General features: G+C 60.3%; 35 protein-coding genes. 25 read left to right on the top strand and 10 right to left on the bottom strand.

Annotation, left to right across the window (positions count from 1 at the left end; translation table 11 throughout):
- Positions 1-223: 223 nt before the first annotated feature.
- From recC to yfiB, 6 genes are all read left to right on the top strand, one after another.
- Positions 224-3,676 carry an exodeoxyribonuclease V subunit gamma gene (gene recC, locus L6D81_RS27685; protein ID WP_236182767.1) on the top strand — a complete coding sequence of 1,151 codons (3,453 nt, stop codon included), beginning with the start codon at positions 224-226 and terminating at the stop codon, positions 3,674-3,676.
- The gene (recB, locus tag L6D81_RS27680) at positions 3,673-7,362 is read left to right on the top strand and encodes an exodeoxyribonuclease V subunit beta (protein ID WP_236182766.1); all 3,690 of its coding nucleotides are present in this window, start codon (positions 3,673-3,675) and stop codon (positions 7,360-7,362) included. The genes recC and recB overlap by 4 nt, the downstream gene beginning before the upstream one ends.
- Positions 7,359-9,461 (top strand): exodeoxyribonuclease V subunit alpha, encoded by a 2,103-nt coding sequence (gene recD, locus L6D81_RS27675; protein ID WP_236182765.1) that lies wholly within the window; start codon positions 7,359-7,361, stop codon positions 9,459-9,461. The genes recB and recD overlap by 4 nt, the downstream gene beginning before the upstream one ends.
- 124 nt (positions 9,462-9,585) lie before the next feature.
- Positions 9,586-10,161: a regulatory sequestration protein YfiR gene (gene yfiR / locus L6D81_RS27670; protein WP_236182764.1), complete on the top strand. Its 576-nt coding sequence runs from the start codon at positions 9,586-9,588 to the stop codon at positions 10,159-10,161.
- Entirely contained in the window at positions 10,158-11,426 is a 1,269-nt protein-coding gene (dgcN, locus tag L6D81_RS27665; RefSeq protein ID WP_236182763.1) for a diguanylate cyclase DgcN/YfiN, read from the top strand. The genes yfiR and dgcN overlap by 4 nt, the downstream gene beginning before the upstream one ends.
- A gap of 4 nt (positions 11,427-11,430) precedes the next feature.
- Positions 11,431-11,925, top strand: a complete 495-nt coding sequence (yfiB, locus tag L6D81_RS27660) for an outer membrane lipoprotein YfiB (protein WP_236182762.1) — start codon at positions 11,431-11,433, stop codon at positions 11,923-11,925.
- On the opposite strand, the gene L6D81_RS27655 is transcribed toward yfiB, so the two are convergent.
- On the bottom strand, positions 11,922-12,869 hold the full coding sequence (locus L6D81_RS27655) for a LysR family transcriptional regulator (protein ID WP_236182761.1): 948 nt from the start codon (positions 12,867-12,869) through the stop codon (positions 11,922-11,924). The genes yfiB and L6D81_RS27655 overlap by 4 nt on opposite strands.
- A 149-nt stretch (positions 12,870-13,018) precedes the next feature.
- On the opposite strand from L6D81_RS27655, the gene L6D81_RS27650 reads away from it, so the two are divergent.
- Together L6D81_RS27650 and mmsB are read left to right on the top strand one after the other, a co-directional pair.
- A complete protein-coding gene (locus L6D81_RS27650; protein ID WP_236182760.1) occupies positions 13,019-14,545 on the top strand; it encodes a CoA-acylating methylmalonate-semialdehyde dehydrogenase in 1,527 nt (508 codons plus the stop codon).
- A 9-nt stretch (positions 14,546-14,554) separates the two neighbouring features.
- Positions 14,555-15,442, top strand: coding sequence for a 3-hydroxyisobutyrate dehydrogenase (mmsB, locus tag L6D81_RS27645; RefSeq protein WP_236182759.1), 888 nt, complete (start codon positions 14,555-14,557; stop codon positions 15,440-15,442).
- Between the two features lie 94 nt (positions 15,443-15,536).
- Here the strand turns inward: mmsB and L6D81_RS27640 are convergent, their stop codons facing one another.
- Positions 15,537-15,881, bottom strand: coding sequence for a cupin domain-containing protein (locus tag L6D81_RS27640; RefSeq protein ID WP_007953863.1), 345 nt, complete (start codon positions 15,879-15,881; stop codon positions 15,537-15,539).
- Positions 15,882-16,522: 641 nt separating this feature from the next.
- Here L6D81_RS27640 and L6D81_RS27635 point away from each other — a divergent pair.
- The 5 genes from L6D81_RS27635 to rfbA are packed head-to-tail and all read left to right on the top strand — an operon-like array spanning position 16,523 to position 22,969.
- A complete protein-coding gene (locus tag L6D81_RS27635) occupies positions 16,523-17,422 on the top strand; it encodes an acyltransferase (protein ID WP_236182758.1) in 900 nt (299 codons plus the stop codon).
- Complete coding sequence (locus tag L6D81_RS27630) at positions 17,419-18,669, top strand: glycosyltransferase family 28 protein (RefSeq protein WP_236182757.1); 1,251 nt, start codon at positions 17,419-17,421, stop codon at positions 18,667-18,669. The genes L6D81_RS27635 and L6D81_RS27630 overlap by 4 nt, the downstream gene beginning before the upstream one ends.
- Positions 18,670-18,691: 22 nt before the next feature.
- Entirely contained in the window at positions 18,692-20,869 is a 2,178-nt protein-coding gene (locus L6D81_RS27625; protein ID WP_236182756.1) for a prenyltransferase/squalene oxidase repeat-containing protein, read from the top strand.
- A 54-nt stretch (positions 20,870-20,923) separates the two neighbouring features.
- Positions 20,924-22,006 carry a dTDP-glucose 4,6-dehydratase gene (gene rfbB, locus L6D81_RS27620; protein WP_236182755.1) on the top strand — a complete coding sequence of 361 codons (1,083 nt, stop codon included), beginning with the start codon at positions 20,924-20,926 and terminating at the stop codon, positions 22,004-22,006.
- 42 nt (positions 22,007-22,048) lie between these two features.
- Complete coding sequence (gene rfbA / locus L6D81_RS27615; protein WP_236182754.1) at positions 22,049-22,969, top strand: glucose-1-phosphate thymidylyltransferase RfbA; 921 nt, start codon at positions 22,049-22,051, stop codon at positions 22,967-22,969.
- Between the two features lie 98 nt (positions 22,970-23,067).
- On the opposite strand, the gene L6D81_RS27610 is transcribed toward rfbA, so the two are convergent.
- On the bottom strand, positions 23,068-24,213 hold the full coding sequence (locus L6D81_RS27610) for an LLM class flavin-dependent oxidoreductase (protein ID WP_236182753.1): 1,146 nt from the start codon (positions 24,211-24,213) through the stop codon (positions 23,068-23,070).
- Between the two features lie 125 nt (positions 24,214-24,338).
- Here L6D81_RS27610 and L6D81_RS27605 point away from each other — a divergent pair, with 125 nt between their 5' ends.
- The 7 genes from L6D81_RS27605 (at position 24,339) to L6D81_RS27575 (ending at position 33,532) form a co-directional block, all read left to right on the top strand.
- The gene (locus L6D81_RS27605; RefSeq protein WP_276574264.1) at positions 24,339-25,244 is read left to right on the top strand and encodes an NAD(P)-dependent oxidoreductase; all 906 of its coding nucleotides are present in this window, start codon (positions 24,339-24,341) and stop codon (positions 25,242-25,244) included.
- A 231-nt stretch (positions 25,245-25,475) separates the two neighbouring features.
- Positions 25,476-26,633, top strand: coding sequence for an acyl-CoA dehydrogenase family protein (locus tag L6D81_RS27600; protein WP_236182751.1), 1,158 nt, complete (start codon positions 25,476-25,478; stop codon positions 26,631-26,633).
- Positions 26,634-26,768: 135 nt separating this feature from the next.
- Positions 26,769-27,869 (top strand): efflux RND transporter periplasmic adaptor subunit, encoded by a 1,101-nt coding sequence (locus L6D81_RS27595; protein ID WP_236182750.1) that lies wholly within the window; start codon positions 26,769-26,771, stop codon positions 27,867-27,869.
- Complete coding sequence (locus L6D81_RS27590; RefSeq protein WP_236182749.1) at positions 27,866-30,943, top strand: MexW/MexI family multidrug efflux RND transporter permease subunit; 3,078 nt, start codon at positions 27,866-27,868, stop codon at positions 30,941-30,943. Before L6D81_RS27595 ends, L6D81_RS27590 begins: the two co-directional genes overlap by 4 nt.
- 9 nt (positions 30,944-30,952) lie before the next feature.
- Entirely contained in the window at positions 30,953-32,404 is a 1,452-nt protein-coding gene (locus tag L6D81_RS27585; RefSeq protein ID WP_236182748.1) for an efflux transporter outer membrane subunit, read from the top strand.
- A gap of 130 nt (positions 32,405-32,534) precedes the next feature.
- The gene (locus L6D81_RS27580) at positions 32,535-32,900 is read left to right on the top strand and encodes an ArsR/SmtB family transcription factor (protein WP_236182747.1); all 366 of its coding nucleotides are present in this window, start codon (positions 32,535-32,537) and stop codon (positions 32,898-32,900) included.
- A 74-nt stretch (positions 32,901-32,974) separates the two neighbouring features.
- Positions 32,975-33,532, top strand: a complete 558-nt coding sequence (locus L6D81_RS27575) for a chorismate--pyruvate lyase family protein (protein ID WP_236182746.1) — start codon at positions 32,975-32,977, stop codon at positions 33,530-33,532.
- 52 nt (positions 33,533-33,584) lie between these two features.
- Here L6D81_RS27575 and L6D81_RS27570 read toward each other — a convergent pair whose 3' ends face one another.
- The 5 genes from L6D81_RS27570 to L6D81_RS27550 form a co-directional block, all read right to left on the bottom strand.
- The gene (locus L6D81_RS27570; RefSeq protein WP_236182745.1) at positions 33,585-33,860 is read right to left on the bottom strand and encodes a LysR family transcriptional regulator; all 276 of its coding nucleotides are present in this window, start codon (positions 33,858-33,860) and stop codon (positions 33,585-33,587) included.
- Between the two features lie 59 nt (positions 33,861-33,919).
- Entirely contained in the window at positions 33,920-34,429 is a 510-nt protein-coding gene (locus L6D81_RS27565) for a flavin reductase (protein ID WP_221615006.1), read from the bottom strand.
- Positions 34,430-34,575: 146 nt separating this feature from the next.
- Complete coding sequence (locus L6D81_RS27560; protein ID WP_236182744.1) at positions 34,576-34,953, bottom strand: MerR family transcriptional regulator; 378 nt, start codon at positions 34,951-34,953, stop codon at positions 34,576-34,578.
- 51 nt (positions 34,954-35,004) lie between these two features.
- Entirely contained in the window at positions 35,005-35,580 is a 576-nt protein-coding gene (locus L6D81_RS27555) for an NAD(P)H-dependent oxidoreductase (protein ID WP_236182743.1), read from the bottom strand.
- 45 nt (positions 35,581-35,625) lie between these two features.
- A complete protein-coding gene (locus L6D81_RS27550; protein ID WP_236182742.1) occupies positions 35,626-36,507 on the bottom strand; it encodes a LysR substrate-binding domain-containing protein in 882 nt (293 codons plus the stop codon).
- An 82-nt stretch (positions 36,508-36,589) separates the two neighbouring features.
- On the opposite strand from L6D81_RS27550, the gene L6D81_RS27545 reads away from it, so the two are divergent.
- Positions 36,590-37,354, top strand: a complete 765-nt coding sequence (locus L6D81_RS27545; RefSeq protein WP_236182741.1) for a sulfite exporter TauE/SafE family protein — start codon at positions 36,590-36,592, stop codon at positions 37,352-37,354.
- Here the strand turns inward: L6D81_RS27545 and L6D81_RS27540 are convergent.
- Positions 37,344-37,658: a putative quinol monooxygenase gene (locus tag L6D81_RS27540; RefSeq protein ID WP_236182740.1), complete on the bottom strand. Its 315-nt coding sequence runs from the start codon at positions 37,656-37,658 to the stop codon at positions 37,344-37,346. The two genes, L6D81_RS27545 and L6D81_RS27540, sit on opposite strands and share 11 nt — an antisense overlap.
- A gap of 202 nt (positions 37,659-37,860) precedes the next feature.
- Here L6D81_RS27540 and mdaB point away from each other — a divergent pair, with 202 nt between their 5' ends.
- The 4 genes from mdaB to L6D81_RS27520 all read left to right on the top strand — a co-directional run bounded on the left by mdaB (position 37,861) and on the right by L6D81_RS27520 (position 41,180).
- Positions 37,861-38,451: an NADPH:quinone oxidoreductase MdaB gene (gene mdaB / locus L6D81_RS27535; RefSeq protein ID WP_236182739.1), complete on the top strand. Its 591-nt coding sequence runs from the start codon at positions 37,861-37,863 to the stop codon at positions 38,449-38,451.
- A gap of 60 nt (positions 38,452-38,511) precedes the next feature.
- A complete protein-coding gene (locus tag L6D81_RS27530; protein ID WP_236182738.1) occupies positions 38,512-39,423 on the top strand; it encodes a LysR family transcriptional regulator in 912 nt (303 codons plus the stop codon).
- 103 nt (positions 39,424-39,526) lie between these two features.
- Entirely contained in the window at positions 39,527-40,420 is an 894-nt protein-coding gene (locus L6D81_RS27525) for an NAD-dependent epimerase/dehydratase family protein (RefSeq protein WP_236182737.1), read from the top strand.
- 142 nt (positions 40,421-40,562) lie between these two features.
- Positions 40,563-41,180: a Fic/DOC family protein gene (locus tag L6D81_RS27520; RefSeq protein WP_236182736.1), complete on the top strand. Its 618-nt coding sequence runs from the start codon at positions 40,563-40,565 to the stop codon at positions 41,178-41,180.
- A gap of 9 nt (positions 41,181-41,189) precedes the next feature.
- Here L6D81_RS27520 and L6D81_RS27515 read toward each other — a convergent pair whose 3' ends face one another.
- On the bottom strand, positions 41,190-41,351 hold the full coding sequence (locus L6D81_RS27515) for a hypothetical protein (RefSeq protein WP_236182735.1): 162 nt from the start codon (positions 41,349-41,351) through the stop codon (positions 41,190-41,192).
- Between the last annotated feature and the right edge of the window lie 377 nt (positions 41,352-41,728).

Genomic DNA, 41,728 nt, shown 5'->3' with positions numbered 1-41,728 from the left:
AGAAGTGAAACGATGCATCGCCGATGGTAGTGTGGGGTTTCCCCATGTGAGAGTAGGTCATCGTCAAGATTAAATTCCGAAACCCCAATTGCGAAAGCAGTTGGGGTTTTGTTTTGTCCGCAGGAAAGTTCTTACAGCATTCTCAGCCGCCTTGCGGCTGTCCTCGCCTGCCGACAATGCTAAGGTTCAGCCCTAGCTTTTGTACTTTTCCAAGGAAGCCTTCATGCCGGACACCCAGTCCCTCAACGCTGCATTCATGGTCGTTCAGAGCAACAGCCTGGATGAATTACGCAGCCTTGTGATCAGCATCATGCGGCGCTATCCACTGGCACCCTTGGAGAATGAAATTGCGCTCGTGCAGAGCAACGGCATCGCTCAATGGCTCAAGCTGGCCCTGGCTGAAGATCCTGGAGCAGACGACTTAGGCGGCTGTGGTATCGCCGCCGCAATTGATGTGCAACTGCCGGGCAGTTTCATGTGGCAGCTTTACCGGATGGTGCTGGGACGAGAGGAAATTCCGGCAAAATCGCTACTCGACAAGGCACCGTTGACCTGGCGTTTGATGCGCCTGCTGCCACAGGTGATCACCAAACCGCACTTCGAGCCGCTACAACGCTTCCTCACCCATGACACCGATTTGCGCAAGCGTTACCAGTTGTCCGAACGCCTGGCTGACCTCTTCGACCAATATCAGGTCTACCGTGCTGATTGGCTTGAGGATTGGGCGGAGGGGCATCATCAGCTCCGCAATGTGAGAGGTGAAGCGAAACCGCTTCCTCCTACAAGTTGCTGGCAGGCAGAGTTGTGGCGCTCCCTGCTGGACGATGTGGGCGAGCAAGGCATGGCCCAAAGTCGGGCGGGCGTGCACCAGCGATTCATGGAACGCATCAACAGTCTTGAAAGCGCACCGACCGGACTTCCTCAGCGAGTGATCGTCTTTGGAATTTCCTCGTTGCCCGCCCAGGTGCTGGAAGCATTGGCAGGGCTTTCCCGTTTCAGCCAGGTTCTACTGTGCGTACATAATCCCTGTCGTTATCACTGGGCCGATATCGTTGCCGACAAGGATCTCTTGCGGCATCAGTACAAGCGGCAGTCCCGAAAAAGCGGCATGCCCTTGGTGCTGGATTCGGAATCACTCCACCAACATGCTCATCCGCTTCTCGCAGCATGGGGCAAGCAAGGTCGTGATTACATAAATCTGCTCGACAGTTACGACGAACCGGATAGCTATCGCGCAGCATTTCGCAACGGACGTATCGATCTGTTCAGCGAAACCCAGCCGGAGAACATGCTTAATCAGTTACAGGACGACATTCTGGAGCTGCGGCCGCTAAGCGAAACTCGAGCGCTCTGGCCGGCAGTCGATCTGACTCAGGACGATTCGATCCGCTTTCACGTTGCCCACAGCGCCCAGCGCGAAGTGGAGATTCTTCACGATCAGCTTCTTGCCCGCTTCAGTGCGGACCCTCAATTACGCCCTCGCGATGTGATCGTGATGGTGCCTGACATCGATAGTTATGCGCCGCATATCCGCGCCGTATTTGGGCAGCTTGATCGTCATGATCCACGCTTCATTCCCTTCACCATGGCCGATCAGGGCCAGCGCGGACGGGATCCATTACTGATCGCTGTCGAACACCTGCTCAAGCTGCCGGAAAGTCGTTTCCCGGTTAGTGAAATCCTCGATTTGCTAGATGTTCCTGCGTTACGCGCAAGGTTTGGCGTGCAGGAGCGAGACTTGTCGACTCTGCACCGCTGGATCGAAGGTGCCGGTGTGCGTTGGGGCATTGATGCCGGGCAACGGGCCGAGCTGGGATTACCCGACGAACTGGAGCAAAACAGTTGGCGCTTCGGCCTGCGTCGAATGTTGCTCGGTTATGCGGTCGGCAGTTCCGGCTCCTATGGGAATATCGAACCCTTCGATGAAATCGGTGGTCTCGATGCCGCGTTGATTGGGCCATTGGTCGCGTTGCTGGATGCACTGGAGCTTTCGCATCAGCAACTGATGAAACCCGCCCAACCACAGGAATGGGGACATCGGCTTCAGGCGTTGATGCAACTGTTTTTCAAGCCTGAAGATGAGCATGACGACTACCTGTTGGCTCAACTCGAAGAGTTGCGCGAAACCTGGCTGGAAACCTGCGAGGCAGTCGGTCTGCTGGACGAGCTGCCACTGACTGTCGTCCGTGAGGCCTGGCTGGCGGGGCTGGATCAGGGGCGTCTGTCTCAACGCTTCCTGGCCGGAGCCGTGAATTTTTGCACGCTGATGCCAATGCGCGCGATTCCGTTCAGACTGGTTTGTCTGTTAGGCATGAACGATGGCGATTATCCACGCGCTCAACCGCCGCTGGACTTCGATCTGATGGGCAGCGATTACCGGCCGGGAGATCGTTCCCGTCGTGAGGATGATCGTTATCTTCTGCTAGAGGCGCTCTTGTCCGCCCGCCATCAGCTCTACATCAGTTGGGTGGGCCGCAGCATTCGCGACAACAGTGATCGGCCAGCCTCTGTGTTGATCGGCCAGTTGCGCGATCATCTCGCCAATGGATGGCGATCGGTCGACGAAAACGAAGATCTCCTGATTGCCATGACTCAGGAGCATCCCTTGCAGCCATTCAGTTCGCGCTATTTCCATGAGGAAGACAAACTCTTCAGCTACGACAGCGAGTGGCAGGTGCTGCATCAACCTGACGAACGGAATGACGTCGCAACCATGCTTGCTCCACATGTCCAGGAGGAGCCGCTGAGTCTGGAGATGCTGCAGGACTTTCTGCGTAGTCCGGTTCGACACTTTTTCACTCAGCGACTCAAGGTTTACTTCGAAGCAGTGCAGATACCTCAGGCTGACGAGGAGCCCTTTGTACTGGATGCATTGCAGCGATACATGCTCAGCGACAGCTTGCTCGAGGCAGCCTTGAGATGCCCGGACAATGTTGGTCAGGCACTCGAGTCTCAAGCCCGGCGCCTGCAGAACAGCGGACTGTTGCCTATGGCGGGATTTGGTGAATGCCTTCAGCGAGAGCTGATCGAACCTTTGCCAGACTTGTTGCAACGATATCAACAGCTGTTGGCGTTATGGCCGACGCCACTGACCAACGCGCTACCGATCAATTTTGAATGGCAGGAACTGCGCCTCGAAGGATGGCTGGGCGGTTTGCACCGGCGCGTCGATGGCGGCGTACTCTCGGTTACGACGATTCCCAACAGCATAGGCTCGATCAAGAGCCGCAAATGGCATCGCATGACCAAGTCATGGGTCAGCCACCTAGTCGCGTGTGCCAGTGGGCTTTCCCTGACGACCGCACTGGTGGCCAGTGATGACACCCTCCTTCTTGAACCTCTGGAACGAGCCCGAGCGGGGCGAATTCTTGAGGATCTGCTGCTCGCCTGGCAGACGGGCATGCGCCAGCCACTACCGGTCGCGGTGAAAACGGTTTTTGCATGGCTGGCTCAGACCGATGCGGTCAAGGCTGAAGCGGCTGCCCGTAAAGCCTATGAGGGGGATGGTCAGACCAGCGAAGGTGAACGTCGCGAAAGCCCGGCCCTGGCCCGACAGTTCCCCGACTACGATGCACTGCAGGCGGATGAAACCTTCTCCGGTTGGTGTGATGCGCTGTATCGCCCGTTGCTTGAGGCGCCGTGGCGCTCGTGGACCCCCGAGGAGGCAGGCGCATGAGCAATCAACAGCCGCTAGCGCTGGCATTTCCGTTAAGAGGCAGCCAACTGATCGAAGCCAGTGCGGGCACTGGCAAGACGTTTACCATTTCAGCGCTGTATCTGCGGTTGATACTCGGCCACGGAGGCGAGGCAAGTGGTTTCGGTCGTGAGCTGTTGCCCCCGCAGATTCTCGTGGTGACTTTCACCGACGCGGCCACCAAAGAGTTGCGTGAGCGCATTCGCACGCGTCTGGCCGAGGCCGCGCGTTTCTTCCGTGACGAGACACCGCCCCCGGATGCGTTGATCGATGAATTGCGTGCACAGTTCGATCCGCAACAATGGCCGGGTTGCGCGAACCGTTTGGATATCGCCGCGCAATGGATGGACGAAGCCGCCGTCTCGACGATCCACAGTTGGTGTCAGCGAATGCTGCGCGAGCATGCATTCGACAGCGGCAGTCTGTTTACGCAGACCCTGGAAACCGATCACAGCGACCTGCTTGGTGAAGTGCTGCGAGATTACTGGCGGCTGTTCTGCTATCCGATGCAGGGCGATGCGTTGAGCTGGGTCCGCAGTCACTGGGGAGGGCCGGCAGCCCTGTTGCCGCGTGTGCGAGGGCTGTTTGGCACTGAGCGCGAAGGGGACTCAGACAAGACGCCGTCCGAACTGATCGAAGAATGCCTGCATGAACGCCGTGCGGCATTGGTGGAGTTGAAGAGGCCATGGCGGCAGTGGTCCGATGAGCTGCTCGCCATCTGCCATCAGGGCGTCGCCAATAAAACCGTGGACGGACGCAAGATGCAGGCTCGCTATTTCGAACCATGGTTCGAAAAGCTCAAGGCCTGGGCTGAGGACGAGACGCTCGAACAACTGGATATCGGCACCGGGTTCGCCCGGCTCACGCCGGATGGTATGGCGGAAGCCTGGAAAGGCGAGCCGCCGAGTCATCCGGGCCTGAATGCCATGCCCGCGCTCAAGTCGAGTCTCGACAATTTGCCGACGCCCGATGCGGCCGTGCTGCAGCATGCTGCCAAATGGGTCGGTGCCCGTTTTGAAGACGAGAAACGCCGTCGGGCCGAAATGGGTTTTGACGACATGCTGTTGCGGCTGGATGCGGCTTTGCAATCTGACGGTGGGGAACGTCTGGCCACGCTCATTCGCGAGCAGTTCCCGGTCGCTCTGATCGATGAGTTCCAGGACACGGACCCGGTGCAATACCGGATCTTCGAAAGCATCTATCGCATTGAAGAGGATAACCCCGAGACCGGTTTGTTTCTGATCGGGGATCCGAAGCAGGCGATCTATGCCTTCCGTGGCGCGGACATCTACACCTATCTGCGAGCCCGGCAGGCCACAACCGGGCGCCTGCATACCCTGGGCACCAACTTCCGTTCCAGTCACGGGATGGTCAGTGCGGTCAACCATGTGTTCGAGCGTGCAGAGTCCCGTGAGCAAGGGCGCGGGGCGTTTTTGTTTCGAGAGAGAAACGGCGATAACCCGGTGCCGTTCCTGCCTGTGGAGGCGCAGGGGCGTAAAGAACGTTTGCAGGTATCCGGGCAGGACGTATCGGCGCTGAATATCTGGCATCTATCTACCGACAAGCCACTGTCTGGCGCGGTTTACCGACAGCAGTTGGCGGCGGCCTGCGCCAGTGAGATCACGACCCTGCTTAATGGCGGGCAAACCGGTCGCGCCGGGTTTGCGCAGGAGGGCAAGGATTGGCGTGGGCTGCGGCCAGCGGACATTGCGATCCTGGTGCGCGATGGTAAAGAGGCGCAGTCGATACGCGGTGAGCTCGCAGCGCGCGGAGTCCGCAGCGTTTATCTGTCGGACAAGGACTCGGTTTTTGCCGCTCAGGAAGCCCATGATCTGCTTTCGTGGCTCAAGGCGTGCGCCGAGCCGGATGTTGAACGCTCCCTCAAAGCGGCGTTGGCGTGCATCACACTGAATCTGCCACTGGCTGAGCTGGAGCGTCTGAATCAGGACGAACTGGTTTGGGAAAACCGGGTAATGCAGTTCCGTGGTTATCGTGAGCTCTGGCGCAAGCAAGGGGTGCTGCCGATGTTGCGGCGCCTGCTGCACGACTTTCAACTACCGCAGATGCTCATCGCCCGCAGTGATGGTGAGCGGGTGCTGACCAACCTGTTGCACCTGTCGGAGTTGTTGCAACAGGCCGCGTCGGAGCTCGATGGTGAGCAGGCACTGATCCGCCACCTGGCCGAGCATCTGGCGCTGTCCGGTCAGGCAGGTGAAGAGCAGATCCTGCGTCTTGAAAGCGACGAGCAACTGGTCAAGGTCGTGACCATTCACAAGTCAAAGGGGCTTGAGTACCCGTTGGTGTTCCTGCCTTTTATCTGCTCGGCGAAACCGCTGGATGGCAGTCGATTGCCGCTGCACTACCACGATGAATCCGGCAAGGCTCGCATCAGCCTGAAGCCCGACGCGGAACTGATCGCCTTGGCGGACAACGAACGCCTGGCAGAGGATCTGCGCTTGCTCTACGTCGCGCTGACCCGCGCACAGCATGCATGCTGGCTCGGGGTCACGGATCTCAAGCGCGGCAACCACAGCAGTTCGGTTCTGCACCTTTCTGCGCTGGGCTATCTGTTGGGTGGCGGCACGAGTTTGAATGAGTCCAGCGGATTGGCTCGCTGGCTGGACGATCTGCAACAGGATTGTTCGGCGCTGAGCGTTGTTGAAATGCCAGAGGCTACCAACGAGGTTTACAAGCCCCCGCGTAACGAGGCCAAGCTACGCGCCACGTTATTGCCGAGCCGCAGGGCCAGCGAGAACTGGTGGATCGCGTCGTACAGTGCCTTGCGTATCAGTGACGTGCTGAGCGTCGGCAATGACGAAGCTCCCGACAGTCCGCAAGCGCAAAAACTGTTCGATGACGAACGCCTGGATCCTGAAGCACCACGCGAGATCATCGCCGGCGGGGCAGACATTCACCGCTTCCCTCGTGGACCGAATCCGGGAACGTTTCTTCACGGTTTGCTGGAGTGGGCAGGTGAGGAGGGTTTCGCGGTCACGCGCGAGTCGTTGAATGATGCGATTGCCCGACGTTGCAATCGACGTGGCTGGGAAGGCTGGATCACCACCCTCTGCGACTGGTTGCAACATCTGCTCAGACTGCCGCTGCCTGCAGGGCATGATCAACCGCCGGTGGTTCTCGAGCAATTGAAGCAGTATCGGGTCGAGATGGAGTTCTGGTTCGCCAGCCACAAAGTCGACGTGCTCAAGCTCGATGAACAGGTACGTCAATTTACCCACAACGGTGTTGCCCGGGTTGGTGCCGAAGCGGTGCAACTCAATGGCATGTTCAAAGGTTTTATCGACCTGACGTTCGAGCATGAGGGGCGCTACTACGTCGCCGATTACAAATCCAACTGGCTGGGTGTCGATGACGCTGCGTATACCGAGCGGGCCATGGAGCAGTCGATTCTCGACAATCGTTACGACCTGCAATACGTGCTGTACCTGTTGGCCTTGCATCGTCAGCTCAAGGCGCGGCTCGTCGATTACGACTACGACCGGCATATCGGCGGCGCGTTGTATCTGTTCCTGCGTGGAACACGGGCGCCTGGTGGTGGGGTTTACTTCGCACGCCCACCACGGGAGTTGATCGAGCGTCTGGACCTCATGTTCCAGGGCAAACCGCAATCCAGGGCCGAGCCTGTGTGGGAACAGGGAGAACTGCTATGAATCGGACAATCGCCGACCTGCTGCCTACGCCGCTGACCGCCGGCAGCCTGGCTCAGCTGACACCTCTCACCTGTGCCGATGATCTGCTGCTGTTGCTCACCCGCTGGGTCGAGCGCGGTTGGCTGCGGGCACTGGACAAGGCGTTCGTGGCCTTTCTTCATGAATTGGCACCCGATGTCGATCCGCTGGTGTTGCTCGCCGCCGCCTTGACCAGTCACCAGCTCGGGCACGGCCATGTTTGCCTGGACCTGTTCGAAACCCTTAAGGCGCCGGATTTCGCCCTGTCCCTGCCTCCAGAGGGGGATACACAACCCGGCGTGTTGCTGCTGCCATCGCAGATGCTCGAAACCCTCGACGGGGCTCACTGGTGCAAGGTGCTGGCCGGCAGTTCGCTGGTGGCGCTGGCCGCCGACGACGGTACGTCGGCGCAGGAGCGTCCGCTGGTGTTGTCCGGCAAGCGCTTGTACTTGCGGCGCTATTGGGCCTACGAGCGGCGTATCGACAGCGCACTGCGTCAGCGCCTCGCAGAGCAGGAAGCGACACCGCCCGACCTTGCACGGCGGCTGGAGGCGCTGTTTGATCCAGCGCAGCGTGTGGATGTCATCGACTGGCAGAAACTCGCTTGCGCCCTAGCCACCCGAAGTGCCTTCAGCATCATCACGGGAGGCCCCGGCACTGGCAAAACAACAACGGTGGTCCGTCTGCTGGCGTTGCTCCAGGCACCTGCGGTCGAGGCGCATCAACCATTGCGCATCAGGCTCGCGGCGCCTACCGGGAAAGCGGCGGCGCGGTTGACCGAGTCCATCAGTCAGCAGGTGCAATCGCTGAAGGTCGCTGAAGGCGTGCGGGAAAAAATTCCGACCGAAGTGACAACGGTGCACCGCTTGCTCGGCAGTCGTCCTGGAACTCGCCACTTTCGTCACCATGCCGGTAACCGTCTGCCTCTGGACGTACTGGTGGTCGATGAAGCGTCCATGATCGACCTGGAAATGATGGCCAACCTGCTCGATGCCTTACCGCCCCATGCCCGGTTGGTGTTGCTGGGCGACAAGGATCAGTTGGCCTCGGTGGAAGCCGGCGCGGTGCTGGGAGATTTGTGCCGTGATGCCGAAGCCGGTTGGTACAGTCCACAGACCCGCCAGTGGCTGGAAGCGGTGAGCGGCGAATCCCTGCAGGACAGCGGTTTGCACGAAGGCAGTGACGGCTCGCACCCGCTGGCCCAGCAAGTGGTGATGCTGCGTCATTCGCGGCGTTTCGGTGAGGGCAGCGGCATCGGTCAACTGGCTCGCCGAGTGAATCAGCAACTACCGGACGAGGCTCGTCAGCTGCTGAATGCCAAAACTCATGGCGATGTGTTTTCGTTGCCACTTCAGAACGAGCACGACCGGAAACTGGAGCATCTTGTGCTCGAGGGACATGGCGAAGGTCCCAACGGGTATCGACATTATTTGAGCGTCTTGCGCGATCGACGCCCGGCAAACGGAACGCCGCTCGAGCATCCGGGTTGGGTCGATTGGGCGCGTGACGTCTTGCGGGCCTTCGATACCTTCCAGTTGTTGTGTGCAGTACGCAAGGGGCCGTGGGGTGTGGAGGGGCTGAATCAGCGCATCACCGAAGCATTGCTCAAGGCGCGGCTGATCGAGAGCGACCAGCAATGGTACGAAGGCCGGCCAGTGCTGATGACCCGAAACGACTACGGTCTGGGACTGATGAATGGCGATATCGGTATCGCCCTGAAATTGCCCGAGCGCGATGGCCCGGACGCCGGTAAGTCGGTGTTGCGCGTGGCGTTCCCGCGTAACGACGGGCGTGGTGGGGTGCGCTTCGTGTTGCCGAGCCGGCTCAATGATGTCGAAACCGTGTACGCGATGACTGTGCACAAGTCACAGGGCTCGGAGTTTGCCCATACCGCGCTGATCCTGCCGGACGCCCTGAACCCCGTGTTAACCAAGGAACTGATCTACACCGGAATTACCCGGGCCAAGGACTGGTTCACTTTGATCGAACCCCGCAGTGGCGTATTTGAAGAGGCAGTACAACGCAAGGTGAAGCGCTTGAGCGGACTGATGCTGGAACTCGAAGAAGCAGGGGCGCCTTGAGGATGAAGTTGCCTGGATGACCGGCGATTATTGACCGACCAGTCAGAGGTCGCTGTATCGCTGGTGTTCCAACGCTGTGCTATCGTTGCGGCATCATTTCGTAACGATCCAAGAGAATCCCCGCATGAAGGTGGCTGTCTGGGCGACAGAGCGCGTAGTTGTCTGCAAGCAGGCATTGCTTGCCGTTGTACTCTGTTTGCTCACGGGTGTGGCCGCTGCCCAGACTCAAGCCTCAGCGGGTATGGCTGAACAACGGGCCAAATCCGTTACTCAGGTGGTTCTCGGTATCCTCAGTTACGCGCGCTGGCCGGTCGAGCCGGCGCAGTTGCGTCTGTGCATCGTTGGTCCGACCGAGTACACCGACGATCTGGTCAAGGGCACGACCCAGTCCACCGGTCGTCCGGTTATCGTGCGCCGACTGTTGGCCGATAATCCGGCCATCGTCAGCGAGTGCGACGCGGTCTATATCGGCAAACTTACGACAGACGAACGCAGCCGGTTGTTCGCATCCCTGATCGGCCATCCGGTGCTGAGCATCAGTGAAGGCGGCGATCAGTGCACGGTTGGCAGCTTGTTCTGCCTGCGGGTCGGTGATGAACAAGTGTCGTTCGAGGTCAATCTCGACTCCGTTGCCCGCAGCGGTGTGCGCATTCATCCCAGCGTGCTGCAGTTGTCGCGCCGCAAACCGGCGGTGCCATGAGAGGCGACAAATCCACTGGGCGTCCGACCCTGGGCTCGGTCATCGGCCGTGGCAACCTGATTGTGGCGCTGGTCGCCGTGGCAATGGCCAGTGTGTCGCTGACGCTGCTTGGGGTGCTGGCGCTGCGAGTCTATGCCGATCACAACCTGCACCTGATCGCCCGCTCGATCAGTTACACCGTGGAGGCCGCCGTGGTGTTCAACGACAAGGCCGCCGCGACCGAAGCGCTGGCGTTGATCGCCTCGACCGAAGAAGTGGCGGATGTCCAGGTGCTGGACACTCAGGGTCAGTTGCTCGCGCGTTGGCAGCGCCCGGAGAACGGCCTGTTTTCCGAACTGGAGATGAAGATCGCGCGAGTCATTCTGGAAAAACCCATCAACCTGCCGATCCAGCATCAGGATCACGAAATCGGCCGTATCTTGCTGATCGGCCATGGCGGCAGCCTGATGCGGTTTCTGTTGAGCGGTCTGGCGGGCATCATTCTTTGCACGGCAATCAGTGCCTGGGTCGCGCTTTACCTGGCGCAACGTCAGTTGCGCAGGATCATCGGCCCGTTGCACAGCCTGGCGGCCGTGGCGCATGCGGCTCGCAGCGAACGGGCACTGGATCGACGGGTGCCGCGGGCGAAGATTGCCGAGCTGGACAACCTCGGGACCGACTTCAATGCCCTGCTCGATGAACTCGAATCCTGGCAAACCCACTTGCAAAGCGAAAACGAAACCCTCGCCCATCAGGCCAGTCATGACAGCCTCACCGGGTTGCCGAACCGAGCCTTTTTCGAAGGCCGCCTGATCCGGGCCCTGCGCAATGCCCACAAGTCGAATGAGCAAGTGGCGGTGCTGTTTCTCGACAGCGATCGCTTCAAGGACATCAACGACAACTTCGGTCATGCCGCTGGCGATGCCGTGCTGATGGCGGTGGCGAGTCGGGTGCGGGCGCAGTTGCGTGAAGAAGATCTGGTGGCACGTCTGGGTGGGGATGAGTTCGCCGTTCTGCTGACGCCCTTGCACAAGACCGAAGACGCCGAGCGCATTGCCGACAAGATCCTCGCCAGCATGGACATCCCGATTGCGCTTCCGGGCGACGGCAGTGTCGTGACTTCGCTCAGTATCGGCATCGCGGTTTACCCCGATCATGGCGCCACGCCCGGCACCTTGCTCGATGCGGCGGATGCTGCGATGTATCAAGCCAAGCGTTTGTCGCGCGGCGCCCAATTCACGGCTGGGTCGGAGCACCCGGTCGATCCCGTTCAAACCAGGAGCTGATGCCGTGTTCTCACTTTCCATTCGCCTGTTTTCCACTCTGTTGCTGACAGCCATGCTGACCCTGACCGGTTGCCAGACCGCACCACAAAAAGGCCTGACGCCGGCTCAGGTCGCGGTCCTCAAGCAGCAAGGCTTCGAGTTGACCGATGACGGCTGGGAGTTCGGTCTGTCGGGCAAAGTGTTGTTTGGCAGCAATGTCGAAAGCCTGAACCAGCAAAGTACCGAAATCGTCGAGCGTATCGGCAAAGCGCTGGTGGGTGTCGGCATCGAACGGGTACGCGTGGATGGCCACACCGACGCCTCGGGCAAGGAAACCTACAACCAGCAGCTGTCACTGCGTCGTGCGAAAAGCGTCGGCAAAGTGCTGACCTCGGTCGGCATGAAAGAAGAGAACATCCAGTTGCAAGGCCTCGGCAGCCGCGAACCGGTCGCCTCCAACGACACCGCCGCCGGCCGCACCGAAAACCGCCGGGTGTCGATCGTGGTCAGCGCCGATTAATCGGCGAACTGCATTTCGCGGGTCTCTCCCATCAACAGACCCTGATTGCGCTCGGTCACCTCACGGATGTAATCCCACAACAGGGTGATCCGCTTAAGCTTGCGCAGGTCCTCCCGGCAGTACATCCAGAACTGCCGGGTGATGTCGATTTCCTCCGGCAACACCGGCAACAGGCGCGGGTCCTGGGCCGCGAGGAAGCACGGCAGAATCGCCAATGAGCGCCCCTGCTGCGCCGCCACGAACTGTGCGATCACGCTGGTGCTGCGCAAATTGGCGCTGGCGCCGGGCAACACGTTCGCCAGATACAGCAGCTCCGAGCTGAACGCCAGGTCATCCACGTAACTGATGAATTGATGCTTGCCCAGGTCGGCGGGGCGGCGGATTGGCGGGTGTTTGTCCAGGTATTGCTGAGTCGCGTAGAGCTGCAAGCGGTAGTCGCAGAGTTTGCAGCACACGTACGGACCGTGTTCCGGGCGTTCGAGGGCGATGACGATGTCGGCCTCGCGTTTGGACAGGCTGATGAAGTGCGGCAGCGGCAGGATGTCCACCGAGATCGCCGGGTACGCGTCGACGAAATGGCTCAACTGCGGGGTGATGAAGAAGCTGCCGAATCCTTCGGTGCAGCCCATGCGCACATGCCCGGACAGCGCGACGCCAGAGCCTGACACCTGCTCGCAGGCCATGTGCAATGTGCTTTCGATTGACTCGGCATAACTCAGCAGGCGCTGGCCTTCGGCAGTCAGCACGAAACCGCTGGTGCGCGACTTTTCGAACAGCAAGGTACCGAGCGCCGCTTCCAGCGAACTGATCCGCCGAGACACGGTGGTGTAGTCCACCGCCAGGCGTTTGGCCGCCGTGCTGGCCTTGCGGGTACGGGCGACTTCGAGGAAAAACTTGAGGTCGTCCCAGTTCAGCGAGCCGAGAGAGGTGATGTTTTTTTGCATGATGGACGGGCTTATATGTGCGTTCTTATTAGAAGTTTGCACATCTATACTCCAAAAACAGTCCGACAACCAATTCGTGACACACGCCTCATCTCAAGGCGAACCTTTCGCCTTGGCTCCTAAGATAAAAACAAGTTCTGGAGACCAGCATGAACGCATCGCTTACGCCCAACGAAACCACGATCCAGAAGGTCAAGCTGCTGATCGACGGCGAGTGGGTCGAGTCGCAGACCACCGAGTGGCACGACATCGTCAACCCGGCGACCCAGCAGGTTCTGGCCAAGGTTCCGTTCGCCACCGCCGCTGAAGTCGACGCCGCTGTCAGCGCCGCCCAGCGCGCCTTCCAGACCTGGAAGCTGACCCCGATCGGCGCACGCATGCGCATCATGCTCAAGCTGCAAGCGCTGATCCGCGAACATTCCAAACGCATCGCCGTGGTGCTGAGCGCCGAGCAGGGCAAGACCATTGCCGATGCCGAGGGCGATATTTTCCGTGGTCTGGAAGTGGTCGAGCACGCCTGCTCCATCGGCAGCCTGCAGATGGGCGAGTTCGCCGAGAACGTCGCCGGCGGCGTCGATACGTACACCCTGCGCCAGCCGATCGGCGTCTGCGCCGGCATCACGCCGTTCAACTTCCCGGCAATGATTCCGCTGTGGATGTTCCCGATGGCCATCGCCTGCGGCAACACCTTCGTGCTCAAGCCCTCCGAACAGGATCCGCTGTCGACCATGCTGCTGGTGGAACTGGCCATCGAAGCCGGCATCCCGGCTGGCGTGCTTAACGTCGTCCATGGTGGCAAGGACGTGGTCGATGGCCTGTGCACCCACAAGGACATCAAAGCGGTTTCGTTCGTCGGTTCGACCGCTGTCGGCACTCACGTTTATGACCTGGCCGGTAAACACGGCAAACGCGTGCAATCGATGATGGGCGCGAAAAACCATGCGGTGGTGTTGCCGGATGCCAATCGCGAGCAAGCGCTCAATGCGCTGGTCGGTGCCGGTTTCGGTGCGGCCGGTCAGCGTTGCATGGCCACTTCGGTGGTGGTGCTGGTGGGCGCGGCCAAACAGTGGTTGCCGGATCTGAAAGCGCTGGCGCAGAAACTCAAGGTCAACGCCGGCAACGAGTCGGGCACCGATGTCGGCCCGGTCATTTCGAAAAAAGCCAAGGCGCGGATTCTCGATCTGATCGAAAGCGGCATCAAGGAAGGCGCGAAACTCGAGCTGGACGGTCGCGACATCAGTGTGCCGGGCTACGAGAGCGGCAACTTCGTCGGCCCGACCCTGTTCTCCGGGGTCACCACCGACATGCAGATCTACACCCAGGAAATCTTCGGTCCGGTGCTGGTGGTGCTGGAAGTCGACACTCTCGATCAGGCCATCGCGCTGGTCAACGCCAACCCGTTCGGCAACGGCACGGGCCTGTTCACCCAGAGCGGTGCGGCGGCACGCAAATTCCAGACTGAAATCGACGTCGGCCAGGTCGGTATCAACATCCCGATTCCGGTGCCGGTGCCGTTCTTCAGCTTCACCGGCTCACGCGGTTCGAAACTCGGCGACCTCGGCCCGTACGGCAAGCAAGTGGTGCAGTTCTACACCCAGACCAAAACGGTCACGGCGCGCTGGTTCGATGACGACAGCGTCAACGACGGCGTGAACACCACCATCAACCTGCGCTGAGGAATGGCCATGAAAATCGCATTTATCGGTCTGGGCAACATGGGCGCGCCGATGGCGCGCAACCTGATCAAGGCCGGACATTCGCTGAATCTGGTGGACCTGAACCAAACCGTACTGGCGGAACTCGAGCAACTGGGCGGTACCATTCGCGCCTCGGCTCGCGAAGCTGCTGCAGATGCAGAACTGGTGATCACCATGCTCCCGGCTGCGGTGCATGTACGCAGCGTCTGGCTCGGTGAGGACGGCGTGCTCGCCGGGATCGGCAAAGGCGTGCCGGCGGTGGATTGCAGCACGATCGATCCGCAGACGGCACGCGATGTGGCGGCGGCGGCTGCCAAACAGGGCGTGGCCATGGCCGATGCCCCGGTGTCCGGCGGCACCGGCGGGGCAACGGCCGGCACGCTGACCTTCATGGTCGGCGCCACCCCGGAACTGTTCGCCACTCTGCAACCGGTGCTTGCACAAATGGGCCGCAACATCGTGCATTGCGGTGAGGTCGGCACCGGCCAGATCGCCAAAATCTGCAACAACCTGTTGCTCGCCATTTCGATGGTCGGCGTCAGTGAGGCGATGGCGTTGGGTGATGCTTTGGGGATCGACACTGGCGTACTTGCCGGGATCATCAACAGCTCGACCGGGCGTTGCTGGAGTTCGGAAATGTACAACCCGTGGCCGGGCATCGTCGAAACGGCACCGGCCTCGCGCGGCTACACCGGTGGCTTCGGCGCCGAGCTGATGCTCAAGGATCTGGGGCTGGCTACCGAAGCGGCGCGTCAGGCCCATCAGCCGGTGGTGCTGGGCGCGGTAGCGCAGCAGTTGTATCAGGCGATGAGTCAGCGTGGAGAAGGTGGCAAGGATTTTTCGGCGATCATCAACAGCTATCGCAAGCCGCAGTAACCGTCGTCAGGCCTGTGCTCGCCACAGGTCTGCACATCCAATGCAGCAGGTGTTGCCGGGAAATCACGTCGGGTGGTTTCCCGGCTTTTTTGTTTCAGGCGAACACGAAATATTTACGCACGGTCTCGACCACTTCCCAGGTACCTTTCATGCCCGGCTCGACCACGAAGATGTCGCCGGCACGCAGGTGGATCGGCTCCATGCCGTCCGGGGTGATCACGCAGTAGCCTTCCTGAAAATGGCAGTACTCCCACTTCACGTAGTCCACCCGCCACTTGCCCGGGGTGCAGATCCAGGTGCCCATGATCTTGCTGCCGTCTTCGCTGGTGTAAGCGTTGAGGTTGACGGTGTGTGGGTCGCCCTCGAGCTTTTCCCATTTGCAGGCGTCGAGTACGGGCAGGGGATGGGTGTCGCGCAGAACGGTGATAGGTGCGGGCATGACGGCTCCAGGCCAAAGGGAGTTGGAGTCGTCACCGTAACGTTCGCGGGGGCTGCCGGAATGTCTGGGGTCGACCTCCAGATGCCTGTAAGCGCTGGCGCCAATCTGCGCGATACCTGAATGTGCACCACCGCTGTGCATATATGACGGTTTTAGTACAAGCGTGCATCATAAAAGTTCAATCAATTTTTAGACTAAAACGAGATAACCATTCTGACACCTATTGCAAAACAAAATCGTCTGTACTATAACATTCGTACTAAAGAACTATTCCTCACAAGGGAGCTTCACCTGAGTCACGGACAGACTTGAATCGGCTTTTTCTCATCATCGACAACTGACTTGGCCTTTGGCTCAAGTGTGAACTTCTATCTGTTGTTAATGAATAATGACAGTTGAATGAACTGGACAGTTAATAAGTGGCGCGGACGCAATGTTTCGCGTGCTTTGAGTTGAAGCCTTAAATGAACAGTTAATTAATTATTTGTGCACTGGCGGATTTATATCTGCGGGATGCGCACGCCTATCGGAATGTTATGTGCCCGGCATCAATGGAATGAGGCTTTATTGTGGACGACATAAACGTAATTGAAGTTTCGACGACTGTTGATAGCGCAAGTGAGCTTGGCCGGCACGTCTGGGTGCGTGCCGGCAGTCGCCTGACAAACGTGCAGATCGGCAATGACTGCTTCATTGGTTTCAGATGCGATTTGCAGCACGCCTCTGTCGGCAAATCCAGCATGTTCGCCACCGGTGCCCAGTGCCTGGGGACGGCGCAGTCGCCGGTTCGGATTGCCGAAAACGTCTGGCTGGGCGCCAAGGCCACCGTGGCTGCCGGTGTTTCCATCGGTGCCGGGGCTGTGGTGGCAGCGGGTGCGTTGGTGACAGCGGATGTGCCGCCGGACGCAATCGTCGTCGGTCGCCCGGCGCGGGTCATTGCCCGGCGCACCGTGGTCGAGGACGGCCGGCCGAGCCCGGAACCCGTGCTGGCCAAAGTCCGGGAGCGGGCGCGCCAGGGCTTGCCGTCGATGCTCGATCGCTCCACGCAGTCGGTCGCACGGCTCAAGTCGCTGAATCCCGACACCCTGACCTGGGACATCAGCGACGACGCCCTGATCGATGCCGAATTGCGTGGCGGCGCGTCGGTGGAAATCGCCGGGGACTGCATTCTGATCGGGCGCAGCAGCCGACAGGGCGGCATGTCGCAACTGGGCGGTATCGAATTGGGCACCGGCGTGCGACTGGCTCCCGGTGTGGTTATCGAGGCGGCCGGCGGTGTGTCCGTCGGTGCCTTCAGCGAGTTGTCGGAAGGGGTCACGATCGTGGCCTCCACCCATGATTATTCTTTTCGCTCACTGCCTTGGGAGGAGGCACCGGTGCGCATTGGAAGTCGTTGCGTTATTGGCGAGGGCGCCATCTTGGTAGGTCCACTGAATATTGGTGACGGTGCCGTTATCAAACCGTACTCGGTGGTTATAAGGGATGTATTGGAAAACACTGTGGTTCATGGCGTTGTTCAACTAATGGAGATTCAAGAATGATTTTATTTGCCCCCAATCCAACCGGTTCCGGTCACAACATGCGCGCGCTGTCCATCGCTCAGGCGATTAAAAAACAGCGGCCGGATATGCCATTGACCGTGGCACTGGCTTCCCTGCAGCCGACCTTCACGCCGATGTTCGAAAAGTCCGGCGTTGAAGTAGTGGATATTGCCGGTCGTTTGGTCGATTACTCGAAAAAGAGCAACTTGTCGAAAGAACTCGACTGGAATAATTACATTGGCGGTTATATCGCCAATACGTTTTTGTCCGGCGAGCGGATTCTGTCTTACCTGGCCCTGATCGCCGAATACAAGCCGACCGCTCTGGTGTCCGACTACAACATGGCCGCCTGCCTGGCCGCGATTTTCAGCGGTACGCCGCTGGTGTTCGTCACCGAGCGCTACGACTTCACCCTGTGCCAGCTCGAAGACCATGATCTGGCCGACGGCGGTTTCGAGGTCAACGCGCTGGAAATGGCCCGGGCCCGTACCGCGCTGCACAGCCAGTTCAACTGGATGATCAATCAGAGCCAACTGGTGCTGACCGACAAACCGTATGTGGCTTCCCTCGATCAGGGCACACCGGTGGCCGAAGCGCTGGTCAGCGGCAAGGCGCATTTCGTCGGGCCGATGATCCGCGACATCAATGTGCAGACCGGTTTGAACGTGCGCGAGCAACTGAACCTGGGCGACTCGCCGTTCATTGTGGCTTCGATCAGCGGCACCACGATGTTTGCGCAGAACAAGGACGCGCTGCTCGCCGCCTACCTTGACAGCTTCAAGATCCTGCGCGAGCGCAATCCGGAACTGAAACTGGTGCTGCTGGGCCGTCAGGATATCCAGGCTCAGGACGGCGTCGTCTGCGTGCCGTACTACCCGGACTGGATGGGCCTGCTGCGCGAAGCCAGCCTGCTGATTTCGGCACCGGGGTGGATCACCGTGACGGAAATCGCGGCGATGAATATTCCGACCCTGTTCCTGTTGTCGTCCAAGTCCGAATACCACGAACTGGAAGCTCTGCGTCGTCTGGAGTTGCTGGGCTTCCCGACGCATATCGGATACGACCGTGATCGTATCGTCGAACTGATCCAGGGCGAACTGGAAAAAGACACCGACGCTTCGACCTATTACGCACCGCATCAGCAAGTGGCTGCGCCGGATGGCGAAGGTGCCGCCCGCGCCGCGACGCGCATCATCGAGTTGTGCCAGGGCAGCGTTGTGTCGCTGACCGAAAGCAAAGCCGCTTAACCTCAAGGAAGAGGGATTCACCATGTCACTGCATCCGCAGTTTCTATTTGATCAAGGCCTCAAGGACATCGATCACGGCGGTTTTTTCGCCGTGACCGATGCCAGTGGCGAGGTTGCGATTTCCAGCGACAAGCAGTTGCAGGATCAGGTCGCCGCGACGCTTTATCAGGCCGAGCACGGCGACGATGTCGAACTGCGTTTTGCCCATGACGGGCTGATGCGTTTGCATGATGCGTCGAATGGCGGTTTCCACGAACTGGCCGACCGCTACTGGACGCCACACGGTTCCGGACGCTGCCGGACACTGGCGCTGCAACTGGACGCGCTGGCGGCATTGATTGCCTATCAGCGCCGGGTGCCGCAGGACGCGGCGAACAATGCCGCGATCCACGGCCTGCTGGAAAAAGTCGAAGCACTCTATGCCCGTTCCACGGTCGCCGGCCTGTACAGCAGTGATTGGTCGACGCCGCTGGAACTGGCGACCTCGATCGATCTCGACATCAGCGCCACGGCCTTGCTGGCGCGTATCGACAATCAGCCGTTGGGGTTCGGGTTGGTCGGGCACTTGCAGATTCATGCAGAAAACCTGATCGGCCGGGTCGCCGGCAGCGACAGCCAATCCTGTGTCGATGTGGCGCTGACCCGTTGCGGCGTGCGTGCTCAGGTCAGCCTGGTGCTGGCGCAGTTGGCCGATGCACGGGACGACAATGCGTTGTCGAATCTCGCTCGTTCGTTCCTGTTGCAAACCCTGGCACTGTTCCGTGATCCGGCGTACGGCGGGTATTGGGACCGAGTGGGGATCAACGGCAAAGTGCGTTGCGACTGGCACACCTCGTACAAAAATCACGAGTCGCCATTCCCGATCAAGACGGCTTACGACGTGGCGTTGCTGTTGCAGGCGATTCAGGCCTTGCCGTCCGGCGCAAGCGAAGCGGACCGGGCTTCGGTGACGACAGCGTTGCTGGAGTTTCACGACGCCAGCAATGGCGGTCTGTTCATGGGCAAGGGCTATTTCTGGTCGACCCCGGATGACCCGACCGTGCCGTTCATTCGGCAGTTCTGGGCGCCACCGCGTCAACCGGGGATCTTCAGCATCGGTAACCTGACCTACCTGCCGCTGCACCTCAAAAGCCTTAAAACCCAGCTCGCCGCCGCCCACGCCTTGCAGTCCATCGAGCCGGCCACTGTCCTCACTCATCATGACGATGCAGCGTTGGTAAACCGTGAGCTGCAAGTGATCGATGGCAGTGGCGATGTGCAGCTCATTCACCCCAATGGCGTGCCGACCATCAACGTCGATCTGCAGCGGTATCTGGCGTGGCTGGCCAAGGCCCGGGCGTCGAATGAAACGCCTTACGGGCTGACCGCCGAAACCGCCCCGCTGGGGTTCCGTGCCGACAAGACCTGGCAGGTGTTTTCCGGGTTGCATGTGATTTCGGACTTACACGCTCTGGGCCTGCAAATCGAAAACAAGGCCAGCCTGATCGACTGCATCAGGGCTTCGCAAAACACCGACGGCGGATTTGCCGAACAGCCGGGGCACCTGAGCGATGTGTTCGCCACCTACTGCGCGGTGTTGTCGCTGCGAGTGCTGGGTGCGTTGCCGAACGATATCGGCGGTTGCGTGCGTTACCTGCAAGCGTGTCAGAACTCCGATGGCGGGTTCGGCGATGTACCGGGTTTCGGCTCCGATATTTGGCACACCAACCTGGCGGTGCTGTCGCTGCATGCGCTTGAAGCCAAGGCGCCGGACGAGCAGGGCGTGATGGCTTTTGCTCTGCGCTGCCGTTCGGCCGACGGTGGTTTCGCCAACAAACCAGGGTATCCGCCGGATGCGTTTTCGGTGTACCGCGTGGTGTCGACGCTGTTCATTCTCAACCGCCGCATCGTCGATGCCGAACAAACCGTCGCCTGGCTGCAAAAGCTGCAACTGGCCAACGGCTCGTTCCATTACCGGCCCGGCAAAGCAGTCAGCCTGGTGGGCACTTACATGGCCATCGCAGCGATGTATCTGCTCGATGCGCAACCGGTTTATCTGCAGGAATCGAAAGACTGGATCGCTGCCCATCAGAAGCAGGACGGTGGATTCGGCCCGCTCAACGCGACTTCGGCAACCACCGACGAAAGCTTCGTCTGCATCCAGACGCTGTTGATTCTCGAGCAAGGGCTGTCGCAATACTGGGTCGCGTTGTTGAACTGACCTGCACACAGCATCGAAGGACGTTCAATCATCATTTTGCCAGGGGAGGCGCTGATGAAAATTTTAGTGACAGGGGGCGCGGGCTTCATTGGCTCGGCCGTGGTGCGGTTTCTGATCGAAGAGACCGAATGTGAAGTGATCAACGTCGACAAACTGACCTACGCCGGCAACCTTGAATCGTTGGCCGATGTGTCCGATTCGCCACGTTACCGGTTCTGTCAGGTCGACATCTGCGACAAGCCAGCGCTGGACGAACTGTTCGCACGCCTGCAACCGGATGCGGTGATGCACCTGGCCGCCGAGTCCCACGTGGACCGCTCGATCAATGGCCCGCAAGCCTTCATCGAAACCAATATCGTCGGCACCTACACGATGCTCGAAGCGGCGCGTGGTTACTGGAACCGACTGGACGCGGCGCGTCAGGCGGCGTTCCGTTTCCATCATATTTCCACCGACGAAGTGTACGGCGACCTGGAGCTCGACGATCCGGCGTTCACCGAGCGCACGCCGTATGCGCCGAGTTCGCCGTACTCGGCGACCAAGGCCGGTTCCGACCATCTGGTTCGCGCCTGGCATCGTACCTTCGGCCTGCCGGTAGTCATGAGCAATTGCTCGAACAATTACGGGCCGTATCACTTCCCGGAAAAACTGATTCCCCACGTCATTCTCAATGCGCTGCAAGGCAAGCCGTTGCCGGTGTACGGCAATGGCGCGCAGATTCGCGACTGGCTGTTCGTCGAAGATCATGCCCGCGCGCTGTATGCGGTGGTCACCCGCGGTGAGGTCGGTCAGACCTACAACATCGGCGGCCACAACGAGAAGACCAATCTGGAAGTGGTGCACACCCTGTGCGACTTGCTCGAGGCGCGCGGTGCGGAAAAACCGCCAGGCGTTGCGCACTTCCGCGACCTGATCACCTTCGTCAAGGATCGTCCGGGCCACGACAAACGCTATGCCGTCGATGCCGGAAAAATCCACGCGACGCTGGGCTGGACGCCGCAGGAAACCTTCGAGAGCGGCATGCAGAAAACCGTCGACTGGTATCTGGATAACCGCGCCTGGTGGGTGCGGGTGATGTCCGGCGCCTACGCGCTGGAGCGTCTCGGCGAACAACGCGACGAGGCCCTCGTGGCCTGAACATTCAGTCATTGAACTCTCACTGCTTGAAAGGAAAAAAGCATGGCCAAGTACAAAGGAATTCTGCTGGCGGGCGGCGCCGGTTCGCGTCTGCACCCGATCACCCTGGGCGTCTCGAAACAGTCGCTGCCGGTGTATGACAAACCGATGATTTACTACCCGCTGTCGGTGCTGATGCTGGCGGAAATCCGCGAGATCCTGATCATCTCCACCCCGGAAGATCTGCCGGGCTTTCAGCGCATGCTCGGCGACGGCAGCCAGTTGGGCCTGAGTCTGAGCTACGCGGTGCAGCCAAGCCCGGACGGCCTCGCCCAGGCGTTCATCATCGGTCGCGAATTCGTCGGTGAAGACAACGTCTGCCTGGTGCTGGGCGACAACATTTTCTACGGCGCCGGCTTCGGTGAAACCCTGCTGCAAGCTGCTGCCCGCGACGAGGGCGCCACCGTATTCGGCTACTACGTGGCCGATCCCGAGCGCTTTGGCGTGGTGGAGTTCGATGCGGCCGGCAAGGCCCTGAGCATCTGCGAAAAACCGAGCGAGCCCAAGTCCAACTACGCCGTCACCGGCCTGTATTTCTACGACAACGAAGTGCTGCAGATTGCCGCCGATATCAAGCCGTCGCCGCGCGGCGAGCTGGAGATTACCGACGTCAACAACGTCTACCTGCAACGCGGCAAATTGAACGTGTCGGTGATGGGCCGTGGCATGGCCTGGCTCGACACCGGCACCCACGATGCGTTGATGGAGGCCGGCAATTTCGTGCAGGCCATCGAGAAACGCCAGGGCCTGAAAATCGCCTGCCTTGAAGAGATCGCCTACCACAAGGGCTGGATCGACGACGCGCAATTGCTGGTGCACGCGGGCAGCATGAGCAAGACCGGTTACGGTCAGTATCTGGCCCGTTTGATCCACGATGACGTGGTGGCGATGGATGCGCAGCGCCCGTTGAAAGGCGCTGCCTGAACAAGTGTGGGAGCGGGCTTGCTCGCGAAAGCGGACTGCCAGTCAACGAGATTGTTGAATGTGCCGTCCCCTTCGCGGGCAAGCCCGCTCCCACAGGGTCAGTGGCCGGTCACGCTGTCGTGTCGCGGACCCTTCACGTCGGAGCGCGGATCGGTAGGTTGCGTTTGCAACTCGTGCAAACGGGCCAGGCGATTGGCGTGAGTCGGCGCCTCGGCCGCCAGTGGCGAACGACGTTTGCGGGTTTCTTCACGCAGCACCGGCAGGACTTCCTTGCCGAACATGTCGAGTTGTTCCAGCACGGTTTTCAGCGGAATGCCGCCATGGTCGAACAGGAACAGCTGGCGCTGGTAGTCGCCGAAGTACTCGCGGAAGGTCAGGGTCTTGTCGATGATTTCCTGAGGGCTGCCGACGGCCAGCGGGGTCATTTCCATGAACTCTTCCAGGGACGGGCCATGGCCGTACACCGGGGCGTTGTCGAAGTAGGGACGGAATTCACGGCGCGCATCCTGCGAGTTGCGACGCATGAAAATATGCCCGCCTAGACCGACGATCGCCTGCTCCGGCGTGCCGTGACCGTAATGGGCAAACCGCGCGCGGTAGAACTCCACCAGCGCCATGAAATGCTCCCGGGGCCAGAGGATGTGGCTGGCGAAAAAACCGTCGCCGTAATACGCGGCCTGCTCGGCGATTTCCGGGGTGCGGATCGAGCCGTGCCAGACGAAGGGCGGCAGATCATCGAGGGGCCTGGGGATCGAGGTGAAGTTTTTCAGCGGTGTGCGAAAGCGTCCGCTCCAGTTGAGGTCTTCTTCGCGCCAGAGCCGGTGCAGCAGGCGATAGTTTTCCATCGCCAGTGGCAGACCGTCGGCGATGCTCTTGCCGAACCAGGGGTAGACCGGTGCGGTGTTGCCGCGGCCGAGCATCAGGTCCATGCGGCCGCCGCAGAGGTTTTGCAGCAGCGAATATTCTTCAGCCAGACGCACTGGATCGTTGGTGCTGATCAGGGTAGTGGACGTCGAGAGAATGATGCGTTGGGTCTTGGCTGCGATGTAGGCCAGCAGTGTGGTGGGAGAGGAGGTGATGAACGGGGGATTGTGGTGCTCGCCGGTGGCGAACACGTCCAGTCCGATGTCTTCGGCCTTCTGCGCAATTTGCAGGGTGGCCTGGATGCGCTCGGATTCGCTGGGGGTACGGGCGTTGGTAGGGTCTTGTGTGACGTCGCCAACGGTGTAGATCCCGAATTGCATAAAGCCTCCTTGCCTTGGGTAAAGGTGTGTTTGAAACCCTTGCCGTGAAGAATGAATCATCGCGGCACTTGAAATGTACGCCTGTACACGTACAATCGCAATTCTGCATCATCGTCTGAACGGCTTTGAACGCCTCATCGAGAGAGGAACGCGACATGGAACTGGGATTTATCGGTCTGGGCACGATGGGCGCACCGATGGTGCTGAACCTGCTGAAAGCCGGGCATCGGGTCCGCGTGTGGAATCGTTCGTCGGCACCGCTGCAAGCACTGGCCAAGGCCGGCGCCGAACCGGTCGAGACCCCCGCGCTGGCGGCGCAGGCCGAGGTGCTGATTTCGATGCTCGGCGATGACACGGCGATCCGCTCAGTGTTCTTCGACGCCAAGGCGCTGGATGGGCTGCAGGCCGGCAGCGTGCACGTCAACATGTCCACGGTGTCCGTGGCGCTGGCCAGGGAACTGGCGGTCGTACATGAAGCACGCGGCGTCGGTTACGTGTCGGCACCGGTGCTGGGGCGGGTCGATGTGGCGGCTGCCGGCAATCTGAACATTCTCGCCTCCGGGCCTGCCGAGGCTCTGGCCCGGGTACAGCCGCTGTTCGACGTGCTGGGGCGCAAGACCTGGACGCTGGGCGACACGGCCGAGGTGGCCTGCGCCGCCAAACTGTCGGCCAACCTGATGATCGCCTCGGCAATCGAATCCATGGCCGAAGCCTCGACCCTGGCCGGCGGGTACGGCATCCGTCGCGAGGCGTTCATCGAGATGATCACCTCGACCCTGTTTGCCGTGCCGGTCTATCAGGGCTACGGCAAGCTGATGGTCGATGAAACATTCGAGCCGGCCGGTTTCAAATTGTCGTTGGGCCTCAAGGATGTCCGCCTGGCGCTGGAAGCCGGTGAAGCGGCGCAGGTGCCGCTGCCGTTTGCCAGCGTGTTGAAGGACAACCTGCTGGACGGCATGGCCCATGGTCAGGCCGATCAGGACTGGGCCTCACTGTCGAAAGTCAGTGACCGGCGTGCCGGCGTGAAGTAATCAAAAAGTTTCAAGCCACGTAACTTGTGCGCAAGTTACGTTGGCCTCTTGCGCCTTGGGTTATTGTCGGACAGTGATTGCTCTTTTATTGGGAAATGAAAGAAGTCTGATAATAGTGCTTGTCAAATGTACGACTGTAGACGTACATTTTTATCGGGGTTTAACAACAATAAAAAGTTCTGTCTGTTTTTTCGTCTGCTGATCGTAAATAAATAATAGCTAGGAGCCGTTATGAAAAATCTAATGCAATGGAACAGCCTTCCCTCCGAATCCAATGAATGGCTCGAGAAGGTGCGTGCACTGAATCCGCTGATTATTCAGCACCGCGATTACAGCGAGCAGACCAACGCGACGCACAAGGATGTGATGTCCCGATTCTTCAAGGAAGGTTTTGGCCGGACCTCGGTGTCCAAGGCGTTCGGCGGGTCCCAGGTCGATATCCAGACCACTTCGGCCCTGCTGTTGGAATTCGCCCGCTTTGACGCCTCGCTGTCCTGGCAGCTGGCGGTGCAAGTGGCGATGGGGCGCCTGTCGGACTACCTGCCGGAAGCCACTTCCGAAGCGATCTACAACCACTGCGACGGTTTCGTGATCGGCGCCATCCACTCCGGTGGCGAAGCGCTGCCGATGGGCGACGAGTACCTGTTGAGCGGCAAATGGGCGTTCGCCAGCGGCTCGGCCCACGCCGACTGGCTGGTCTGCACCGCCACCGTCAAAGGCACCGAAAACAACACCACCCCTGAAGTGCGGATGTTTTTCGTCCCCGCCAGCCAGTGCACCATCCTGCCGACCTGGGACACCCTGGGCATGCGCGGCACCGGCAGCCATCACTTCCAGTGCTCCAACGTGATCGTCCACAAGTCTTTCTCGCTGGACGTCGAAACCCTCAAACAATCCCCCGAAGCGCGCAGCTCCCGGGCCTACGCCACCGGTTACTACGAGTTCGGCACCCTGGCGGCGATGTCCACCGTGCTGGGCGTGGCCCGGGCCGCGGTCGACCATTTCCGCAACGATCGCGCCGTGAACACCGATCCGGGCCTGGAAGGGGTGATCTTCGAGAAGACCGGTCGCGCCATCTCCTCGGTGCACACCGCACAACTGCTGCTGGAAGATGCAATCCATCAGGTGATCAACCGTGGTGAAACCATCGGCGAACCGGTCAGCGCCCGCGTCGGCCTGGCCGCCTCGGTGCTGACCGAGAACTCGGTCAATGCGGTCAACCAGATCTACGCGATGGCCGGTTCCAAAGCCGTCTACAAGTCGCACTTCCTGGAGCGTTGCTTCCGCGATATTCACACCGGGTCGAAGCACTTCACCCTGTCGCCTTTGAACTTGCACGGTATCGGCAAGTATTACCTGGATAAAACCAACGTACTGGCCGCGGCGTAACAGCGGATAAATAAAGCGGGCGCGTTTACAAGTGAAAGTTCACAGGGATCGATAACGCGCCCGTCTTAAGTTGCACCTTTATTTTCTTAAAACTCAAACTTTTGTGCTCGCAGCAAAGAGTCAAGGGAGTGCCACATGCTTGCTCGAAACATTATCAAGTCGCTGATCTTTATTGTTCTTGTGGTGGTGTTGTCCGCTGCACTGGGCTGGCGTTTCTGGTCGCCACCACCGGCGGCGGCCGAGCAACGGATCCCCAGCACCCGGGTTGGTCTGGCCGTGGTCAAAAAACAACCGTACACCTACTACCTGGAAGCCATCGGCAAACTCGAAGCCCAGCGTCAGGTGCTGGTGTCGGCTGAAGTCAGCGGCAAAGTGGTGGACATCGATTTCGAGTCCGGCGATGAAGTGAAGGCGGGGCAGGTGCTGCTCAAGCTCAACGACGCGCCGGAGCAAGGCGAACTGGTGCGCCTGAAAGGCGAGTACGAATCGGCCAAGGCGCAGTTTGCCCGGGTTCAGGAACTGGCCAAGACCGGTGCCGAAAGTCGTCGCGCCTTCGACAGTGCCCGCGCTCAATACGACGCGGCCAAGGGCGACATGGAGCGCATGCAGGCGCAGATCGCCCAACGTCATATTCGTGCGCCGTTCGCCGGCACCCTCGGCATTCGCCAGGCGCACCTGGGCCAATACCTGCAAGCCGGCAGCGCGGTGGCGACTCTGACCGATCCGGGCGTGCTGCGGGTCAACTTCACCCTCGCCGAACGCGACGGCTCGCAAGTGCAACTGGGCCAGACCGTGCAGGCCAAGGTCGATGCCTGGGGTGATGTGACCTTCACCGGCAAGATCGTCGCGGTCGATCCGCAGATCAACCAGTCCCACACCATCAATGTGCAAGCGGTCATCACCGACACGCAAAAACGCCTGCGTCCCGGCATGTACGCACGGGTCTCGGTGACCCTGCCGCAGACCGCCGAGCTGCTGATTCCGGAAACCGCGATCACCTACAACGCCTACGGCGAAAGCGTGTTCTCGGTCTACACCGACGAAGCCGGCGTGCAGAAGGTCAAGCGCGAAAGCATCAAGGTCGGCGAGCGCCGCAATGGCTGGGCGGTGGTCGACAAGGGCCTGACCGAAGGCGTGCAAGTGGTGACGTCCGGTCAGCTCAAACTCCACGACGGCGTGGCGGTGGAAGGTGTCCCGGACACGATTGCTCTTAAACTCAGTGGGCTGGAAAAATGAATTTCACCGACCTCTTTCTTCGCCGCCCGGTGCTGGCCGTGGTGGTCAGCACGCTGATCCTGCTGTTCGGGGTGCGTGCGCTGATGAACCTGCCGATCCGCCAGTACCCGATGCTGGAGACGTCGACCATCACGGTCACGACCCAATACCCCGGCGCCTCTTCGGAACTGATGCAAGGCTTCGTCACGCAGCCGATCAGCCAGGCCGTGGCCTCGGTCGAGGGCATCGATTATCTGTCGTCGGCCTCGACCCAGGGCCGCAGCCAGGTGACGATCCGCATGGCACTGAACAGTGACTCCATCGCGGCGCTGACTGAGGTCATGGCCAAGGTCAACCAGATCAAATACCGCTTGCCGAAGGACGCTTACGACCCGGTGGTGGAGCGCACGTCCGGCGGCTTCACCAGCGTGGCCTACGTTGCGTTCGCCAGTTCCAACCTGACCATTCCGGAGATGTCGGATTACATCTCCCGCGTCGTCGAACCGATGTTCGCCGGCATCGAAGGCGTGGCCAAGATCAACATCATGGGCGAGCAGAAACTGTCCATGCGTCTGTGGCTCGATCCGCAGCGTCTGGCCGGTTACGGCATGACCGGGCAGGACGTGTCGGCGGCCATCGAGGGCAACAACTTCCAGGCCGCACCCGGTCAGGTCAAAGGCCTGTACGTGGTCAGCAACTTGCGGGTCAACACCGACCTGAACAGCGTCGAAGATTTCCGCGACATGGTGCTGCGCAACGACAACGGCCACATCATCCGTGTGCGTGACGTCGGCACTGTGGAACTGAACGCCGCCTCCACCGACACCAGCGGCGCGATGAGCGACGTACCGGCGCTGTTCCTCGGCCTGGACGCCGCACCGACCGGCAACCCGCTGGTGATCGTCAAACGCGTGCGCGAATTGCTGCCGCAGATCCAGGAAACCCTGCCACCGGGCGTGACCGTGCAGATCCCGTTCGAAGTGGCGCACTTCATTCAATCGTCGATCGATGAGGTGAGCTACACCCTGCTCGAAGCGCTGGTGATTGTGGTGCTGGTGATTTACCTGTGCCTGGGCACATTCCGCACCGTGTTGATTCCGCTGGTGACGATTCCGCTGTCGATGCTCGGCGCGGCGATGCTGATGCAGATGTTCGGCTTCAGTCTCAACCTGCTGACCTTGCTCGCCATGGTGCTCGCCATCGGGCTGGTGGTGGACGACGCCATCGTCGTGGTGGAAAACGTCCACCGTCACATCGAAGAGGGCAAGAGCCCGTTCGAAGCGGCGCTGATCGGCGCCCGTGAAGTAGCCGGGCCGGTGGTGGCGATGACCTTCACCCTGGCGGCGGTGTACGCGCCGATCGGTTTGATGGGCGGCCTTACCGGCACGCTGTTCAAGGAGTTCGCCCTGACCCTGGCCGGCGCGGTGGTGATTTCCGGCATCGTCGCGCTGACCCTGTCGCCGATCATGAGTACCCGTCTGCTGGACGCGAAGACCAGCGAAGGTTTCATGGCGGTCAAGGCAGATCGATTCTTCCAGTACCTGTCCCGTCGTTATGGCGCGCTGCTGGGCGGTTCGCTGGCGCGGCGCTGGATCAGCCTGAGCGTGGCGCTGGTGATCTTCTTCAGCCTGCCGTTTCTCTATCGTTCGGCGCAGACCGAACTGGCGCCGCTGGAAGACCAGAACATCCTGCTGACTGCGATCAAGGCGCCGCAGCACGCCAACCTGAATTACCTCGAGGCCTACGCCCACGAGCTGTACAAGACCTTCAACGAAATCCCCGAGGGTTACAGCAACTGGGTGGCGAACGGTTCGGACGGGCTGTCCAACAGCGTCGGCGGGATCAACCTGGTGGACTGGGAAAAACGCGGCCGCGACGCCAACACCATCCAGCCTGACTTGCAGGCGCGGGTGAACCAGATCGAAGGCACGAGCATTTTCGTGTTCCAGATGCCACCGCTGCCGGGCTCCACCGGTGGTCTGCCGGTGCAGATGGTGATCCGCAGCGATCAGGAATACCTGGCGCTGTACAACGTGATGGATCAGCTCAAGCAAGCCGCGCAGGCCAGCGGTCTGTTCGCGGTGGTCGACAGTGATCTGGACTTCAACAATCCGGTGGTGGAAATCCAGATCGACCGGGCCAAGGCCAACGCGCTGGGCATCCGCATGCAGGACATCGGGGAAACGCTGAACAGCCTGATCGGCGAGAAGTACGTCAACCGGTTCTCGTTCCACGGCCGTTCCTATGACGTGATTCCGCAGTCGGTGTCGGCGGATCGCCTGACCCCGGAAACCCTGAAGCTGTATTACGTGAAGGATCAGAAGGGCAATCCGGTGCCGCTGTCGACGCTGGCCACCCTCAGCGTCAAGGTCGAGCCGAATCGCCTGACCCAGTTCAATCAACAGAACTCCGCCACGTTCCAGGCCATTCCGGCGCCGGGCGTGACCCTGGGTGATGCGGTGGCCTTCCTGCAAAAACAATCGGAAGGTTTCCCGGCCGGCTTCAGTTTCGACTGGCAGTCCGACGCCCGCCAATACGTGCAGGAAGGCAACAGCCTGGCGTTCACCTTCGGCCTGGCCCTGGTGATCATCTACCTGGTGCTGAGCGTGCAGTACGAGAGCTTCCGCGACCCGTTCATCATCCTGATCAGCGTGCCGTTGTCGATCTGCGGGGCTCTGGTGCCGCTGGCGCTGGGCATGACTTCGATGAACATCTACACCCAGATCGGTCTGATCACGCTGATCGGTCTGATCAGTAAGCACGGGATTCTGATGGTCGCGTTCGCCAACGAGTTGCAGCGCCAGCAAGGCATGGGCCGCGTGCAAGCGATCCAGCACGCCGCGCAGGTGCGTCTGCGGCCGATCCTGATGACCACCGCTGCCATGGTGGTCGGCCTCGCGCCGCTGTTGTTCGCCAGTGGCGCAGGCGCCAACAGCCGCTTCGGCCTGGGCCTGGTGATTGTGGTGGGGATGCTGATCGGCACCTTGTTCACCCTGTTCATTCTGCCGTCGGTGTACACGCTGCTCAGTTCGATCAAGCAACCGAGCCACGCACCCGAAGCCGAACCGGCCGGTGTGCCGCAACCCATCCTGTGAGGACGTGACATGCATTCGATTACACGTTTGATGCTGGCGCCGCTGGCGGCGTCCATCCTGTTGGCGGCCGGTTGTGTGAACTACGCCGGGATCGATCATCAGGGCAAGTTGCTGGCGGTCGGCGATGCGCCGTCCGACAGCCTGAAAGACAAATTTCCGCCGGCCCAATGGCCGCGTGCGGACTGGTGGACATCGCTGGGCGATCCACGTCTGGGCGCGTTGATCGAAGAGGCGTATGCCAGCAACCCGGACTTGCAGGAAGTCGCTGCCCGGGTCGCGAAGGCCAATGCATTTCTCGACCTGCGCGACGCCGAGCGTTATCCGGAAATGGAGGCGTCGGCGGGTGTCACGCGCGGTCGTTTGTCGCGCTTCGAGGACTACAGCGGCGAGGGCCACAAGTACTTCACCGCACGCAATCTGGCGGTGAATTTCAGCTACACCTTCGACCTCTGGGGCGGCCAGCGTGCCGCCTGGGAATCGGCGCTCAACAGCGCAAGAGCCGCGGAAGTCGATCTGCAATCGTCGCGGCTGATTCTCGCGGTCAACGTGGTCAAGGCCTACAACCAGTTGGCGTATGCCTGGCAGGTGTCGGAGCTCAATCAGCGGGATCTTGAACGCCTGAGCAAACTGGTGGAGCTGACGGATTCACGTTACGGCTCGGGCCTCGACAACCTGTCGCAACTCAAGCAGGTGCAGAGCCTCAAGGCGCGTTCGGAGTCGACCCTGATCGGCGCCAACGAAGACATTGAAATGGCTCGTCTCCAGTTGTCGGCACTGATCGGCAAAGGTGTTGATCGTGCGCGCACCCTTGAGCGGCCATCGAATCTACAGGCCAGCGTGGTGGCCTTGCCAGCGCAGTTGCCGGCCCAGTTGTTGGGCCGTCGTCCGGACATCGTCGCCGCACGCTGGCGCGTGGAGGCCGAGACTAAAAACGTCGAGGCGGTGAAGACCACGTTCTACCCGAACATCAATCTGGTGGCGGCGGCGGGTTCCCATGCGTTGACCGGCGATGCGCTGTTCGCCGGGGTCAGCAAGTTCTGGAACGTGGCGCCGACGGTGTCGCTGCCGATCTTCGATGCCGGGCGCTTGCGTTCGGATCTGAAGGCCGGCAATGCCGAACTCGACAGCGCCATCGCGCAGTACAACCGGGTGTTGAATTCGGCGCTGCACGAGGTGGCGATTTCGGTGACGCAGCTGCGTTCGTTCGAGCAGCAGATCGTCGTGCAGCGCGATGCCTGTGCGATTGCCCAATCGTCTTACGATCTGTCGCAGTCGCGCTATAAGGCCGGGGAGGACACGTTCCTCGATGCACTTAACATCGAGCAACAATTGATTCAGGACGAAATGCGGCTGGCCTTCCTCAACAGCAAGCACATCGACAGTTCGGTTTCGTTGATGGCAGCGCTGGGCGGCGGGTTCCAGGCGCCTGCCCTGGTGACCGCGCAGAGCAGCGATTTGTAGTTGTTTTGCGGGACGCCGCCTCCGGGGCGGCTGTCGCGGGGAAAAAACATCTTGTGTATAGTCTTACTGTTCTCGTATAGACGAATACAAGCCGGATTTTTCCCGCCTACATCATCAAGGGTACCTACCTATGAACGTCCAGAATCATCCCAATCAGGATCAGATCCTTCTGGAAAATGTGCTGTCCGCATTGGGAAGCCCGTTGCGCCTGACCGTGTTGAAAGTATTGGCCGATGGCCAGGAACATCCGTGCGGCCGGATCCTCAAGGGTGCATCGAAGTCGACCATGACCCACCACTGGCGGGTTCTGCGTGACAGCGGTCTGATCTGGCAGCGCCCTCACGGTCGGGAAAACTTGCTGTCCCTGCGTCGTGAAGACATGGACGCGCGTTTTCCGGGCCTGCTCGACTCGCTGCTGTCGGCGGTCAAGACCGATGAACAGACCATCAGCGTCATCAGCAAACACGAAGTGACCGAAGAAGTCGGAGCCGAGTGACAGACACCGCCGGTGAAGGGTTGACCTTCCACGGCAACCAACAATTCACCATCACCAGGAAGGTGTTAGCGGGTATGGATACACGTTATTACTGGTCATCGCGACCGCTGTCGGAATTGACCGGCTCCGAGCATCACTGGCTGTTTTTGCCCGGGGCCTTGACCCCGCGCCTGAAAGCCATGGGCGATTATTCAATCGAAGTCGTCGAGCAGTCCCATGGCCCGCTCAATCCTGAAGAAGCGCAAGCGCTGAACGTGCCGCCGGCCACCCTCGGCTGGGTGCGTGAGGTGGTGATGAAGCTCGATGGCGAAGCCTGCGTCACCGCGCGCAGTCTGACCAGCGTGCCGGCACTGAATGGCGAATGGGCGGATCTGAACGGCTATGGTCGTCGACCGCTGGCCGAGATTCTCTACACGTCGGAGCAGACCCTGCGCGAGCCTTTCCAGTGCGCCTTGCTGTCCCCCGGCGCACCGTTGGCGGCGCTGTCCTATCGCTTCGCGCCACAGGCCAAACGGTTGCTGGCCCGGCGTTCGCGTTTTACCCGCAATGGCTCGGCGCTGCTGGTCAGCGAGTGCTTTCTGCCGGCGTTCTGGGCTCGGATTGAATACGCTCAGGCGCTCAAGTCGGCCTGACAAAATGAAACCTGCGGGAGCGAACCCCCGCAGGTTTTTTTTCGCCGGTTTTTCAGAGCCGGATCACCGCTTCGATCTGCTTGATGGCTGGCGTCAGCGCCTGCGCCAGTTGCTCGGCTTTCGAGGTCGGACGCATGGTTCTCGACGAGCGCAGAAACAACGGATCATCGAACCGCTTGCGCAGGCGTGCCAGCGATCCGCTGATGGCGGCTTGTTTGACGTGCAGGCGTTCGGCCGTGCGGGACACGCTGCGTTCGCGAAACAGCACCAGGAAAATGATGATCAGGTTCAGGTCGATATCCGCGAAGTTGTCTTCATTGAATAGCATGGTTACATCCCTGTCATGACCCGCCGGCCGGCATCAGCCGAGGCCGGCGGGTGTCTGGATCACTGCTCGGGTGCCAGGCGCAGTTGGTCGTTCAGACGGTAGTAACTGCGGTTGAAATAGACCAGGCCTTCCGTGGCCTCGCTGTGTTGCTGCAGTTCGAGGATTTCACAGTAGAAGATGCTGTGAGTGCCGACCTCGTCGACCTTGCTGACCCGGCAATCGAGGCTGACCAGCGCCTCTTCGATCACCGGCGAACCGGTCTTGAGCGTCTGGCAATTCACGCTGGAAAAACGCTCCTGCATGCTCAGCTGCCGATTGGCGAACGCCCCGGAGGTCGACTGGTGGTCGCCGGTCAGGACGTTCACGCACAGCACGCCATTGGTCTTGAAATGCTCGTGATTGGACGACGAGCGATTGACGCACACCAGCAGCGTCGGCGGTGAATCCGTCACGCTGCACACCGCCGACGCGGTAAAGCCGAAACGCCCCGCAGGGCCATCGGTCGTGACGATGGTGACGGCACTCCCCAGCATCGCCATTGCATTACGAAACTCCGTTGAATCAACCATCGCGTCACCTCATTCCATGTAGGTTTAATGGAGCCGATCCGTTCTTCCTTGTCCGTTGTCGTTGTGCGAAAACGGGTATCGGGCAACACGTTCGCTCTGGCGATATAGTACGTATGTATCCGTACCTTGCAAGCTATTCCTTGTGCTTATTTTGCGATCGATACCCTCGACAGGCATTGCTGTTGCGCGTGTTCCAGACTGGCCTCCAGCGCGCTCAGTTCCTCTTGCTGTCGGGTGAGTTTCATCAGCTGCGCCACGATCTCCTGTTGCTTGCCGGCAATCGCGCGGCGGGCCTTTTCATAGGGCGTCAGTTCCGGTTGGCCGGCAAAGATCGCCTGCAATTCCCTGAGGCGAAAACCCAGCCCCTGTGCGCATTTGATAAAGCTCAGCAGTTCGACCGTCTGCGGGTCGTAAACCCGGTATTTACCCTGGCGCGGGGCCTGGGGCAGCAGGCCGATCGATTCGTAATGGCGGATGGTCTTGATCGTGGTTCCCGAACGCTGTGCGGCCTGGCCGATGTACATGTGCAAATCCCTTTTCTCCGTCAGCGGGCATGCGCACCAATAGCGGAAAACTCAATGGCGGGCAATCGATCCGGCCTGTTTCAGCCAGGTTTCACGCTGATGGTCGCTGGCGCCGAGCACCGGCCCGAAGGTCAGTGTCCGGCGCGGTTCGATCCCGCAGAACGCCAACGTGTTCCTTCGCACTTCGTGCAGGCCGGGCATGCGATAGATCCAGCGGTAATACCAGGGCGGCGTGTCCATGGTGACCAGCAAGTGGGCGCTGCGACCGTGCAAGAGTTTGTCGGGAAACGCTTTGCCCTCGCGGTATTTGAACGCGAAACCGGGGAGCAGGATCCGGTCGAAAAAACCTTTGAGCAGCGCCGGAATTCCACCCCACCAGATCGGGTACACCAGCGTCAGGTGTTCGGCCCACAGCAGGTCGGCCTGGGCCTGGAGCAGATCCGGTTCAAGGGTCTGAACCTGACGGTAACCTTCGCGCAGGATCGGGTCGAAATCCAGTTGGCCGAGGGCGATTTCCCGCACCTCGTGCCCGGCCGCGCGGGCCGATTGAGCGTAACGTCCGGCCAGTGCCGCGCAAAAACTTTCGCTGGATGGATGGCCGAGAATCAACAAAATCCGCTTGCCCATCATGACTGCCCCTGAGGAAGAAACCCCAAGGGTAAAGTCTGCCCCTCAGGGCAGAGTCAAGGCGTCGAGCACGGCGCGGGCATAAGCGGGGAGGGCGGCGAAGTCCCGGGCGCACAGCAACAGTTTGCGCATCGCCCAGCCTTCATTCATCGGCAGGGTCTTGAAGGCTTGCGGCGCGGCGCGCTGAACCGCCGCCAGCGGCACGATACCCAGACCGGCACCTCGGGCCACCATGCGCATCACCCCGTCGAAACCATCGGCGCGGATGCGGATCTGCATCCGCGAGCCGCTGTGCAGGGCCTGTTCTTCCAGGTACACCGCCAGCGCGCTGTCGACGTGCAGCCCGACAAAGTCATGGCGCAGTGCGTCGCTGAAACTGACTTCGGTCGCGTCAGACAGCGGATGATCCAAAGGCAGAATCAGCACCAGCGGATCATCGCGAAAGGCTCGGGTCTGCAAGTCGGTGGTGTCGATCGCGTCGGACACAATGCCCAGATCCGCCGCGCCCTGACGCAAGGCATGCGTGATGCGGGCGCTGGGCAGTTCCTGCAGATCGATGTCGAGGTTTGGGTGCTCGCGCAGGAAATCCGCCAGCACCTCCGGCAGGTATTCGCTGAGCGCCGTGGTGTTGCACAGCAAGCGCACCTGGCCTTTGACGCCGCGCGCGTATTCGGCCAGATCCTGTTGCAGACGTTCGGCCTGTTGCAGCAACACCCGCGCATGTTGCGCCAGGGCTTTGCCGGCCGGCGTCGGTGTGACACCACGGCGCCCGCGCTCAAGAAACTCGGTGCCCAGCGACGCTTCCATCGCCCGGATCCGCGCACTGGCCGCCGCCAGCGACAGATGACTGCGCGCAGCGCCGGCGGTGATGTTGCCGCTGTCGATAATGTGCAGGTACAGGCGCAGGTCGGTGAGGTCGAAGTGCATCGGTCGTGACTCTTGCTGAGAGAGAGGCTGCCTCAGTGTATGACAGATTTTCAGTTCATCCGCGCAGGCGCACAGTATCGCCATGAGCGCACTCGCAGATTTCTATCAACACCTCGGACTGGCCCTGTCATTGCTGGTGATCGCGACGTTTGTCGTCGCTGGCGTGATCAAGGGCGTGATCGGTCTCGGCCTGCCCACTGTCGCCATGGGTCTGCTCGGTCTGGCTATGGCACCGTCGCAGGCTGCGGCGTTGCTGATCATTCCGGCGACCCTCACCAACGTCTGGCAACTGGCGTTCGGCGGGCATTTGCAGGGGCTGGTGAAACGCTTGTGGCCGATGCTGTTGGCGATCTTTCTCGGCACGGCTGTTGGCACCTTATGGATCGGCATGGCGGGCGGGCATTGGGTAGTGCGCGGGCTCGGCGCGGCGTTGTTGCTCTATGCGCTGAGTGGATTGTTCCTGCCGGCGCTGCGTGTCAGTCGCCGCCATGAACCGTGGCTTGGTCCGCTGTGTGGCGTGATCACCGGCGTCATCACTTCGGCCACGGGTGTGTTCGTGATTCCCGCTGTCCCGTACATGCAGGCCCTGGGCTTGAGCCGCGATGAACTGGTGCAGGCGCTGGGCCTGTCCTTCACCGTGTCGACCCTGGCATTGGCCGGCGGATTGCTCTGGCGCGGGTCGCTCGGCGGCGCAGAATTGAGCGCCTCGCTGCTGGCCCTGATTCCCGCTGTCCTCGGCATGCTGCTCGGCCAATGGCTGCGCCAGCGCATCAGCGCCGTGCTGTTCAAGCGAGTGTTCTTCATCGGTCTGGGCGCGCTCGGCGCCCATCTGCTGATCAGCGGTTAGCGGACGACGCGCTGAGCATTTCAATCGGGCGGATATCGAAATCCCGCTCCAGGTATTCCATGCGCTGGGCCAGAAACTGCTGCATGTGCGGCAGGTTCGAGTGCACGTCCAGATGTGCCTGGCTTTCCCAGATCTCGTAGAAGATGAACAGGGTCGGGTCTTCCTGGTCGCGCAGCATGTGGTACTCGATGCAGCCGGGTTCGGCGCGGCTCGGTTCGACATAAGCGCGGAAAAACGCTTCGAAGGCCTCGGCTTTTTCCGGTCGGGTCTTGGCGTGCAGGATGAAACCCTGGCGTTCGCTCATCGCAAAAAACTCCATTCAGATTCAGATGGCGGCCAATCCTACGGCAACAATCGGCGTTCGATTCGTGCGTTTTACTCAAATGAATTTTGCGTAACCGGTGCTTATTCCGCGCGAGGCGGATCGTTAATCTGCCGCCATTCCATTTTTCCCTTCTCCATCCAGCGCTCTGCGCTGCGCATCGGAATCCGATCGAGGCTCACCCATGATAAAAGTGCTGTTGCTCAATGGCGGTAAAAAATTCGCCCACTCCGACGGTCGCTACAACACCACCCTGCACGAAGCGGCGCTGAGCGTGCTGGATCGTGGCGGCGTCGACGTCAAGACCACCTTCATCGACGAGGGGTACGACGTCGCCGAAGAAGTCGCCAAATTCCTCTGGGCCGACGTGATCATTTATCAGATGCCGGGCTGGTGGATGGGCGCGCCGTGGACCGTGAAAAAGTACATCGACGAAGTCTTCACCGAAGGCCACGGCAGCCTCTACGCCAGTGATGGCCGTACCCGTTCGGATGCTTCGCAGAAGTACGGCAGCGGCGGTCTGATCCACGGCAAGCAATACATGCTGTCGCTGACCTGGAACGCGCCGCAGCAGGCGTTCGATGACCCGACCGACTTCTTCGAAGCCAAAGGCGTGGACGCCGTGTACTTCCCGTTCCACAAGGCCAACCAGTTCCTCGGCATGACCGGCCTGCCAACCTTCCTCTGCGTGGACGTGATGAAGCGCCCGAACATCGAAGCGGATGTGGCGCGCTACGAGCAGCATCTGAGCGAGGTGTTTGGCCTCAAGGCCTGACGCTCGGCTACTATCGAAGGCCTGAGCTTGCGCAGCAGGCCTTTCGATTCGAGGACACCCGTGAAAGCCAGATCCGATGAGTTGCAGATTTTCGTCTGCGTGATCGAATGCGGTTCGATCTCCGCCGCTGCCGAGCAGGTCGGACAGACGCCGTCGGCGGTCAGCCGCACGCTGTCGCGGCTGGAAGCCAAGCTCGACACCACGCTGATCAACCGCACCACACGGCGCATGGACCTGACCGAAGAAGGCAAGTATTTCTTCGAACAGGCCAAGTTGATCCTCGACCAGATGGATCAACTCGAAGAGCGCCTTTCTTCACGCCAGCAGACGCCCTCGGGACGGCTGCGCATCAACGCCGCGTCGCCGTTCATGCTCCACGCCGTCGTGCCGTACATCGACGAATTCCGCCGGCTGTACCCGGACATCCAGCTCGAACTCAACAGCAACGACCTGATCATTGACCTGCTGGAACAAAGCACCGACGTCGCCATCCGCATCGGCACCCTCGCCGATTCGACGTTGCATGCCCGTTCGCTCGGTTGCAGTCCGCTGTTGATCGTGGCCAGTCCCGCCTATCTGGAGAAACACGGCACGCCGCTGGAAGTGGCCGATCTGAGCGAACACACCTTGCTCGGCTTCACCCAGAACGAAGGCCTCAACCAGTGGCCGTTGCGTTACGTGCACGGCGACCGCTGGCCGATCACCCCGGCGATCAGCGCCTCCAGCGGCGAGACGGTTCGCCATCTCGCACTGGAAGGCCAGGGCATCGCCTGCCTCTCGCATTTCATGACCATCGACGACATGCGTGCCGGGCGCCTCAAGGTGTTGCTGGCGGAGTTCAACAGCGGTTATCGCCAGCCGATCAACGCGGTGTACTACCGCAACTCGCAGCTGGCGCTGCGCATTCAGTGCTTCCTGGATTTCATCCAGAGCAAACTGGCGGCTTACGCCAGCGCTGATTTCAAGGGCTGATTCGTGATCCCTGCGCAACAGTGATTTGGTTGTGGGCGGGTTTTTCCACCGGGTTCGCCGGTCGATACTCGCTCCATCACTTATCCACGCAGGGAGTTTCTCCATGAACGTATTCGTCACCGGCGCTGCCGGTTTTATCGGCGGCTCTATCGCCACCGGTCTGGTCCAGGCCGGTCACACCGTCACTGGTCTTGTACGCAGCGCCGAACAGGCCGATGAACTGAAAGCGCTGGGCATCACCCCGGTGATCGGCACCCTCGACGACAACGCATTGCTGGCCGAACAGGCCCGCGCCGCCGACGCCGTGATCAACGCCGCCAGCAGCGACCATCGCGGCGCGGTCGAAGCCTTGCTCGATGCCCTGCGCGGCTCAAACAAAGTGTTCCTGCACACCAGCGGGTCGAGCATCGTCGGCGACGCCTCGGGCGGCAAATCCAGCGACGTCATCTACTTCGAAGACAACCTGCCGGAGCCCACCGTCGACAAGGCCGCACGGGTGGCCATCGACAACCTGATCCTCGCCGCCGCGCAGGACGGCGTGAACTCGGCCGTCATCTGCAACACCCTGATCTACGGCCACAGCCTGGGCGTCAATCGCGACAGCGTGCAGTTGCCGCGTCTGCTGAAGCAGGCTCGCAAAAGCGGCGTGGTGCGTCACGTCGGCACCGGCCAGAACATCTGGTCCAACGTGCACATCGACGACGTGGTGGCGTTGTACTTGCTGGCCCTGAGCAAAAACGTCCCGGGCACCTTCTACTTCGTCGAAAGCGGCGAAGCTTCGTTCATCGACATGACCACCGCCATGGCCCAGGCCCTGAATCTGGGCCAGCCACAAGACTGGCCGTTGAAAGACGCCGAAGCCGAGTGGGGCTACGAAATGGCCAACTACGGCCTCGGCTCCAACAGCCGCGTCCGCGGCAAACACGCCCGCGAACTGCTCGGCTGGGCGCCGAAGCGCACGTCGGTGGTTGAATGGATTCGTAACGAAATGGTGTGAGGGTTGATTAAACCCGAGAGGGCTTTGCGACTAACCTGTGAACGGCTGCCTTTGGGCAGCCGTTTGTGTTTTTGGATTTGTCCTGGCATCGGGGCAAATCCCCGGCGCTTTTCAATGTTCAGTGGCATCAGGAGGGGCAAGGATGGTTGATCGTTATGATGCCGAGGGCTCGCAAAGTTCTTATGAACCAGGCTCCGACGAACAGGTACTGAGCAATAAATTAGGGATAACCGATCCTGAAGACATGGATGACGCAGAGCTCATCCTGTTGGAAAAGTTGTACCAGTTCGTGCTCATCGAGCATTTGCCAAATCGGCCATTAACCATTCAGGACCTGAAAGAGTGGCACCGACACTGGTTGGGCAATCTCTATTCATGGGCCGGCGACGTGCGAGCGGTGAATATGGGCAAGGACGGCTTTTTCTTTGCCGCAGCACCGCAGATTCCCCGACTGCTTGATGGTTTCGAGAGGGACTGTCTTGGCAAGTACACACCTTGCAAGCCTGATCTGGATGAAAACCTGATCCACGCCATCGCTGTCACGCACGTGGAGTTCATCCTGATTCATCCATTTCGCGAGGGTAATGGGCGTCTGTCGCGATTGTTGGCGGATGTCATGGCGGTGCAGGCGGGGTATGTACCGCTCGACTACAGCATTTGGGAGCGAAACAAAGAGGCTTATTTTGCGGCAATCAACCAAGGGCTGAATTGCAATTACGAACCCATGGAGTATTGGGTTCGGCAGGCATTGTGGACTTGAGTGACGATCTCATTTGGCCAGAGAGAGATGCAGAAACTTGCTGTCCTTGAGCTTCAGCTTGCGTTCAATCGATTCAACGCTCTGACCCGTTTCGATGGCTGTCGAGCTGGCAATCGCACGTATCAACGCTTCGGCAGTGAGCTTTTTGGGGCGGCGGCGCGGAGCAGTCATGGCAGGAACTCTATAGAAAGCGTCTGCCGAGTATAGCGCCTGGACTGATGTTGAAAACCTTGTGGTCTGGGCGAAACCTTCAGCCGGGTCATGAAAATCCCACCCCGCGATTTTCATTATTCGCGACAAGACATACCCAAAAACGACAACCCTTATCCCTCCACGAAAATTACTTTCACTGCGTTTGAAAACTCGATCTCGAAATGATTTATGAGTTTCACAACCCATTCGAACGTGACCCTTTCGAGGAGTACCGCATGACACCGTCCTTCGGCTATTGGCTGCTGGTGTACGCCGCCGTTGCCATCATCGCCCTGATCGTTCTGATCGCCCGTTACCGGCTCAATCCGTTCATTGTCATCACCCTGATTTCCATT

The organism is Pseudomonas sputi (genome assembly GCF_021603585.1).
In the GTDB taxonomy this organism is placed as follows: domain Bacteria; phylum Pseudomonadota; class Gammaproteobacteria; order Pseudomonadales; family Pseudomonadaceae; genus Aquipseudomonas; species Aquipseudomonas sputi.
The sequence above is the reverse complement of the archived record's forward strand: the minus strand, read 5'-3'. Positions and strand labels throughout refer to the sequence as shown.

Coding starts and splice junctions, on each gene's coding strand:
- recC (WP_236182767.1), top strand. CDS start 224: ATGCCGGACACCCAGTCCCTCAACGCTGCATTCATGGTCGTTCAGAGC.
- recB (WP_236182766.1), top strand. CDS start 3,673: ATGAGCAATCAACAGCCGCTAGCGCTGGCATTTCCGTTAAGAGGCAGC.
- recD (WP_236182765.1), top strand. CDS start 7,359: ATGAATCGGACAATCGCCGACCTGCTGCCTACGCCGCTGACCGCCGGC.
- yfiR (WP_236182764.1), top strand. CDS start 9,586: ATGAAGGTGGCTGTCTGGGCGACAGAGCGCGTAGTTGTCTGCAAGCAG.
- dgcN (WP_236182763.1), top strand. CDS start 10,158: ATGAGAGGCGACAAATCCACTGGGCGTCCGACCCTGGGCTCGGTCATC.
- L6D81_RS27655 (WP_236182761.1), bottom strand. CDS start 12,869: ATGCAAAAAAACATCACCTCTCTCGGCTCGCTGAACTGGGACGACCTC.
- L6D81_RS27650 (WP_236182760.1), top strand. CDS start 13,019: ATGAACGCATCGCTTACGCCCAACGAAACCACGATCCAGAAGGTCAAG.
- mmsB (WP_236182759.1), top strand. CDS start 14,555: ATGAAAATCGCATTTATCGGTCTGGGCAACATGGGCGCGCCGATGGCG.
- L6D81_RS27640 (WP_007953863.1), bottom strand. CDS start 15,881: ATGCCCGCACCTATCACCGTTCTGCGCGACACCCATCCCCTGCCCGTA.
- L6D81_RS27630 (WP_236182757.1), top strand. CDS start 17,419: ATGATTTTATTTGCCCCCAATCCAACCGGTTCCGGTCACAACATGCGC.
- L6D81_RS27625 (WP_236182756.1), top strand. CDS start 18,692: ATGTCACTGCATCCGCAGTTTCTATTTGATCAAGGCCTCAAGGACATC.
- rfbB (WP_236182755.1), top strand. CDS start 20,924: ATGAAAATTTTAGTGACAGGGGGCGCGGGCTTCATTGGCTCGGCCGTG.
- rfbA (WP_236182754.1), top strand. CDS start 22,049: ATGGCCAAGTACAAAGGAATTCTGCTGGCGGGCGGCGCCGGTTCGCGT.
- L6D81_RS27610 (WP_236182753.1), bottom strand. CDS start 24,213: ATGCAATTCGGGATCTACACCGTTGGCGACGTCACACAAGACCCTACC.
- L6D81_RS27600 (WP_236182751.1), top strand. CDS start 25,476: ATGAAAAATCTAATGCAATGGAACAGCCTTCCCTCCGAATCCAATGAA.
- L6D81_RS27595 (WP_236182750.1), top strand. CDS start 26,769: ATGCTTGCTCGAAACATTATCAAGTCGCTGATCTTTATTGTTCTTGTG.
- L6D81_RS27590 (WP_236182749.1), top strand. CDS start 27,866: ATGAATTTCACCGACCTCTTTCTTCGCCGCCCGGTGCTGGCCGTGGTG.
- L6D81_RS27585 (WP_236182748.1), top strand. CDS start 30,953: ATGCATTCGATTACACGTTTGATGCTGGCGCCGCTGGCGGCGTCCATC.
- L6D81_RS27580 (WP_236182747.1), top strand. CDS start 32,535: ATGAACGTCCAGAATCATCCCAATCAGGATCAGATCCTTCTGGAAAAT.
- L6D81_RS27575 (WP_236182746.1), top strand. CDS start 32,975: ATGGATACACGTTATTACTGGTCATCGCGACCGCTGTCGGAATTGACC.
- L6D81_RS27570 (WP_236182745.1), bottom strand. CDS start 33,860: ATGCTATTCAATGAAGACAACTTCGCGGATATCGACCTGAACCTGATC.
- L6D81_RS27565 (WP_221615006.1), bottom strand. CDS start 34,429: ATGGTTGATTCAACGGAGTTTCGTAATGCAATGGCGATGCTGGGGAGT.
- L6D81_RS27560 (WP_236182744.1), bottom strand. CDS start 34,953: ATGTACATCGGCCAGGCCGCACAGCGTTCGGGAACCACGATCAAGACC.
- L6D81_RS27555 (WP_236182743.1), bottom strand. CDS start 35,580: ATGGGCAAGCGGATTTTGTTGATTCTCGGCCATCCATCCAGCGAAAGT.
- L6D81_RS27550 (WP_236182742.1), bottom strand. CDS start 36,507: ATGCACTTCGACCTCACCGACCTGCGCCTGTACCTGCACATTATCGAC.
- L6D81_RS27545 (WP_236182741.1), top strand. CDS start 36,590: ATGAGCGCACTCGCAGATTTCTATCAACACCTCGGACTGGCCCTGTCA.
- L6D81_RS27540 (WP_236182740.1), bottom strand. CDS start 37,658: ATGAGCGAACGCCAGGGTTTCATCCTGCACGCCAAGACCCGACCGGAA.
- mdaB (WP_236182739.1), top strand. CDS start 37,861: ATGATAAAAGTGCTGTTGCTCAATGGCGGTAAAAAATTCGCCCACTCC.
- L6D81_RS27525 (WP_236182737.1), top strand. CDS start 39,527: ATGAACGTATTCGTCACCGGCGCTGCCGGTTTTATCGGCGGCTCTATC.
- L6D81_RS27520 (WP_236182736.1), top strand. CDS start 40,563: ATGGTTGATCGTTATGATGCCGAGGGCTCGCAAAGTTCTTATGAACCA.
- L6D81_RS27515 (WP_236182735.1), bottom strand. CDS start 41,351: ATGACTGCTCCGCGCCGCCGCCCCAAAAAGCTCACTGCCGAAGCGTTG.